Below are 57044 nucleotides of genomic sequence, written 5' to 3' on the forward strand. Positions count from 1 at the left end.
ACGCGGCGTCGCTGCGTCAGCCTTTCGGCCATTGCGCAAGATTCCCCACTGCTGCCTCCCGTAGGAGTCTGGGCCGTATCTCAGTCCCAATGTGGCTGGCCATCCTCTCAGACCAGCTACCCGTCGTCGCCTTGGTGAGCCGTGACCTCACCAACTAGCTGATAGGCCGCGAGCCCCTCGATGTCCCCCGGAGGTTTCCTCTCCAGTCGATGCCGACCAGAGAGCGTATGCGGTATTACCCGGCCGTTGGGCCGGCTATCCCCCAGACATCGGCAGGTTGCTCACGTGTTACGCACCCGTTCGCCGGTTGCCCTTGCGGGCCCCCGTGACTTGCATGTGTTAAGCACGCCGCCAGCGTTCGTCCTGAGCCAGGATCAAACTCTCCAATGAGTTCGAAATAGCTCCTCGAAAACGCTGCCCACGCTGTCGCGCAGACAGCGTGTCCGAATCACAGAATGTTCAGTTTGAACTCTCCCCGGTGCCCCTGAACGGGACCGGCTCAATGAGTTCGCCTCGCACATCCATCTTCCCAATTCAATTATCAATCAGCTTGTTTGCCGCCAGTTGGCGACAGCCTCCAATTATAACCAGACTACCCAGCGTCCGTCAAGCGTTGGAAACAACTTTTCCTGCTGTCTGCCAACCGCCAATCGAGGCCTTCCTCCGCCCTCAATCCGCCGGTCTCATGCGCCGTGTAGGAATCGAACCTACAACCTAGTGATTAAGAGTCACTTGCTCTGCCAATTGAGCTAACGGCGCGTCGTTGCTTCGTCTGGCCCCATGGCGCGCCCAACGGGACGATCCCGCAACATCGCTCAGAAATTTCGTGCCCCTCACCCCCGCTCAACGCCCCCTCGACCCAACAAAACGCGATCCGCACGAGAGCCGTCGTCACGCACCACCCGCCCTCACGGTACCCGTCGCCGAACCGGACCCGTCACAGCTTGGAGAGAACTTGCAGCGCGAGAGTCTTCTCCATGGCCTCCACCTTGTTCGTCGGAAAGTCGCCGTACATCGCGACCTTGAACGCAACACTCCCCTTCGCCACGTTGAGCGCCGTGTAGCTGCTTGCCATGACGGTGTAATAGGCATCGTCCCCGATGCCGCTGGCCGCCGTCACGGAACTCTTCACCTTCAACCTAGGCATCATCTGGTCCATCGTCCGCTTCGCGACCGCATACCGCGGCCCCAGCTGGAAGCTGAGGGTCAGGTATTGGACGCGTCTCGCGGAATCGCCCGGCAAGGCCCACGTGCACGTCTTCACGTACTCTGGAGTCGTGTGCGTACCAGCCCCCACGGCGACGCCGAGGACGCTGGTCAACTGTGCTTGCGTGAGAAACAGACAGGCATCGTCAGGCGGCGCGGCGCTCACGGATGCCGCCGTGGCAGCACCGAAAACGAAAATCGCGCCTGCGAGTGCTGGGAGGCTGGGTCCAAGACGCATGTCGAAAGCCTCCTTCGCAGGGTGGGGTGCCGATCTCACTCCCGAGTGTTCGCGAACCACTGCCAAACATGAACGGGAACTGCCGCATTCTCACATCAAGAAATCACGTCTACCGTAACCGAAAACAGACCGCGCAAAGCATGGTGCGCCAGGAGGGAATCGAACCCCCGACCTACAGCTTAGAAGGCTGTTGCTCTATCCAACTGAGCTACTGGCGCTTCGTCCGCAAGGAGGACCATCTGCGACGCCTTCCCTAGGTCGGGGCGCCCGGATTTGAACCGGGGACCTCCTGCTCCCAAAGCAGGCGCGATACCAGGCTACGCTACGCCCCGCGAGCCCATAATTCTAGACGCGCCGCCAACCCCAGTCAACCGCGTTCCGCGAGCGAGAGCAACAACTGCGCGATCGCCCGGCCGCGATGACTCACTGCCGCCTTCTCCTCGCGCGACACTAATGAAAACGCCCGACCCAGTTCGGCGCTGATGAAGTACGGATCGTAGCCGAACCCAGCGTCGCCGCCGGCGCGCCGTTCGCCGATCACCCCAAGCGTTTCGCCGCGCGCCACCACCTCGCGAACTCCATCCCAGAACACCGCCACGCACACGTACTGCGCCCGACGATCCGTCGCTCCACGCAGCCGTGCCAACAGTAACGCGTTGTTCGCCTCGTCGAGAGCACGGCCGCTCAGGTCGTCCCGGCCGCTCCACCGCTTGCTCCGCACCCCCGGTTCCCCTCCCAGCACCGCCACTTCGAGTCCCGAATCCTCCGCCACGACGGCCATGCCGCCGCTCCTAGCCCAGAAATAGCGCGCTTTGGCCCGCGCGTTCTCCTCGAACGTGTCGAACACTTCGAGGCCCGCTTCGTCGGGTGAGTGGGCCACTCCTGCCTCGGCCAGATCGCGCACCGTCCAGCCGGCCGCCGCGAACATCGGCCGCAATTCGCGCAGCTTTCCCTCACTCCGCGTGGCCAATAGCACCACGCGTGGCGTCACGCGCCCAGGGCCCGTCGCTGCGCTGCGTCGAGCTTGCGAATGCCCTGTTCGGCGAGCGCCAGCATCTGGTCGAGTTGTCGCCGGTCGAACGTGCGTTTCTCGCCCGTGCCCTGCACCTCCACGAACTCGCCGGCGCTGCTCATGACGACGTTCATGTCCACTTCGGCCGCCACGTCCTCCCGGTACTCGAGATCGAGCCGCGCCGCACCGCCCACCACCCCGACGCTCACGGCGGCCACACGGCGCCGCACGGGGGATTCCGCGAGCTTGTCCGTGGCCACCATCCAGGCGAACGCATCGGTAACGGCGACGCACGCACCGGTAATCGCCGCCGTGCGCGTGCCGCCGTCGGCCTGCAGCACGTCGCAGTCCACGTGCACCGTGTACTCGCCGAACACGAACCCGTCGAGCATCGCACGCACGCTGCGTCCGATGAGGCGCTGGATCTCCTGCGTCCGACCGCCGAGTTGCGACCGCTCGCGTGGGCTGCGGGTGTGGGTGGCGCGCGGCAACATGGCGTATTCGGCGGTGATCCAACCGAGGCCGCTACCCCTGCGCCAGGCCGGCACGCCCGGTTCGACCGAGGCCGTGCACAGGACGCGCGTGCCACCGAACGCGGCCAGGCACGAGCCCTCGGCGTACGCCGACGCCTGCCGCTCGAGCGACACCGGGCGCATCTCGTCGTCGGCGCGCCCATGGCGCGAGGGCGCTGTGTGATCAGCCACGCATTTTCTCGATGAGGGAAGTGGTAGAGTGACCCGGCGTGAGCGGGATAACCACGACGTCGCCGCCGCGCGCGCGTACGTCGGGCGCGCCGACGATGGTCGCTTCGGTATAATCACCGCCCTTGACGAGGACGTCGGGTTCGAGCGCGCGAATGAGCTCGAGCGGCGTATCCTCCGTGAACACCACGACCGCGTCGACGGGCGCGAGCGCCGCGAGGACGTACGCGCGCTCGGCCTGGCCACGCACCGGGCGCCCGGGCCCTTTCAGCCTACGCACCGACGCGTCGGCGTTGAGGCCCACGACCAGCGCATCGCCCTGGCGGCGTGCGCCCAGCAGGAGGTCGACGTGGCCGGGATGCAAGAGGTCGAACACCCCGTTGGTGAAGACGACGCGTCCCGGCACGGAGCGCCGCCACGCCCGCGCCCCCTCCCACGACATGATGCGCGCGGCGGGCGGCGATGCGTCGCTCAATACGTATCCTCGGCGTGGGGATGGAAGGAGAAGGCGCGCACGGTGAGCGGCAGTTCGATGAGCTCGGTGTAATCCGCAAAGATCTTGATCGTCCGATCGCGAGGGTCGCGCTCGATCGAGATGTTCTTGGCGTCCTCGGGCAGATCAAGCGAGTCGGCCTGGAGCCAGAGGTGGGCGAGGATGAGCGAGTCGGGACGGACACTGTTGAAGCGGAGTTCCTGCTTCATGGCGTCCTCGTATTGGTAGAACTGCCAATACGCCTCCCCGATATTGAGGCCGAAGTAGATGCCGGCCGCCAAGAGGAGCAGCATGAACAGGCAGCCCAGCGAGCTACGCCCCGCGCGGGCGTTCACCATTGCGATTGCGCCCCTTCGACGATCGCGTCGACGAGGTGTTGGATGGCTTCCTTGCGCCCATCCGCTTCGGCGCGCTCGGCGTACTCGCCCGACGCGCTCAACCCCTTCTGGCTCCACAGCGTCTTACCAGTCTTCTGGTCGACGATCTGGATGTCGAGCGTGATCTGCAGCTTGCGCCGGGCGGAGACCGCCTGGTTGGGATTCGCGCTGAACGACACCGGCACGTCGGCCTGGTAGTCGGTGATCGTGCCGCTGACGACGGCGTCGGCGCGGGCCTCCGGCGCCTCGCGCACGCCCAGCCGTTTGCCAAGCTGTGCGCGCATCGCGTCGAATAGCTCGCGCTGCACATCGGGAGATGCAGTGCTGTTGTCCAGGGGAAGCACGGCCATCGTTTTGATTGCCGGAGGGAAAGTCCCTTGCGAGAAACCGTAATGCACCCCGCACGCGCCGAGCACGACGAGAGGAAGCAAAAGGTTAAGGAAACGTCCACAACGTGGCATCGAATGGTCCGGTGTCATCCGACGTAATGATGACGAGATCGAAGGTGCGGCGGTCACTTTCATTATGATAGCGGATATGCCCGTCGGATGTCCGCGTGACCCATTCTCGTACCCGCCCGCCGTCCACGCGTTCGAGGCGGCGAAGCTGGCCCTGGTCAAACGTGACCCGCCACTGGACCGGGTGGCCGAGATCGGCAGTGAGGGTGGTGCCCCGAATCCGCGCATCGGTATCGGGGACGGTCGGCAGGGCGAGCCGCCCCAACGCGGCCCAGAGGAGTGGTGCTGGCGGCATGAAGGGAGCGGCGCCCGGACCACCCGGCGGCAACCGGAGTTGGTCGCCGATGAGGACGGCGGCGCCGCTCCCCATGCCGTCCGCGAGGAAGAAGTCGAGCCGTGCGCTGTCGGGCGGGGCCAGCCGCGCTGCACCCTCGCCACGCGCCACGATGTTGGCGTCGGTCATCTCCCATCGGAATACGACCTTGCGGTGGCGAGGGCCCAGCGTAGTGGCGGGAAAGCGCGCCGGCGCCGGGACCCCGGCGAGTGGCGCGAGCCGGGGGGCACAACCAGCGACGGCGAGGAGCGCCGCCGCGTGGACCGACCGGCTACAGCGCCGACTGCAGATGCGCACGGAATTCGGGCGGGAGCGCCGAGGGACGCCCCGCGCGGTCGAGCGAAACGAGTGAGATCCGCGCGGACACCAGGCGGGCTCCGGTGTCCGCGTTCGCGATCTGATAGTCGAAGCTGATCGCTCGCGACCGCACTTCGGCGAGGCGCGTCTCGATGCGAATACGCTCGTCGTAGCGGGCGGAACCGTGATACCGCACCGTCGCTTCGGAGACGGCCAGTGAGACGCCGCGGCGCTCCAGCTCCGCGTAGCTCACCCCGAAGTGCCGGATGAAATCGGTGCGTCCGATCTCGCACCAGACCAAGTAGTTGGCGTGGTAGACGACGCCCATCTGGTCGGTCTCGGCGTAGCGCACGCGCAACTCGCTGACCTGGACGTGGCTCATGCGCGGCAACCGCTTCGTGTGGGTCCGGTGCGAGCGAGGATCATCTGGCGCGAACAATAGAGCGCGGGTCGGGTTTGTAAAGACACGACCGCGGCGCTAGAATCAGCGCGTGCTTCCCTCGCCCTGCTACGTGTTCTCGGACACGCACCTCGGATTTGCGCCGGCCTCGGTGGAGGGTTCGCTGCGCGCGTTCCTGCGCGGGCTGCCCGGCCGGGCCGGATCGCTGGTGATCAACGGCGATCTCTTCGAGTTCTGGTTCGAGTGGAAGCGGGTGATGCCGCGCGCGGCGTTCCGGGTGTTGGCGGCGCTGGCCGATCTGCGCGACGCCGGGATCCCGGTGCTGATGATCGCCGGCAATCACGACTGTTGGGGGGGGGAGATTCTTCGCGAAGACGTCGGCATCGATTTCCAGCTCGGGCCCTGGCGGGGCGAGTTGGCTGGGTGGCCGGCATACATCGAGCACGGCGACGGCCTGCGAGATCGCGAAGACCGCCGATACCGGGCCCTGCGTACCGTTCTGCGCAATCCGCTCGCGATCCGTGCCTTTCGCTGGATCCATCCCGACTGGGCCACGGCCCTGGCCGGCGGCAGTTCGCATGCCAGCCGGTCCTATGCCGCGCGCGACGGGGGCCGCGGGTTGCGCGCGGTGGCGCTGCGGCGATTCGCGCAGGAGCCCGGGGTGGAGCTGGTAGTGTACGGCCATTCGCACGTGGCGACGCTCGAGCGGGTGCCGTCGGGCGGGGTGTACGCAAACGCCGGATCGTGGTTGGATGCGCCGACCTTCCTGCGGGTGACGCCCGAACGCGTGGAACTGCGCCGATGGGACGGGTCAGCCGAGGGGGTGGCTCTCCACATCGTCGATCGCGCGGCCCAGGAAACGCTGCCCTAGCGCGAGGAAGCGGGACGGGTCGTCGGAGCACACGAACTGGTACGACGGCACGGCGTCGGCGGGCGCGGCGAGTTCGCGCTCCGCCAGCACATGCGCCGTCTCGGCGGCCGTCTCCCGCGCGCTGTCGATGAGTCGCACGCCGGGGCCGAGCACATCGTGGAGCAGCGGTTTGAGCAACGGGTAGTGCGTACAGCCGAGGACGAGCGTGTCGACCTGCGCGCGCATGATCGGCTCGAGGTATTCGCGCGCAATGAGACGGGTGGCGTCGCGCTCGGTCCATCCCTCCTCGACGAGGGGCACGAACAGTGGGCACGCCTGGGCTACGATCCGGGCGTCAGCGCGGAGCGCGTGGATGGCGCGTTCATACGCACCGGACCGCACCGTCCCGAGCGTGCCGATGACGCCGATGGCACCGGTGTGCGTGGCAGCGACGGCCGCGCGCGCTCCGGGCTCCACCACTCCGATCACGGGCAGCCGGCGCTCGGCGCGGAGCATGGGAAGGGCATGAGCGGTGGCGGTGTTGCAGGCCACGACGATCGCTTTCACACCGCGCGTTTCGAGAAAGTCGGTGATTTCGCGGCTGTAGCGCTGGACCGTCTCGGGGCCCTTGTTGCCGTACGGGACGCGCGCCGTGTCGCCGAAGTACACGATGCTCTCGTGCGGCAGCTGTCGCATCAGTTCGTGCACCACGGTGAGGCCGCCGATGCCGGAATCGAACACGCCGATGGGCGCGGTCTGGCTCATGGAACGCGGACGCGTACGCCGAGGTTGGCACCGCCGCCGGGCACAGCCTGCACGGTGAGTTCGGCGGGCACGTCCCAGAGATTGGCGGCGACGTAGGCGTCGATGCCGGCGAAGAGGTGGTTGGCGATGATCGCCGCCACCCAGTCTTCGACGTGCGCGCGCCGGCTGCGGACGAGGGTGGAATCGTACGGCGACCGCGCGAAGACGGGGCCGGTCTGCCCGGTGGCCGGATCCCACCACGTCTCGACGGTGCTGTCCGCGCCGGCGTTGCGGGCCTGACGCAGGTCGAACTGGGCCTGGTGCAGCATGGTCACCGCCAGCGCCTCGAAGGCTAGGAACAGGGCGGCCGCCTTGGGCCGGCCGAGCACCGTTTGCGCGTATCCGGGGAACAGGAACGAGTAGGCGAACGACCGGCCGGGCGAGAGTGGCGGGGGCAGTTCGGGCTGGGGCCCCCGCGTCGTATCCGTGCTGTGATTCGTGTCGAGTACCGTGCGGGGGATGACGATCGGCGCGCGGGCCGTGTCCGGCTTCTGGGCGCCCGCCGTCGCGGCGCCGGCGGCGACCATCGCCACGGCCACACCCGAGACCCACCGGGATCGCGCGAGGTATGTGTATATACTCATGATCGCCTGCCGGCGCGCGGTGGCGGGAGTGCATGGGAATCGAACCCACCCAACCCGACGTCGTCAGGTCGCAACAGTTTTGAAGACTGCGGAAGCCACCAGGCCCCCTCCACTCCCCCGGTCACGCGAGCACGAGCGGGCGGGCCCCCGCGGTCCGCACTTCACCGATCTCCACGGCGCCGGGCACGCGCGAAACATACTCGGCGACGCGATCCGGTGGAACGGCGACGAGGAGCCCGCCGGATGTCTGCGGATCGAGGGCAATGGCACGCAGCGCATCGCCCGCGCCATTCCATTCGACCTTATCGTGGAGAAACGCAAGATTGCGCTCGGCGCCGCCGGTGCGCACACCGCGCGTCCACGCGGCGACGGCGCCGGGAAGCGTGGGTACGGCGGCCATGTGGATGACCAGTGTGACGCCACTGGCGCGCGCGATGTGCGACGCGTGCCCGAGCAGCGCGAAGCCGGTGACGTCGGTGGCGCAACGCACACCCACGGCGAGCGCCGCGCGGCTGGCCTCGGCGTTGAGCGCCCGCATGGAATCATGGAGCGCCTCGGCCTCGTGGTCGCTCAGCTCGCCCTGCTTCTCGGCGGTGGCGAGGAGTCCGGTGCCGATGGCCTTGGTGAGGACCAGGCGGTCGCCCGGACGCGCCGCCGCGTTGGTGAGGAGCCGGTCGGGGTGCACGCGGCCGGTGACCGCCACGCCGAACTTCAGCTCCTCGTCGATGATCGTGTGGCCGCCCACGACGAAGGCGCCCGCTTCATGCACCTTGTCCTGCCCACCCCGCAGAATGCTGCCCAGCACCTCGAGGGCGAGTTTACCGGCCGGGAACCCGACAATGTTGAGCGCGGTGAGCGGCTCGCCACCCATCGCATACACGTCGGAAAGCGCGTTGGCGGCGGCAATCTGGCCGAACAGATACGGGTCGTCGACGATCGGCGCGAAGAAGTCGACGGTCTGCACCAGGGCGAGGTCGGGGGCGAGGACGAACACGCCGGCGTCGTCGAACGTTTCACGTCCCACCAACAGCCGGGGATCGCTCTGGTGCGGAACGTCTTTGAGCGCCTCCGACAGGTCGCCCAGGCCGAGCTTGGCCGCACAGCCGGCGCAGCGGGCGAACCCAGTGAGCCGCAGCAGTTCGGCGTGGGTTGTGGACGTGGTCATCGCACGGCGACGATCGCCTCGATCTCGACGAGCACGTTCCGCGGGAGCGCGGAGACCTGGACTGTCGAGCGAGCCGGCCGCGCCTCGCCGAGGGCGCGGGCGTAGGCGTCGTTCACGAGGGGAAAGTCGCTCATGTCGTGGAGGAATACCGTAGTCTTCACGACATCGTTCCACGTCGCGCCGGCGGCGGTAAGAATGGCCTGCAGGTTGGCGAGGACGCGCTCCGTCTGCGCGACGACGTCACCGGCCACGACCTGTCCGGTGGCCGGATCGATGGCGATCTGGCCGGCGGTAAACAGGAACCCGTTGTGGGTCACACCCTGGGAGTACGGGCCAATGGCCGCCGGGGCCTTGTCCGTGTGCAGCGTGGTCGGCATGCGAGGGATCTCCGAACGGTCGGCCGGCACGGGGCCGGCGAATGGGTCGAGACGAGGACGAACGCCGGGAACCTACTCAGGCGATACCCGGAATCGCCAGGCCGAACAGTCGCGCCGCGTTGCGCGTGACGACCGTTCCGAGCCCAGCCGCAGCCGTGCCGCGCGCCTGCGCCACGTGGGCAAGCGTGAGGCTGACCCAGGCCGGTTCGTTGCGCTTGCCGCGATGGGGGACGGGGGCGAGGTACGGGGCGTCGGATTCGACGAGCAAGCGATCGTCGGGGACGAGTCGGATAAGGGCGTCGTCGTCCCACTTCTTGAAGGTCACGACGCCACTAAACGAGACGTACCAACCCACGGCGAGCGCCGTCTCGGCCAATCGGGGCGATCCGGTGAAACAGTGGAGGACGCCTCGCACGCCCCCTGCCCCCGCCTCCTCGACCATGGCGCGCGTGTCGTCCTCGGCCTCCCGCGTGTGTACGACGACGGGCCTGCCGAGGTCGCGGGCGAGCGCGAGCTGGGCGCCGAAAGCGCGGCGCTGCTCGTCGCGCGGCGAGTGGTCGTAGTGGTAGTCGAGGCCGCACTCGCCGATGGCGACGGCGCCCAGTTGGCATTCCCGGGCGATCTGCATCGGATCGCGGATTGGATCGAAGCCGGCGGCATCGTGCGGGTGCACGCCGGCCGTGAACCACACGAACCCGGGATGATCAGCGGCCACGGCGCGGGCGCGCTCCGCGGCCGCCAGCGATTCGCCGATGCAGATCACGGCACGTGCCCCGGCCTGGCGGGCACGGTCGATGACGGTCGAGCGATCGCCGTCGAATGCCGGATCGCCCAGATGGGCGTGGCTGTCGATGAAGTCGGCCATACCATGGCGAACCGCCGCGGCCGGCGCGGCGGTTCGGGGCGACGTCAGGAGTTGGCGCGCCGCGTGCGGGCAGCGGCCGCGGCGGCTCCACCCCGGCCCTCGACCGTCCGGGGCCACTTGGCCTCGATCCAGAGCAGCAGCGCGCCGGCCACGTAAATGGAGCTGAACGTTCCAGTGAAGATGCCGAACGCCATCAACCACGAGAACGGCCGGATGACCTCGCCCGCGAAGAAGAGCAGCGCGAGCGTGGCGGTCAGTGTCGTGACGTGGGTGAGCACCGAACGCGGCAGCGTCTCGTTGATGGCACGGTTCATCGTATCGCGCAACGGTTCCTTGCGCTGCTTGCGCAGGTCCTCGCGGACGCGGTCGAAGATGATGATCGTGTCGTTCAGCGAGTACCCGATCACGGTGAGGATTGCGGCGACCACGGTGAGCGAGATCTCCAGCCGCAGCATGGCCAGAAAGGCCAGCGTCGTGAAGATGTCGTGCGCCGTGGCGACCACGGCCGCGACGCCGAATCGCCATTCAAAGCGGATGGCGAGGTAGATCAGGGTGACGAGAAAGGAAATCGCCACCGCGATCATCGCGTTGCGCCGCAGCTCGGCGCCTACCTGGGGTCCGATGTACTGCGACTGCACCACGCGCACCTGCGAGGTATCGCCGAACTGGGTGTGCAGCGCGGCCTCGATCTGCTTGGCCGTGCTGTCGGTGGAACCGAGCGCGGCGTTGCCGACCTTGGGCTGGGCGCTGATCGTGAACATGGTCGGCGAGCCGAACTGCTGGATGGTGGATCCGCTGAAGCCGGCGCCGTCGACCGTGGAGCGAATGACGTCAGGATTGGGCGCCTTGGCGAATTCCACCTGCATGGTCGTGCCGCCGGTGAACTCGATGCCGTAGTGCGCACCGCGGATGGCAAGCGACGTGAGCCCGACGAGGATGAACGCGATGGTGATCGCGGCGGCATGCCGCCAGTACTTGATGAAGTCGTAGCTGGTGCCGTGGAGAATGCGCAGCATTTAGATGCTCAACGTCTGGGCGCCGCGCGAGCGGCTCAGCCACAGGAGGAAAAGGGTTCGCACGACGAAGATGGCGGCGACCATGGACGCCGCCACGCCCGCGATGAGCGTCACGGCGAAGCCGCGCACCGGGCCGCTGCCCCACTGATAGAGGACGGACGCGGTGAGTATGGTCGAGATGTTGGAGTCGACGATGGCGGGCATGGCGTGCCGGAAGCCTTCGTCGATGGCAGTGCGGACGGTCTTCCCCCGGTCCAACTCCTCTCGGATGCGCTCGAATACCAGCACGTTGGCGTCGACGGCGATGCCGATGGACAGCACCATGCCGGCGAGGCCCGGCATCGTGAGCACGGCATCAAAACCGGCCAGCGCGGCGAGGGTATAGAGCACGTAGACGGACAGGCCGCATACGGCCAGAAAGCCCGCGAAGCGGTAGTAGATCGTCATGATGAGCACGATCAGGATGAGCGCGATCATTCCGGCCCGGAACCCCTTGTTGATGGAGTCCTGGCCAAGCCCCGGGCCGATAACGACGGCCTCAGCGACCTTGAGCGGCACGGGAAGCGCGCCGGCCCGCAGCACGAGCGCCAGGTCCTGCGCTGCGGCGAGGTCCTTGCCGCCCAGGGTGATCTGGCCTCGCGTCCCGATGGCGCTCTGGATGACCGGCGGCTGGCCCATGACGCGGCCGTCGAGCACGATGGCCATGTAGTCACCCACATGGCGCCCGGTCTCGATGCGGAAGCGGCGGCCGCCCGCATTGTCGAGCGTGAACTCCACCACGGTACCATCGGTGGGGCTCTGGGACGGCCGTGCATCGGTGATGTCCGTACCCGTGGTGATCGCCTTGTCGTCGGTCACGTACAGTCCGCGGTACCATTCGGCGCCGTACTGCGTGGAGTCGGTGCCCCAGATGATACGCTTGCCTGGAGGGATCGCGGCCTTGATGGCCGGCATCTGCAGGTAAGCGTCGATCTCCGGCACCTTGCTGAACGGCACGAAATACTGACCGGGCATGCCGCCGGGAGAGATGGCGTTGGAGAACGCACCGCCGGTCTTGGCGCCGAGCGAGTCGACGGTTGTCGTATCGGCTGGTTTCGCGGCGACGCCCTTGCCCTTGGCCATGGCCGTGTCCCCACCCGTGAGCAGCGTCTGCAGGCCGGCGGCCCCGGAGGCGGGTTGCTGCACCGCTGGTTGGCCGGGCGCGGTCTTGGCCACCGCGGCGCCCGCGTCCCTGATGATCTGGTCGAAGCGCGGCGCCACCTTCTGCAGTGCCTGCGTCTTATCGGTGATCAGGAACTCGAGGAACGCTTGGTCCTTGACCAGCTTCTCGGCACGAGATGGATCGTCGTAGCCGGGGATCTCGACGATGATGCGGTCGTTGCCGGCCTTCTGGACCACGGATTCGGAGACGCCGAAGCCTTCGATACGCGTCCGTACGGTCTTCAGTGCGCGGTCGATGGCATCGGGGATCTTGTCGGGTGCGATGGACTGCTTGGACGTGTCGACTTCGAGCGTCAGGTGGATGCCCCCCTGCAGATCGAGCCCGCGGCGGAGGGGGATGTGGCGTTCGGTCGTGTCGTGCAGCATGCCGTCGGAACCGCGGTACTTCACCACCTGGTCGCGCGGGATGAGAAACCAGATGGACACAAGGATCGAGGCGGCAATTGTCAGCAGGCGATACTTCAGGTTCGACATGCGACGGAGGTGGGAGAAAGGGATTTATCCGGAACCTATAAGGGTATCGGGCGAGAGGACTTCCGTCAACGCGCGCCGCGCGTTCTCGGCGTCGGATTTCAACTGTGCGGCCAGCGCATCGGGACCACTGAATTTCATCGTGTCCCGCAGGCGCGCGACGAATTCCACGGCAACTGGCCGGTCGTGCCAGTCGCCGCCGGCGTCGAACAGGTGCACCTCGAGCGCGACGGTATCGTCCCCGAACGTGGGCCGCGGCCCGAGATTCATCATGCCGCCAAACGTCCCGGCGGCGCTGACCACGCGCGCGGCGTAGACTCCCACGGGCGGCAGAAGCTTGCGGGAGGACGGCAGTGCGAGGTTGATGGTCGGGAAGCCGAGCAGCCGCCCCCGGCCGTGGCCGCCGGTGACGCGACCCACCGCTTCGTAGCGTCGGCCCAGTCCGCGCGCGGCGCGCACCAGGTCGCCCGAAGCCACGGCGTCGCGGATCACGCTCGAGGACAGGCGGTCGCCCGAGGGAAGCGCGAGCGCCTCGACGACCTCGAAAGCGAATCCGGCGCGGCGAGCGATGGCGCGGACGAGCGCCGGATCGCCCTCACGCCCTCGACCGAAGTGGTGATCGTGGCCCAGCAGGAGGGCGCGCATGCCGTACCGGCTGACGAGCAGATCACGGATGAAGGCCTCCGCACTGAGCGCGCGGAAGGCGGGGGTGAATGGGATCTGGGCCACGTAGTCCACGCCGCACGCCGCCAGCGCGAGGAGCTTCTCCAGGCGGACCGTGAGGCGCAGCGGGGCGTCGGATGGCCGGATGACTTCCAGAGGATGCGGCTCGAAGGTGACGACCAGTGTCGGGAGGCCGAGCGCCGCGCCCCGCTCCCGGAGGCGGGCCAGCACGTATTGATGGCCTCGGTGCACCCCGTCGAAGGTGCCGACCGTGACGACCGTACCCGACAGCTGTGGGGGGACGAGTGAATGGGGCTCAGTCATCGCCGATCACGACCTTGGGCTGCCAGGCGTCGCCGTGCCGCTCCGCCACGGCGAGCAATGCGCCATCGACCGTGAGGGCGGCCCACTCGCCGGGGATGCGCGCCGGCACGGGACGGCCGTGAGCCACGAGCCGTCCTTCTTCCGCGTCCAGGGGCTGCGCTGGGAAGTGGGCCACCGCGTCGAGGAGAGGCCGGAGGGGCGCTTCTCCGCGCTGGACGGCGTCGATCGTTTGAGCGTCGGCCACGTCGAACCGGCCGGCGCGCGTGCGGCGCAGTGCGGTGAGGTGCGCCGCGCTCCCCACGGCTTCGCCCAGGTCGCGGGCGAGGGCGCGCACGTAGGTACCGCCGCCGCAGATCACGGTGACGTCGAGTTCAGCGTCCCGCCGCTCGCGCACCGTCCACGCATGCACGCGCACCGTCACCGGGGCGAGGTCGAGCGGGCGGCCGCGTCGAGCGGCGGCGTAGGCGCGCACGCCCTCGACCTGCTTGGCCGAGTAAGCGGGCGGGCGTTGCTCGAGGTCGCCCACCATGGTGGCGAGTGCCGCGTCCACGGCGGCAGGCGCCGGAAGGGCCGATTCGCGCATGACCCGGCCGGTGGAATCGTCGGTATCGGTGGCGGCGCCGAAGCGGATGGTGGCGTCGTAGACCTTGGGCTCAGCGTCGAGATACGGGATGAGCCGCGTCCCCCGCCCGACGAGCAGGACGAGCAGGCCGGTGGCGAACGGGTCGAGCGTGCCGGCGTGGCCGACGCGCGACGGGCCGACGGCCCGTCGCGCCACCGACACGACATCGTGTGACGTCATGCCCGCGGGTTTGTCGACGAGCAGGAGGCCGTCAGTCGTCCTGGGCCCCATCCACCGGCTTTCCCTCGCGCACCTGGGCGAGCAGCGACTCGATGCGGGCCGCGCGGGCGATGGTCTCGTCGAGCCGGAAGGTGATCTCGGGGGCGAGGCGGAGGTGCAGCGACCGTCCGACGTGCGAGCGAAGGTGCGGGGCCAGACTGGCCAGCCCCTGCGTCGTCGCGGCGCGTTCGCTCTCCGTTCCCATGACGCTCACGAAGACCCGGGCGTGGCGCAGGTCGCGCGTGACGTCCACGCCTGTAACGGTCACGAGCCCCACGATGCGGGGGTCCTTGACCCCCTCAGCGAGGAACGTCGCCACCACTTCGCGAATGCCTTCGGCGACGCGGTCCGCTCGTCGATTGTCTGCTGCCATGGAAACCCGTACTCCGGCCCCCCACGCGGCGGTGCCGCGCCGGAGGCGTGCTTAAGTGGCCGGCGCGGACCCGAGGGAACGCGCGATTTCCTCGGTCCGGTAGCACTCGATCACGTCGCCTACCTTGAGGTCGTTGAAGTTCTCGACGCCGATGCCGCACTCGAAGCCGTCCTTCACTTCGCGCACGTCGTCCTTGAACCGGCGGAGTGACCCGATGGCGCCGTCGTAGATTTCGACGCCGTCGCGGATCACGCGCACGCGGCCCTGGCGATTGATCACGCCGCTGCGCACGTAGCAGCCGGCAATGGTGCCGATGCGCGACACCTTGAACACCTGTCGCACCTCGGCCTCGCCGAAGATGACTTCGCGCTCTTCGGGCCGGAGCATGCCTTCGAGTGCGGCGCGCACGTCGGCCACCGCCTCGTAGATGATCCGGTAAAGCTTGATGTCCACCCCCTCACGTTCCGCGGCCGTGCGGGCGTTGTTGTCGGGGCGAACGTGGAAGCCGATGATCACGGCCCCCGAGGCCTTGGCGAGCAGGATATCGCTCTCCGAGATGGCGCCGACGCCGCGATGCACGACCTCGACCTGGACCTCGGCGGTGGACAGTTGCTGGAGCGCGTCGGCCAGCGCTTCGGCCGGGCCGCCCTGATCTGCCTTGATGAGGATGCGCAGCGTGCGACGCTCGCCGCTGGCGGCGTGCTCGATGAAGTCCTCGAGCGATACGCCGCGCGACGTGCGCCGGCTCTTCGCCTCGCGGTCGAGGCGCTGGCGCCGTTGGGCGATCTCGCGCGCCGCGGCGGCGTCGTCGACGACCAGCAACTGGTCGCCCGCCATGGGCACCCCTTCCACCCCGAGCACCTGGACCGGGATGGCCGGGCCGGCGTCCTTGACCGGATTGCCGCGTTCGTCGAGCAGGGCGCGCACGCGGCCCGAGTGCATGCCGCAGATGAAGTCCTCTCCGACGTGCAGCGTCCCGTTCTGGATGAGCACGGTGGCCACGGGGCCCTTGCCGGCATCGAGCTGGGCCTCGATCACGGAGCCTGTGGCCGGCCGGTTGGGATTGGCCTTGAGGTCGAGGATTTCCGACTGGAGCAGAATCTGATCGAGAAGGGTGTCGATGTTCGTGCCCTTCTTGGCGGAGATCTCGCTGGACAGTGTCTGCCCACCGAACTCTTCGAGCACCACCCCGTGTTGCAGCAGGTCCTGCTTGACCTTGATCGGGTTGGCCTGCGGCAGATCGATCTTGTTGATCGCCACGATCATCGGCACGCCGGCGTTGCGGGCGTGCGAGATCGCCTCGATGGTCTGCGGCATCACCGCGTCGTCGGCAGCCACGACGAGCACGACGATGTCGGTGACCTGAGCGCCGCGGGCGCGCATCGCGGTGAACGCCTCGTGGCCCGGGGTGTCGAGAAACGTGATGGACTTGCCCTTGGGCAGCGTGACGTGGTAGGCGCCGATATGCTGCGTGATGCCGCCCGATTCGCCGGCCACGACGTTGGCGTGGCGGATGAAGTCGAGCAGCGACGTCTTGCCGTGGTCGACGTGGCCCATGATGGTGACCACGGGCGGCCTCGACACGAGGTCCGCGGGCTGGTCTTCCTGCACCGCCATGACGTCCTCGGCCTGGTACGCATCCTCTCGAACCGCCTGGAATCCGAATTCGCCCGCAATCAACTCGATCTGGTCAAAGTCGAGCCGCTGATTGATGGTGATCATCAACCCGAGGTTCTTGAACGCGAACGCGACGATCTCGGTGGCGGGCACCTTGAGGATCTGGGCGAGTTCACTCACCGTGATGAACTCGTTGACCCGCACCAGGCGCTTCTCGCGCTCCGCCTCGGCCACGCGAGCCGCCTCGACTTCCTCGCGGTGGCCGCGGCGGGAGTCGCTGGCACTACGGCGCGAGGGCGCCCCGCGCATGGCCGCCATCGTCTTGGAGATATTCGCGTCCACCGCGCCCTGGTCGACCTGGCCGCGGCGGCCCTTCTTGCGGCGGCCGCGCTCGGCCGGGGCGCCGGGCTTCTGACCTCCGCCCTTCTCGTCGCGGCGCGGGGGCGCGGCACCGCCGCCGCCCGGTGCGGCGGAGGCAACGGGGCGCGGGGGCATGAACGGCGAACTGCTCGCCACGGGACGCGGACGAGGCGCACCCGGCGTGACAGGCCGCGGGCGGGGGCGTTCGCGCGCCGCCGGTGCACCCGCTTCGGCGTGCGAGGAGACCGACCTCGGCTCCGCAGCCATGGTCGTCGCTTCCTCGGCACTGACCTGCTCCGCTTCTTCTGCTTCCGAGGCAGCGAGTTCGGCTGCGGCTGCCTCAGCTGCGGCCTCTTCGGCGGCCCTGGCCGCTTCGGCAGCGGCTTCGGCGGCTATCGCCGCGGCTTCAGCGGCAGCGCGCCTCTCCTCCTCCACCCTCTCGGCGGCTTCGGTTGCCGCCGCCGCGGCGGCGACGTCGGCGGCTTTGCGGCGACGACGCACCGGGGCCGCTGACGCCGTCGGCGTCTCGGCCGCCTCCGCCGCAGGCGGGGCTTCGGCAGCGGCCTTCGCTGCCTTCTTGGCGCGGGGACTCTTGGGCTTCACGGCTTCGGCGGGTTCCGCCGGCTGAGCCGCGGCCGAGCGGCGGCGGCGCGGCGAAGCGGCCGCGGTATCCTTCTCCTGCTCCGCGCGAGCACGCTTTTCGCGCTCCCACCGTGCCCGAAGGCGTGCCACCTGATCGTCGGTGAGCACACTCAGATGGCTGCGTACGGGAACGTCCATCTGCCGAAGCAATCCGATCACTTCGTCAGCAGAGACCCCGAATTCCCCAGCCATGTCGTGTACGCGAAGCTTGCTCAAACGATCCTCCTAAGTGGGCCCGACCGCGCCCGTTTCCACCACGCCGAGAATTCCCTTGGCGAGCGACCGGTCGACGATGCCGATCGCAGCCGTCTGTACACGTCCTGCGGCGGTGCCGAGTTCGGCAGCCGCCAAGCCTTCGATGGTCGGGATATGCCGCGCCCGCATCAACGGGAGCAGCTTATCCAAACTATTTTCCGCCGCGTCGCTCGCCACGAGCACGAGCACGAGCGTGCCTTTCTTGGCCGCGGCGCGCACCTGCTCCACGCCCACGGTGGCGTTCCGCGCCCGCACCCCGAGACCGACGAGGCCCAGCACGCGGCGCGCCTGGTCGCGTGTCACGCCGCCGCGCCACCCCCGTCCGAGGGGGGCGGGTCCGTCTGGAGCTCGGCGGGCTCGCGGTTTGCCGCCGACGCCGCCTCCTCGTTCGCGCCTTCTTCGGTGAGTTCCGCCAGGATCGCCATCAGCCGGTCAGCATCGTCGAGCGTGATGCCGGGCAGCTTCAGGAAATCGTCGCGTTCGAGGTCGATGATGTCGTTGAGCGTACGATAGCCCCCCTCTTCGAGGATCGCGACCGTCGCCGGCGGCATGCCCCCGATCTCGGAGAGTGGCACGTCGGCGGCATCGCCCTCTTCTTCCGGCAATGGAGCGAAGATCGCGCCCTCGCCGCCGCGTTCCAGCCACTCACGGCTCGAGTAGAGGTCGATCTTCCACCCGGTCAGTTCCGAGGCAAGGCGGACGTTCTGGCCGTTGCGGCCGATGGCCAGCGAGAGCTGGTCCTCGTCCACCACTGCCTGGATGGTCTTGGTCACCGGATCGCTGAACACGCGGGCCACACGGGCCGGCGCGAGAGCCAACTTGGCGAACCGTTCCGGGTCGGGCGACCAGGGTACGATGTCGATGCGCTCGCCCCCCAATTCATTGACCACGGCCTGCACTCGCGAGCCCTTGAGCCCCACGCACGCGCCTACCGGGTCGATGGCGTCGTCGCGCGAGAAGACCGCGATCTTCGTGCGACTGCCCACCTCGCGGGCTGACGCCTTGATCTCGACGATCCCCTGCTGCATCTCCGGCACCTCGAGCTTGAACAGCGCCTTGACGAAGAGCGGGTCGCCGCGGGTCAGGATGAGCCGCGGCCCCTTGGGCGTCTCCTCGACCTTCTTGAGGACCGCGCGGACGGGTTCACCCTGGTGGAAATGTTCGCGGTGGTTCTGCTCGCGATAGGGCACGATCGCCTCGGCCTCACGGAACTTGTTCAGCATGATCACAAGCTTGCCGCGCTCGATCTGCTGCACCTCGCCCGAGAGGAGTTCCCCGACACGCGAACTGAATTCGTCGCGGATGCGGGTGCGCTCGCCTTCACGCACGCGCTGGATGATACGCTGCTTGGCGGCCTGGACCGCGGCGCGGCCGAACACGGTGAAATCCACCGGCTCCTCGAGCACATCGCCGGCGTCGAACTCCTCGTCGTACAGGCGCGCGTCCTCGACGGAGATCTCGCGGCTGGGGTCCTCGACGACGTCGACGACCGTCTTCAGGAGGACGATCTTGATGTCCCCCTTGGCGTCGTCGATGGTGACTTCGGCCTGCACGTTGGCGCCGTACTTCTTGGCGAGCGCCGCCATGATGCCATCCTGCAGGAGCCCGTAGAGTTCCGCGCGATCGAGTTGCTTGGTGTTCGACACCTCGCGAAATGCGGCCAAGATATCTGCTGAGCTTACCATCCAAGCATCCTCGTCAGGAGCCGGTGTCTACCACCGACCCGCGTTCATGATCCCGCCTACTCGCGGGCCCCGCGTCTGTGCGTCTCGATTCTCTTACACGCGGAACGCCAGCCGCGCTTCTTTCACCTCGGCGAGCGGCACGTGCCGGCGCTCGCCCGATTCCAGTTCAAGTTCCACCGCTTCCGCCCCGTCCGCCCCTTCGACCGCAATGATTGCCGCTTCGAATCGCCCGCCGTGCACCGGACTGAGTACGTTCGCCCACCGCCCCACGAATCGGCGCCAATCCGCCGCGGTTCGCAGCGGCCGTTCTCCTGGAGACGACAGCTGCAACACGTACCGGTCCGACACCAACCCGCCTGCGTCGAGCCGCGCTTCGATGGCCCGCGACGCCCGCGCACAGTCCTCCACCGTCACCTTCGCGCCATCGCGACGATCAATCCGAACTTCGATCAGAGGACGCGACTTGGTCCCCCCGCGACGGAGTTCGACGAGGTCGAACTCAAGCGCGCTAAGCTCTTGTTTGACAACGTGTTCCAGCTCGTCGTTCACGTTTCTTGGCAACTGCCTTTACGGGACAAAAAAATGTGGGGAACCTCCCCCACATTACCGCGCGGCGTCCACCGCACGTGGATTGCAACCTACTGGGTCCGCCCTAGTGAGTCAAGCGAAGCCGCTGACCTGCGGCGCCATGAGAGAAATCTGACGGCCGGTGTCACCGGCCCGGTGCGAGAAGAACCGTCCGTTGTGGCAGCGGGTGCACCAGGGGCTCGTCGAAATGCTTCGGACACCACACGATGCCGCGTGCGTGGCGATGAGTGCGCGAAGGTCCACGGGCGTGGGGCGGTCCACGCGGTGGCCGGTCAACCGCTCATGGACGTCGGGGCTCACTTCGTAACAGCCGCCACAGATGGCCGGACCGAGGTGCATGACCAGTTCATCGGCCGGGCACCCCATGGTGCCGAGCGCGAGGATGCCCGCCTCGACGATTCGCGCCTCCGTCCCCCGCCAGCCGGAATGCAGCAGCGCCATGGCGCCCGACCGGTGCGCGAGGAACACCGGGACGCAATCGGCCACCGTGACAGCGACGGCGGTTGCCGGGGCCGCCGGGCAGGCGTGGCCGTCCGCCCCCGGGGCGCGCAGCCACCCCCGCCAGCGGCCCTCGTGCGTGATCACCTCGCGTCCATGGACCTGCGTGGCGGTGGCCAGGCGCGGCACGCCGCGCGCTTCCAATTCCGTGGTGACGACCTGCCACCGCGCCATCACCTGACGAACGGGCTCTTCGGTGCCGGTGCCAAGGCTGCCGAAGGCGCGCGTGGTCGTGTACGCCAGGAAGCCGAGCGCGGCAAGCTCCGGAACGACTTCGACGTCCGGCGGCACCGCGCTCACGCGCCGCGGACCTCCACGCGTTCGATCTGGGCGCCCAACGCGCGGAGCCGCTCGTCGATGCGTTGGTACCCGCGCTCGATCTGCTGCACGTTGTGGATGGTGCTCGTGCCCGGCGCAGCGAGGGCGGCGAGCAGCATGGCCATGCCGGCGCGGATGTCGGGGGAATCAACGTTGCCCGCGTGGAGTGGCGACGGCCCGATGACGAGCGCCCGGTGCGGGTCACAGAGGACGATGCGGGCGCCCATGCTCACCAGTTTGTCCACGAAGAACAGACGCGATTCGAACATCTTCTCGTGCATGAGGATCACGCCCTGACACTGCGTGGCGGTGACGATGGCGATCGACATGAGATCGGCCGGGAAGGAGGGCCAGGGCTGGTCCTCCAGCTTGGGGACGTGCCCGCCAAGGTCCGACTGGATGATCCGTGGCTGGTTGGCCGGCACGACGAGATCGGCCCCATCGACCTCACAGATGATGCCCAAGCGTTCGAAGCCCATGCGGGTGGATCGCAGGTGTTCCACTCCGGCGTGTTCGATGCGGAGCGCCGAGTTGGTGACGGCGGCCAGACCGATGAACGACCCGACCTCGATGTGGTCCGGGCCGACGGCATGGGAGGCAGCGCCAAACGCCGTCGCGCCCTCGATGGTCAGGGTGTTGGTACCGATACCGTCGATCGTGGCACCGAGGGCGACCAGAAAGCGCGCCAGGTCCTGCACGTGGGGCTCGCTGGCCGCATTGCGGAGCACGGTGGTTCCGCGAGCGGCGGCGGCCGCCATGAGGGCGTTCTCGGTCGCGGTGACGCTGGGCTCGTCGAGGAACACGTCGGCCCCGGTGAACCCCTTGGTGCGCAGCTCGTAGCGGTCGGAGAGGGTGAACTCGGCACCCAACTCGCGGAGCACGTGAAAATGAGTATCGAGCCGCCGACGACCGATGATATCGCCGCCGGGTGGCGGCAGGGTGACCGCTCCGCTGCGCACGAGCAGCGGCGCTGCGAGGAGGATGGACGCCCGGATGCGCGCACAGAGCACCGGATCGAGCCGCGCCGCGTGTACCGTCCTGGCGTGAACCGCGAGGGTGTTGGGTTCGATCCACTCGGCGGATGCTCCGACGGAGCGCACGAGTTCGACCAGCGTTTCCACATCGCGAATGCGAGGCACATTCGTGAGCGTCACCGGCTGGTCGGTGAGCAGGGCCGCGGCCACGATGGGGAGCGCCGCGTTCTTGTTGCCCGCGGGGCGGATGGTACCGGAGAGTGGATGCCCCCCGTGTACGATGAACTGCAGAGCGCTCATGGAGCGGCCAGGACCGTGACAGAAAGGGTAAGCGGGACACTGCGCGATGGCGAAGAATGACCGGGGCATCGTCGGCGAGTCAAGCGCGCCCGATCGCTTGACACCGGTGCGTGTGTCTGGGTACCCTCTTGATACCCACCCATGATGCCGGTTCTGATGGTGCGCGCGAGCGCGTGGATGCTGCAGGCGGTCACGACGCTGCCCGACACGGTCGTGGCTCGGCAGATCGTGGAGCGCGGTTGGTTCGACCAACTGACTCACGTGGCCAGCGGCGTGCTGACGCTGCTCCTTCTCTTGCTCGTCCTCCTGGTATTCCCGGCGGTGTGGTATCTCAGCCGCCGGTTCCGGCAACTCACGGCGGTGCTCGACGGATTGCGGCACGACTTCGCGCCGGTGATCGAGCGTACGCGGGGCGTGATGCAGAATGCCGAGGAGATCTCGATCACGGTCCGCGACGACGTGGAGCGCCTGAGCGAGACGGTCGAACGGTTCGACGCGCAGTTGCGCGAGATCGCCGACATCACCGGCGAGCGGGTCCGTGACTTCGACGCGCTGCTGGGCGCGGTGCAGGAAGAGGCGGAAGATCTGTTTCTCACCACCGCGTCGGCGGCGCGGGGCATCCGGGCCGGCGTCCGGGCGCTGCGGGGACACCGGGCACGACGGGCGCGACGGGCCGAGCTCGAGGCGGACCTGGACGACGACTCGGCCGAGCGCGGGACCGAGGCGCGGCCGGAGGGCGAGACGACGGAGCCCGAGCCGCCGCGCGACCGCACGCCGCGGCTGCGGCGGCACCGGCGCCAGGGCACATGACGCTGGGCCGGGCCGCGGCGATGGCCACCATCGCCGCGTTCTTGCTGGTCGCCTGGCCGCACACCGCCTTTGCCTGGACCCCGGGCACCCACGTCTTCCTGGGCGACGCCGTCCTGCGCTCGCTCCAGCTGCTCCCGGGCAGCGTGGCCGACCTGCTCCGCGGCTTTCCATATGATTTTTTATATGGGTCGATCGCCGCCGACACGAGCATCGCCAAGAAGTACGCCCCGGCCGGCCGGCACTGCCATTCGTGGGAAGTGGGCTTCGACATTCACGAGGCGGCGCGCGACGAGCCGCTCCGGGCCTTCGCCCTTGGATATCTCGCCCATCTCGCCGCGGACGCCGTCGCCCACAACTATTTCGTGCCGATGCAGCTCACGGTGACGTCCTCCACATCGTCGATCGGCCACAGCTATTGGGAGAGCCGCTTCGAGACCCACCTGGGGGAACGCTACAGCCGGCGGGCGCGCGATCTGATATTGCTCGACCATTCGACATCCGACGCCCTGCTCGACGGGATCCTGAGCCCGACCCTGTTCAGCACGCCGACCAACCGGCGCATCTTTCGCGGGATGGTGCACGTGGCCGATTCGGAGTCGTGGCAGCGCATCTTCCAACTGATGGCCGAGAACAGCCGCTGGGACCTGCGCGATGCCGAGGTGGGCGGCTACATGGAACGGTCGTTCGACTTCATCGTGGATTTGATGCGGCGGCTGGACCACTCCGAGCCATACCGCCACGACCCGTCAGGCGAGGAGCGACTGCGCCGTGCCAAGCGCGTACGGCGCCAGGCGCTCCGCGACGGCGGGGAGGACGCGGTGCGCGAGCAGGCGCACCAGCACTTCGGACTTCCGGCCCCGGGCCTGGACTACGCCAAAGGGCTGCCGGTGCCGGTCTATGATCCGAGCCGCGCAGCGAGCAGCTGAGCCACGCGCTTCGGATCGGCGCTCCCCTTGGACTTTTTCATCACGGCGCCGATCAACACGCCCTGCAGCTTCTTCTCGCCCTTGCGGAACCGCTCGGCCTCGTTCGGCAGGGCGGCGATGACCTCGTCGATCCACGCACCGAGGGCGCCCTCGTCCGACACCTGCACGAGCCCTTCGCGCTTCGCGATGTCGGCCGGCTCGCCGCCCGACGCGCGCATGACGGCGAAGATCTGCTTGCCCGCCGTGTGGCTCACGACGCCGTCGCGCACGAGATCGAGCAGGGCCGCCAGGTGGGGCGGATCGATCGGGAACGCAGTGATGTCTCCTCCGCCCGCCTTGAGCGCGGCGAGCACCTCGCCCATCACCCAATTGGCCGCGGCCTTGGCGTCCCCATGGGCGCGGACCGTTTCCTCGAAATAGGAGGACACGCGCGGGCTTGTCGTGAGCACCTCGATGTCGTATGCGCCCAGGCCGTACGCCACCGCGTACCGGGCCCGGCGCGCCGCCGGCAGCTCCGGCAGCCGCTGACGGGCACGGTCCACGAAGTCGGGCTCGAGGACGAGCGGCGGCAGGTCGGGCTCCGGAAAGTATCGGTAGTCGTGGCTCCCTTCCTTGCTTCGGGCCGGCCGTACTTCCTCGGCGTTGCCGTCCCATAGCATGGTTTGCTGTTCGACGCGCCCACCCGCGTCGATCAGGACGCACTGGCGTACGAACTCGGCCTCCAACGCCCGCTCGACTCCCGAGAAGGAGTTCATGTTCTTGACCTCGGTCTTGGTGCCGAGGGCCGAGGCCCCGTGCGGGCGCACGCTGATGTTGGCGTCCACGCGGAGCGAACCTTCCTCCATGCTCACGTCGCTCACGTCGACGTATTCGAGCACCTGCTTGAGCGCGTGGAGATACGCGGAGGCGTCAGCGGCTGAGCGCATATCGGGCTCGCTGACGATCTCGATCAGCGGCACGCCGGCCCGGTTGAGGTCGATGGCGGTGACGCCGGGATAGCGATCGTGAATGGACTTCCCAGCGTCCTCTTCCATGTGGACGCGCGTGATGCCGACGGTGCGCTCGCCCGCGGCGAGGTGGCCCCCCGTGGCCAGCGGCCGGTCGAACTGGGAGATCTGGTAGCCCTTGGGCAGATCAGGATAGAAGTAGTTCTTGCGCGCGAAGATCGAGACGGGATGCACCGTGCACTCGATCGCCAGGGCGGCGCGCACGGCCAGCTCCACCGCATGCGCGTTGAGCACGGGGAGGGCGCCCGGGAGGGCCAGGCACACGGGGCAGGTATTGGTATTGGGGGGCGCGCCGAACGTGGCCGAGCACGCGCAGAACGCCTTGGTAGCGGTCTTGAGTTGCACGTGCACCTCGAGCCCCACGACCATCTCGTAGCGCTGGGCGAGCGCGTCGAAACCCGCGGTGCTCATCGGTGGGCCTCGGCGCCGAGGGCGCGCTCGAGCGCGTAGGCGGCCGCGAACATGCGCGCCTCTTCGAAATGCGGTGCGATCAGCTGGCCGCCCACCGGCAGGCGGTCGACGCGTCCGATGGGCTGCGACATCGCCGGCACTCCAGCCAGGTTGGCCGTCGCGGTGAAGATGTCGTTGAGATACATCTCGTACGGATCGGTCGTGGCGCCGATCGGGAACGCCGGGTTCGGCGTGGTGGGTGTGAACAGCAGGTGCACGCCGCTCGCGAATGCGCGCGCGAAGTCCTGGGTGATGAGCTGCCGGACTTGTTGCGCCTTGCGGTAGTACGCCTCGTAGTAGCCCGCCGACAGCACGTACGTGCCGAGCATGATGCGGCGGGTCACTTCGGTGCCGAACCCCTGGGAACGGGTGGCCTCGTACATGCCGCGCAGACCATCGCCTTCGAGCCGCAGTCCATACCGCACGCCGTCGAACCGCGCGAGGTTGGACGACGCTTCGGCCGGCGCCACGATGTAGTAGACGGGGATGGCGAGAGCCGTATGGGGCAGCGACACGTCGCGTATCTGGGCGCCCTGGCCGCGGAGCAGCTCCAGCGCGCGGGCGCACCGCTCGCGCACGCGTGGCTCGAGGTCGTCGGGGAAATACTCGCGCGGCTTTCCGATCACCACGCCCTTGAGCGACGCGCCGGCCGCGGCGCGATAGTCAGGCACGGGATGGTCCACCGAGGTGGCGTCGCGTGGATCGCGACCGGCGATCACGCCCAGCGCCAGCGCGGCATCGTCCACCGACGCCCCGAACACCCCGACCTGGTCGAGCGACGAGGCGAACGCGACCAGTCCATAGCGGCTCACGCGCCCGTAGGTGGGCTTCACGCCGACCACGCCGCAGAGTGCGGCGGGTTGCCGCACCGATCCGCCGGTCTCCGATCCGAGGCTGATGCGCACGATGCCGGCGGCCACCGCGGCCGCGGATCCGCCCGACGAGCCGCCGGGTACGCGGTCGGGCGCCACCGGGTTGCGGGTGGGGCCGTACGCGCTGTGCTCGGTGGACGACCCCATGGCGAACTCGTCCATATTCGTCTTTCCAAATACGACGCCGCCGGCGGCACGGAGCCGTGTGACCACGCTGGCCTCGTACGGGCTGACGTAGCCGCGCAGGATGCGCGACCCGCAGGTCGTCGGGAGCGTGGTCGTGGCGATGTTGTCCTTCACGGCCACCGGGAGCGCGGCCAAGGGTCCGTCGGGGGCGGCGTTGGCCTGGGCAGAGGCGTCGGCATCGTCCCGCCACGCGAAGATGTTGAGGCCGTCCTTCCCCGCCCCGACCTCGTCGGCACGGCGTATGGCGGCGGCCACCGCCTCGCGCGCCGCCGCGCTCACGACTCCTCTCCAGTCTCATGCGTCGCGAGGCGCGGCACGAGCAGCAGTCCGTCGCGCACCGACGGGGAGAAGGCGTCGGGGCCCCGAACCAGCGCGTCGGGCGGGCCGGCATCCGCGCGAAGCGGCATGCCGGTGGCCGATTCGCCGGCCGCCGCCACGGCGGAGGTATCGACCCGGGCGAGCACGTCCATATGCCCGAGGATGGTATTCAACTCGGCGGTCAGCGCCTGCGCGCGCTGGTCGGTGAGCCCCAGCCGGGCCAGCGCCGCGATGTGTCGTACGTCGTCGAGCGAGACGGCCACTAGTCGATTCCGCGTTCGAGATTCGCCTGCGCGACGACGAGCGTCTTACGGCCCACCGCGTCGTCGTCGAAATCCACCCGCACCTTGGTCTGCGCGCCAGCACCGGTGATCTCGGCGATGGTGCCGGAGCCGAACTTCCGGTGCTTGACCCGCGCTCCCACGGCGATGGTCGCCGCGTCCTGCGATTCGTCTTCGACGGCCACCCCGCCGATGGGCCGGCCGGGGCGGCGGGCCGCCGCCGAACTCGAAGGGAAAATATCGTCGTCGAAGATCTGCGACGAGCCTCCCCCCCATCCACCACTGCGACGGGTGTCGGCGCGTCCGGCGAATCCCGCCATCGCACCGCGCCCGCTGCTCCGTACGCGGATGGTGTCCTGCCGGTCGAGCATGCCGTCGGGCACCGCGGCGAGGAAGCTCGACGGCCGCGACGGGAGGAACTCGCCGTTGCGGCGGCGCGACTCGGCGTGCAGCAGGTACAGGCGACGCTCGGCGCGTGTGATCCCCACGTAGAACAGGCGCCGCTCCTCCTCGAGCATTTTCGGATCGTCGTAGGCCCGGGCGAGCGGAAAGAGACCGTCTTCGAGGCCGGCGATGAACACCACGGGAAACTCGAGCCCCTTGGCGTTGTGCAGCGTCATCAGCGTCACGGCGTCGGCGTCGGCGGCCAGCTTGTCGACGTCGGCCACGAGGCTGGCGCGCTGGAGAAAGACATCGAGCGGACTGAGGCCAACCTCGCCCTCGACGTCGGCCACCGTTTCCGAGGCGCCGGCGATGAGTTCACGCACATTGTCGAGGCGGTCGCGCGCCATCTCCTCACCCTCCGCGCCCAGGTACTCGGTGTACCGGATCTCGGCGACGAGCGCACTGAGCAACTCGTCCACGGCCGACTCGCGTGCCCGGTCGCGGAACCGGGCGGTGAGCGCGCAGAAGTCGGCGAGTGCGGTGCGCGTTGCGGGGCGGACGCCATCCAGGCAGTCGTCGCGCGTCGCAGCGTCGAACAGCGGGATCCCCGCGGCCCTCGCGCGCTCGGCGAGCAGGTCCACGGTGGCATCCCCAACGCCGCGGCGGGGGACGGCGATCGCGCGGCGGAACGCCTCGTCGTCGGAGGGGTTCGCGATGAGCTTGAGGTACCCCATGAGGTCGCGGATCTCGCGGCGGTCGTAGAACCGAACGGCGCCGACCAGGCGGTACGGCATGGCGTGACGGCGCAGCGCCTCTTCCAGGGCGCGGCTCTGGGCGTTGGTCCGGTACAGCACGGCGAAGTCGCGGAGCTGCCACCCGTCGGCCGTGCGCTGACGGCGCAGTTCCTCGACCAGCCAATCGGCCTCGTCGCGCTCGTCGAGGGCGCGCACCGCGGTCACTCGATCGCCGCCGCTGCGCGTGGCGCGCAGGGTCTTGCCCATGCGATCGGTGTTGACGGAGATGACGGCGTTGGCCAGTGCGAGAATGGGCGGCGTGGAGCGGTAGTTCTCCTCCAGGCGCACGACGTGAGCGTTGGGAAAGTCCTTCTCGAAGTCGAGGATGTTGCGGATGTCGGCACCGCGCCAGCCGTAGATGGACTGGTCGTCGTCGCCGACCACGCACACGTTGCCGTGCCCGGCGCCGAGCAACTGCACGAGCCGGTACTGCGCGCGGTTGGTGTCCTGGTACTCATCCACGAGCAGGTGGTGGAAGCGCGCGCGAAAGCGGTCGAGTTCGTCGGGGTGCTGTTCCAGGATCCGGACGGGAAGCAGCAGCAGGTCGTCGAAGTCGGCCGCGTTGGCCCGGCGCAGCGTGGGCTCGTAGTCGGCGTACACCGCGGCCACGGCCTGGGCGAACGGGTCGCGGGCCAGCGATGCGAATTCTTCGGGGGTGACGAGGGCATTCTTGGCGTCGGAGATGGCGCCACGCACGGCGCGTACCGCGTACTGCTTGGGCGAGACGCGGTGGCGCTCCATGAGGCGCTTCACCACCGCCTCGACATCGTTCTCGTCATAGATGGTGTACGCGGGAGCACGGCCCACGAGGTGCGCGGTAGCGCGCAGGAGCCGTGCGCCGACACTGTGGAAGGTGCCGGCCCACATCCCTGCCGGCTCGTGCTCGAGCAGCCCGGCAATGCGGTCACGCATCTCGCCGGCGGCCTTGTTCGTGAACGTGACGGCGAGGATCCGCGACGGGCGCACCCCGTGCTCCAGGATCAGGCGCGCGATGCGCCGGGTGAGCACGCGCGTCTTGCCGGAGCCGGCGCCAGCGAGCACGAGCAGAGGGCCTTCGTGATGGAGCACCGCTTCGCGCTGCGCGGGATTGAGCCCGTCGAGCAGCGCATCTTGTGAGGAGCGCGACATCAATGAAGTATAACGTCGAACGTCGCACCCCGGTCGGTGGGCACGAGCACCAAACGCCCTCCGTGGTTCTCCTCGACGATGCGTTTGGCGAGCGACAGCCCGATCCCCCATCCGGCCTGCTTCGTGGAGAAGCCGGGTTCGAACACGCGGTCGCGCAGTTCGCGGGGAATGCCGGGGCCTTCGTCGGCCACCCGGATGCGGTAGCCCCGTTCGGGAAGCCGGGCTGCGGAGAGCGCGATCCGGCCACCCCGCCCTGCCATGGCATCGAGCGCGTTCTTGACCAGCACCTCGACCGCCCATTCGAGCAGCACGGCGTCGCCGGACACGGTCAGCGCGCCGTCGGGATGCTCGACGTCGATGACGATGGTGTTGGCGAGGGTCGGCACGCGCGCCCGGAAGTAGTTCGCCACGCGATCGACGAGCGCCGTGAGATCCACCGGATCGCGCTTGGGCTCCCGTCCGATGCGTTCAAAGCGATGCGCCACGCGATCCAGCCGGTCCACGTCGGCGCGCATGTGGCGCGCCATGGCCTGCGCCGCCGGGTCGTGCTCGCCGCGTTCGTCGAGCAGTTCGATCCATCCGGCGATGCTGGACAGCGGGGTGCCGAGCTGGTGCGCCGACTCGCGCGCCATGCCGGCCCACAGGTGCTCGCGCGCCGCGTCGCTGCGCGTGCGGATGATGAAGAACCCGGCGAGCAGCAGCAGCAGGGCGGTGATCGCCTGGAGCGGGGGAATGATCCGCAGCCAGTACACGAGGGGCGTGTTGCCGTAGTGCACCTGCAGCAGCGCGTCCACCACTGGCGGGTTCTGCCGATCGAGGACGAGCACGTAGCGGCGGATCCCCGGGTTGTCGTTGCCCAAGGAATCGTGCGGGTCGAACGGCAGGTTGGCATGGAAGAGCGGCACGCCGGTGCCTTCGGTGACGATGAGCGGGACGCCCTGTTCGCGGATGTCGCGCGAGATGTCGAGCAGCGCCTGAAGCGCGGCGCCTTCGGTGGTATCGCCGAGGGCGCGGTAGACCCGGGCATACATGGTGCTCGACCGTGCCGCCGCGACGCGCAGCGAGTTCACCACGTGTTGCGTGTAGAACACGTATGAGCCGAGCAGGAGGACGATCAGCGTGGCAACGAGCACTTCGGGCGCGCCGCGACGCATGCGGATCACGCGAGCCGATCCAACCCTAGGTACGGCTGCAGCGCCACCGGAATCGCGACCGATCCATCGGGCTGCTGGTGATGCTCGAGGAGGCACGCGATGGTGCGCGGGAAGGCGAGCCCCGAGCCATTGAGCGTGTGGACGAACCTCGGCTTCTCGCCCGGCGCCGGCCGGTAGCGGATGTTGGCCCGCCGCGCCTGGAAGTCGGTGAACGTGCTGCACGACGATACTTCGAGCCACGCGCCCACTCCCGGCGCCCACGCTTCGAGGTCGTACGTCTTGGCCGACGAGAAGCCGGTGTCTCCGGCGGCCAGCAGCTTGCGGCGATACGGGATCTCCAGTCGTTCGAGCATCGTCTCGGCATGCCGGGTGAGCACCTCGAGCTGGCGCTCGGAGTCGTCGTCGGCGGAGTAGCGCACCAGTTCGACCTTGTCGAACTCATGGGTCCGCAGGATGCCCCGCGTATCCTTCCCGGCCGATCCCGCCTCGCGACGGTAGCATCGCGAATAGGCCACGAACGCCATCGGCAGTTGGGCGCCGTCCAGGATCTCGTCGCGGTAGAGATTGGTGACCGGGACCTCGGCGGTGGGGATCAGAAAGAGGTCGTCGCCCCGGGTGCCGTAGGCATCGTCCTCGAACTTGGGAAGCTGGCCGGTGCCGGTCATCGTCGAGCGGGTGACGAGCTGCGGCGGCCAGATTTCCTCGTACCCATGCTCGCGTGAGTGGACGTCCATGAACATCGAGAGCAGCGAGCGCACGAGGCGCGATCCGCGGCCGCGATAGACGACGAACCCGGAGCCGCTGATCTTCGCCGCGCGTTCCTGATCGAGCATCCCGAGGTTCGCCATGATCTCCCAGTGCGGCCGGACGCCCGTCGGCGCTCGCGGCGTGCCCCACGCCTTCACGATGACGTTGTGGGCCTCCCCACCCTCGGGCACGTCGGGGAGTGTGACGTTGGGGATCTCGAGCAGCACCTGATGGAGCGCCACTTCGATCTCGGCGAGGCTGGCCTCCTCGGCGGCGATGGCAGCGCCCAGCGCTCTCCCCTCCGCGATCAGATCGCCGGCGGCTTCCTTGGCGCGTTTGCGGCGGGCCACTTCCTGGGAAGCGGCATTGCGCGCCGCCTTCTTCTCTTCTACCGCGGTGATGAGCGCGCGGCGGTCCTTGTCGAGCGCTTCACCCCGCGCGATGACGGGCAGAAGCGCGTCGGCCGCTCCTCGCCGGCGCGCCGCGTTGCGCAGCACGTCGATCCGTTCGCGCAGCATACGGGGGTCGTGCATGGCTCACTTGGTCGGCAGGCCGGACGTGAGGGTCACGTACCCGCAGTTGGGATCCGAGGCGAAACGCACGTACAGCGCCCGGTGCACCGGATCAATGCTGTCGACGACGAACTTGCCGTAGTACGAAGAACCGAGCGAGTAGGCGGTGCACGTAGTCGTGTCGTATACGTTGAAGCCGATCGTCGTCCCCACCGGAACGACGAGCGTGGAATCGACGACGTAGCCGGACTTGGCGGCCTGGGTGTAGTCGTCGAAGTTCGCGTTGATCTTCTGGAGGCCGACCGCGACCGTCGTGACGAGTGAGTCGGCCACCCGGCGCGCCGGATACACGACGACGCGACCCTGGGAATCGATGTCCAGCGCGACGTTGAACGCGAAACTCGCGCTGACGACCACCGGCGAGCCCGTGAGGAAATCGAGCCCCGCCGGCGTGGACGGCGCCGCGCCGTTGAGCGCGTATACGATCGGAGAAGTGATCGTGACCGGGAACTGGGCCTTGGGAGCGCTGAGCGCTCCGCAACCCGTACCCAACACGACCAACGCCGCGCTGAAGATGGTTGGGATTCGTGGCATCATGGCGGGCCGGGTCCATCGGCCGAGTGGGAGCGTAATGGCGAAGGATACCGGATGCGCCGAGCGACTTCAAGCGATTGCCGTCGCTTGACTTCGCTTTGGGCGATCTCTAGCTTCGCCAACACTTTCCAAGGAGCGGGAATGGCGAGCATTCGTGACCTCGTCGCCGCCATCCGGCAGCGCGATGGGGTGGAGGCCGCGGTCGTCCTCGGCCGCGACGGACTGTTGATAGACAGCCAGGTGGTCGCCGGCCTCGATCCGGAGGATCTGGCGGCGCGCATCCCGCCCATCATCGCCTCGTCCGACGACCTCGGCGCGGCCAGCGGACGCGGCGAATTGGTGACGGCCGTGCTCGAGCACCGCGACGGACTGGCTCTCGTGTCCGCCCTGACCAGCGAGGCCGTGCTGTTCGTGCTGCTCGCGCCGGGAGCGAACGTCGGCCAACTGCTGTACGAATTGCGCCGAAATCGAGAGCACATCGCCGCACTCGTTTGACCTGTGTCGTCCCCGCGCGCGGAATGCCATGTGCTCGTCGCCGACGACGAACCGCACATCGGTCGGATCATCAAGATGAAGCTGGAGCAGGGCCCGTTCCGGGTCTCCCTCGCATATGACGGCCGGGAAGCGCTCGCCCTGTTGGAACAGTCGCCCGACATCGGTCTCGTGCTGCTGGACGTGATGATGCCGTACCAGAGCGGGCTGGATGTGCTGGCGATCATGCGCGCCGACCCGCGGTGGCGCGACGTGCCGTGCATCATGCTCACGGCAGCCGGCGAGGCCGAGTACCAGCGGCGCGCGATGGCCACGGGGGCCAGCGAATTCCTCACCAAGCCGTTCAGCCCCAAGCGCCTGTATGCGCGCGCCGCGGAACTGGTCGGGCTCTCATCCGATGGCATGGGAGCGGACATCGCATGACTCGATGGGTGGTGGTCCTGGCGGGAGGCGTGGGATCGCGGTTCTGGCCGGTCAGCACGCCCGAGCGGCCCAAGCAGCTCCTGCCGCTGGTGAGCGAGCAGCCCCTGCTCCGGGACGCGCTCGACCGGGTGCGCCCGTTGGCAGACGGTGGGCACACGCTGATACTCACCAACGCGTCGCTCGTTCCCGCCATCGCGGCGCTGGCCCCCGAGATCCCGCCGGCCAACCTGGTGGCCGAACCGCGGCCGGCGGGCACCGCCGCGGCGCTGGCCTGGGCGGCGCACCGCATCGCAACCGCCGACGGTCCCGAGGCGACCATGATCTCGGTGCACGCCGACTGGGCGGTGGGCGACGCCGATGGCTTTCGCCGCGCCCTGACCCGCGCCGCAGACGCTGCCGAGCGCCACACCAGCTTGGTGACCGTGGGCATCGTGCCCTCCCGTCCCGATCCGGGATTCGGCTACATCCAGCCGGCTGACGAAGTGGCGCCCGGTGTGTGGCGGGTGGCGCGGTTCGTAGAGAAGCCCGACGCGGCGCGGGCCGCGGAAATGTGCGTGCAGGGCTACCTCTGGAATTCCGGGATCTTCGTGTGGCGCGTGGGCGACTATCTGGAAGAACTGGCGGCGCATACGCCGGAGGTGGCGCCTGCGCTGGCGGCCCACGGCAACGACCTGGGGGCGTTCTTCGCGCACGTCACGCCGATTTCGGTTGACGTTGGCGTGATGGAGCGGAGCGCGCGCGTGCTGGTAATGCCCGGCGACTTCGGCTGGGACGACATTGGCGTGTGGGGGGCGCTGCTCCGGGTTCGCCGACGCGACGCCCAGGGCAACGCGATGTCCGGCGACGCCTACGCCGTCGAGGCCCGCAACAACGTGGTGCACGCCGAACATGGCACCGTCGTGCTGTATGGCGTGCATGACCTCGTGGTGGTCACGCGCGACGGCCTGACCGTGATCACGACGGTGGAGAAGTCGCACGCGCTCAAAGCACTGCTGGCGCAACTCCCGGCGCCGGTGCGAGACCAGCGATGACCGAGCTTTACCTGTACGACGACGCGCAGGCACGGGCGTTCCAGCCGTTCTCGCTAATGAGGCCGACAGGCGAGCTGCGGGCCGGCGCCCTGCTGCTGCGCGAGCGATGGGAGTGGACGCTGGACCGGCCGGCGGCCGGCCAGGTGAGCGCCGCGGTGCTGCGCGACTTCGCGGAGGCGGGGGCGCCGCGCGCGGCCTCCGGCCCGCTCCCGGCGGGCGCCATCCTCGCCAATACGCGCTGCGCCGTGGCGCTCGTGGCGGCGCCAGACGCCGACGTGTGGCGGTGCAACGGCCGCGTGGCCGCCGTGCGGCTCCGCGCGCCGCTGGCGCTGGGCGATCTGCGGAACGGCCAGTGCGCGCTCGAGGAACTGGTGGCACCGGGAGCGCGGAGCGCGGAAATCGTGGGGCGGTGGATCGACGCGGTGTGGGACTTCATCGGCGATCTGCCCGCGCAGTTGACCGAGGACATCGCCCATCTGCGCGCCGGGGCGGCGCCGCTGGCCGCGGACCAGGGCGCGCGCACGGGGCACCACCTGGTGCTGGTGGAGCGGGACGCCGTGGTGGAGCCGATGGTGTTCTTCGACGTGACGGCTGGCCCGGTGTTGGTGCGGGAGGGGGCCACCGTGCAGGCGTTCACGCGCCTCGTGGGGCCGTGCGTGGTGGGCCGACACTCGGTGGTGTCCGCCGGCCGCGTCGCCGCGAGTTCGATCGGCGAGGCATGCAAGGTCCACGGCGAACTGAGCACGTCGATCTTGCTCGGCCACAGCAACAAGGGACACGAGGGCTTCGTGGGACACTCGTACCTGGGACGGTGGGTGAACCTTGGTGCCGGCACCACGACGAGCAATTTAAAGAACACATATGGACCCGTATCGCTGTGGACGCCGGAAGGGATGCGCGACACCGGACTGCAGTTCCTGGGGGCGATGCTCGGCGACCACGCGAAGACCGGGATCGGCGTGCGGCTCACCACGGGGACGGTGGTGGGCGCCGGCGCGAACGTATTCGGTGGGTCGGTGATGCCCAAGGTGGTGCCGCCGTTCGCGTGGGGTGACGCCCCGCCCTTCGGCACGCACGAGTTCGACCGGTTCCTGATGACCGCGGAACGGATGATGCAGCGGCGCGGAGTGTCATTGACCGAGGCCGCCCGTGCGCAGCTGCGCGCGGCATACGCCGCGCGCTGGACGGTGGAGTAGCATGCGCCTCTGGGTGCTGGGCAGCGGGAGCGCCGGCAACGCCGTGCTGATCGAGGCGGCCGAGGGCCGCATCCTGATCGACGCGGGGTTCGGCGTGCGCACGCTGGCGGCTCGGCTCACCGCGGTGGGAGTGGCGCCGGAATCGATCGAAGCATGCGTCATCACACACGAGCACACGGACCATCTGAAGGGTGCGGCGGCCGCGGTCCGCCGCTGGGGATGGACGCTGCACGCCAGCCGTGGCACCGTGGCGAGCGCCGCCGAGTTGGCGGGGACGCGCGTGCAGGTGTTCGACGCCGGCGCGGCACTCGCCTTCTCGACGATGGACGTGGCCACGACGCGCACCCCGCACGATGCGGCCGAGCCGGTCGGGGTGGTGGTGACGGCGCGAGGCAGCGGCGCGCGGGCCACGGTCTGCACCGACATCGGACACGTGAGCGACGGCGTGCGAGCGCTGTGCCGCGACGTGGATATCCTGGTGCTCGAGTCGAACCACGACGAGGGGATGCTGCGCGCCGGCCCCTACCCGGCCGTGGTGCAGGCTCGTATCGCCGGCGACCACGGGCATCTGGCCAACCGCCACGCCGCCGCCCTCATTCGCGACAGCGTCACGCGGCGGGCGCGCCACGTCGTGCTCGCGCATCTGAGCCAGAACTGCAATGCACCGGAGGTGGCGCGAGCGGCCACGGAGCGCGAGCTCAAGCGCACGGTGTATCGCGGAGAGGTGGTCACGGCGCGCCAGAGCGAAATCGTGGGGCCGTTCGACGCGGCGGGCGGCGGTCGCGACACCTCGCGGCAGTACTCGCTCACGCTGTAGCCGGCCCCGTTTCGCCCCTCGCTCCCACAACGTGAAGCGGGGCGGCGCCGCTGTCGCAGCCCCGCCCCGCCCGTGCAATGCTCAGCTGGCCGCTGCCAGCCGACCGTTGCCGTTCTAGTACATCCCGCCCATGCCCCCACCGCCGGGCGCGGCTGGAGCCGGCTTTTCCTCCTTCTTCTCGACGACCAGCGCTTCGGTCGTGAGCAGGAGGCCGGCGATCGACGCCGCGTTCTGCAGCGCCGTGCGGGTCACCTTGGTCGGGTCGATGACGCCCGCCTGAACCAGATTTTCATACGTGTCCGTGAGGGCGTTGTAGCCGAACGCGTCGTCCTTCGACCCCCGGACCTTCTCGACCACGATCGAGCCTTCGCCGCCCGCATTGAACACGATCATGCGGATGGGTTCCTCGATCGCACGGCGGATGATGTCGACGCCGATCTGCTCGTCGGCCTCGCTCGTCTTGAGACCCTTGAGCACGCGCTGGGCCCGGATGAGCGCCACGCCGCCGCCGGGCACGATGCCCTCTTCCACGGCCGCTCGGGTCGCGTGCAGCGCGTCCTCGACGCGTGCCTTCTTCTCCTTCATCTCGGCCTCGGTGGCCGCGCCGACGTTGATCACCGCGACGCCGCCCGCCAGCTTGGCCAGACGCTCCTGGAGCTTCTCCTTGTCGTAATCGGAGGTGCTCTTGTCGATCGCCACGCGGATCTCGGAGATCCGGCCCTCGATCTTCTTCTCCTCGCCGTTGCCGTCGATGAGCGTGGTGTTGTCCTTGTCCACCACGACGCGCTTGGCCCGGCCGAGATCGCCGAGCACGGCGTTCTCGAGCTTGAAGCCGACCTCTTCGCTGATCACCTGGCCGGCCGTGAGCACGGCGATGTCTTCGAGCATGGCCTTGCGACGATCACCGAAGCCCGGCGCCTTGACGGCGCACACCTTGAGCGTGCCACGCAGCTTGTTGACGACCAGCGTCGCCATCGCCTCGCCTTCGATATCCTCGGCGATGATGAGCAACGGCTTGCCGGTCTGGGCCACCTTCTCGAGGACCGGGAGCAGGTCCTTCATCGCCGAGATCTTCTTGTCGTGGATCAGGATGTACGCATCTTCGAGCGCCGCTTCCATCTTCTCCGGATCGGTCACGAAGTAGGGCGAGACGTAGCCGCGGTCGAACTGCATGCCGTCGACCGTCTCGAGCGTGGTTTCGAGGCCGCGGGCCTCCTCCACCGTGATGACGCCGTCCTTGCCCACCTTCTCCATCGCTTCGGAGATCAGCTTGCCGATCTCGGCGTCGTTGTTGGCCGAGATGGTGCCGACCTGCGCGATCTCCTTCTTCCCAGTGGTCGGAACACTGATACGCTTGAGTTCGTCGATCACCGCCGTGACGGCCTTGTCGATGCCGCGCTTGATCGCCATCGGGTTGGCTCCGGCGGTGACGTTCTTGAGGCCTTCACGGAAGATCGCCTGAGCGAGCACCGTCGCCGTCGTCGTGCCGTCGCCAGCGAGATCGGATGTCTTGGTGGCGACTTCCTTGACCATCTGCGCGCCCATGTTCTCGATCGGATCGGCCAACTCAATTTCCTTGGCCACCGTGACGCCGTCCTTGGTGACGGTGGGGGCGCCGAACTTCTTATCGATGACGACGTTCCGGCCCTTGGGGCCGAGGGTGACCTTCACTGCCTCGGCGAGCTGATCCACGCCGCGCTTGAGGGCCGCCCGCGCTTCCACGTTGAAGTGGAGTTCCTTTGCTGCCATTGTGGTAATCCTCTACGAGGAAATGGTTGATGTGTGGGAACGGGACTCAGCCGACGACCGCGAGTACGTCCGACTCGCGGAGAATGAGCACCTGCTCGCCATCGACCGTGACTTCAGTGCCGCTGTATTTGCCGTACAGAACCTTGTCGCCGACCTTCACCTCCATCGGCACACGCTTGTCCTTCTCGAAGCGGCCGGGGCCGACGGCGACGATCTCGCCCTGCTGCGGCTTCTCCTTCGCGGTATCCGGGATGTACAGCCCGCCGCGCATCTGCTCGGCCTCTTCCATCGGCTTGATCACGACCCGATCGGCCAACGGCGCGACCTTGACACTCGAAGCGCTCTTGGTTGCCATGGGTACTTCGCCTCCGACTGATGCTGGTGAGGTTGAATGGATTGAACAGGGACCACGAACCACCGTTAGCACTCGCATCTGCTGAGTGCTAATCAGCCTCAAACGTATCCCGCTTGCAGACTGGACGCAAGGCCGACCAGGCGCCGCAATCCGCATGGTATCCTATTCGCCATTAGCGACTTACGTGCCATCAGGAGCGCGCCAAAATGACGCCGATGTTCCGCCAGACTGGCCATCGACCTGCCACTGCATCAACCTCCGTATCCAAGGTCGACACTGCTGCCGCACACGGCCACACGGCATCGCACCTCGACCCCGCCGTGGGTCGACGGCTACCCAGTGAGCAGTTGGAACGCGAGATCGAGGCCGACGAGCGTGAGGTAAGGGTCGATGAGGTCGATTGAGCGGCAGAGGTCGCGGAATGCCTCGGCGAGTCCGCCAGTGGCGATCACGATCGGCGTCTCCGTTCCGGGCCATTCGGCCTTGATGCGGGCCACGAGGCCATCGATCGCGTCGGCCGCCCCGAACATCACGCCGGCCCGGATGTTGGTTTCGGTTCGTGTGCCGATCGCCCGCTCGGGAGCCACCAGTTCGGTGGCGGGCAGCTTGGAGGTACGCCTGAACAGCGTTTCGGCGGAGGTCCGCACCCCCGGCGCGATGATCCCGCCGAAGAACACGCCGGCGCGGGTCACGCAGTCGTAGGTCGTGGCCGTTCCAAGATCCACCACGATCGCGTCGCGCTTGTGGATCTGGCTCGCGGCGAGCGTGTTGATGATGCGGTCGGCGCCCACGCTCGACGGTTCGTCGACCGCCAGGCGGACGGGGAGTTTCGACGCCGGATCGATGACCACCACCCGTGCGCGCGACACCCAGCGTTCGCACGCCTCCTGAAGCGGGAACGTGATGGGCGGGACGACCGACGCGATGGCCACCCCCGTCACGGCGTTGTGATCGAATCCGTGCCCTGCAAGCAGCGCCAGCAGGAGCACGCCGATCTCGTCCGAGGTGCGCGCCGGATCGGACGTGATGCGCCAATGTCCGAGCAACGTGCCGGCATCGAAGAGGCCGACGGTGGTTTCGGTGTTGCCCACGTCGAACACGAGATTCACACGTCCTCCTGAAGCACGAGGGAGCCGGCGCGCGCGTACCGGGAACCAGCGTCGGTTTCGACGACGAGCGCGCCGGACGCATCGATGCCGGCCACGACGCCCTCCAGGGGTTCGCGGCAGCGGCGGCCGCGGGCGACGTCGCGCGCCGCGTATTCGGCGAGTTCACTGGCGCGGAGCGGCCCCGTCTCGGCGGCCGCCGCGCGCAGCGCGGGCACCAACGCCGCCAGCGCGTCGAGCCGAACGGCGTCGCCGCGAAGTGTCGCCGCCATGGGCATCCCGGCGGGCCGGCGCACGTTGAGACCGAATCCGATGGCAATCCAATCAACAGCGCCTTCGCGCCACCGCGCCTCGACGAGAACGCCGGCGAGCTTGCCGCCGTCGACGTAGAGGTCGTTGGGCCACTTGAGCCCGACGGCCCCGGGCGCGAACGGATCGAGGACGCGCGCGGCGTGCAGTCCCAATCGCAGCGACAGCACGTCGACGGCCGCCGGATCCCGCGGGCGTTCGACCAGCGTGAGCCAGATCCCGGCGGCGGCCCCGGAAGCCCACGCCCTGCCCTGGCGTCCTCGGCCCGCGGTCTGCGCGTCGGCGAGCACCAGTGTTCCGGCGGGCGCGCCGGCCGCGGCGCGGGCGTGCGCCGCGTCGAGCGTGGACCCGATCGTATCGAACACGACGACGTCCGGCACGTCGAGCCACGCGGCCAACTCGGCGGCCGTGCGCCCGTCGTAACGCGTCACGGCGGGGACGCCCGCCGGCGCGGGGCTAGCCGAGCGCGTCGTCGTAGAAACGCTCATAATGCGCCACGACGTCGTTGAGCGAGAAGCGCTCGCGGGCGTCGGCCGCGGCGGCCCGGCTCATCGCGTGCCACCGGTCGCGGTCGCGCAGGATGTCGAGGGCAGCGGTGGCCATCGCCTCCACATCACCCACATCGCAGAGCGCGCCGGTGACGCCGCTCTGCACGACCTCGGGGAGTCCGCCGACGTTGGCCCCGATCACGGGCGTTCCGGTGGCCAGCGCCTCGAGCGCGCTGAGCCCGAACGATTCGCGGTCGGTGGGGATGAGGTACAGGTCGGCGGACGCGAGCAGCGGCGCCACGGATTCGATCTTGCCCAGAAACATCACCTGGTCCTGGACGCCGAGGCGGTTCGCTTCGCGCTCCGCGACGATGCGGTCGGGGCCATCCCCGACCATGACCAGCAGGCACGGCCACTCCGCGTTCACGCGCGCGAACACGCGGACCACGTCGGCCACGCGCTTGACCGGGCGGAAGTTCGAGATGTGCATGAGCACGGGGCGCCCGTCGCCGAACGCGCCGCGGGACCCGGGATAGCGCGCCCGGTCGTACACGGCGGGATCGACGAAATTGGGAATCACCTCGATGCGGCACCCCGTGCATCCGAACGCGCTCACCGTCTCGTCCCGCAGGAAGTGCGAAACCGCGGTGAGGCCGTCGGACTTCTCAATGGAGAACTTGGTGATCGCGTGGAAGGACGGATCCTGGCCAACGATGGTGATGTCGGTGCCGTGGAGCGTGGTCAGCACCTTGATGTCCGGGCGTGCGTCGCCGAGCATCTCGCGGGCGATCCACGCGCTCGTCGCGTGCGGGATCGCGTAATGGCAGTGGAGCAGATCGAGCCGGTGCGCCAGCACCACCTCGTGCATCCGGACGGCGAGCGCCAGATCGTACGGCGGATACTCGAACAGCGGGTACCGGCCCACGTCCACTTCGTGGAAGAACACGCGCGGCAGGAACGCCGGCAGCCGGAACGGCTGCCGGTACGTGATGAAGTGGATCTCGTGGCCGCGGTGAGCGAGGGCGATGCCGAGTTCCGTGGCCATCGCGCCCGACCCCCCGTACGTGGGATAACAGGTGATGCCGATCTTCACCGCGTCATACCTCCTCATCGCCCAGCCACCACCGCTCGGCGATCTCGCGCCAGTCGGCGCCGCCGGGATCGAGGGTGGTGACCGACTCGCCCGTCAATTGATGGCGAAACCAGGTGCGCTGCCGTTTCGCGTACTGCCGCGTCTCCGTGATCACGAGTTCGCGTGCGTGCGCGAGCGATTCCGTTCCCGCCGCCAGCGACCGCATCACGCGGTAGCCGGTGGCGTTCCATGCCGCCGCCCCGGCCGGCACGCGGGCCGCCAGGCCCCGGACCTCGTCCAGCCAACCACCGGCGAGCATCGCATCGACGCGTGCCGCGACCCGGCCGGCGAGCACCGGGCCCGGGTCCACGAGAAGATAACGCGCCCGCCACCGCGGCGGGCGGGCCAGCTCGCGATGGAGGTCACTCACGCGCCGGCCGGTGAGCAGTGCCACCTCGATGGCGCGCAACAGCTGGGTCCGGCCGAGATGGGCGCGCGAGGGGTCGAGCCGCTCGCACCACCGGCGGAGTTCGGCCAGCGGCACCTCGGCGAGTGCGGTGGCGAGAGCCGTGCGTCGGGCCCCATCCAGCTCCGGCGCCTCGAACAGTGGGCCGAACAGAGCCCGCAGATAGAAGCCCGTGCCGCCCACCACGAGCGGTACCCGCCCGCCGCCCGCGATCTCGGCCAGCCACCGTTCGGCGTCGGCGGCCCACGCCGCCGCCGAATAGCGCGTCGTCGGGTCGAGGATGTCGACGCCGAGGTGCGGCACACGGGCTCGCTCATCGGCGGTCGGTTTCGCGGTGCCGACGTCGAACCCCACGTAGAGCTGACGCGAATCAGCACTGATGATCGACCCGCCGTGCCGCTCGGCAAGCCAGAGAGCGACGGCCGACTTGCCAGCAGCGGTCGGACCGGCGATCACCCGCAGCCTACTTTCGCCCAAACCGCCGCTCGAGTTCGTCCCACGACAGTTGGACCACGGTGGACCGCCCGTGGACGTCGTGCGCCGGGAGCGTCGTCCGGCGCAAATCGGCGAACAGGGCCCGCATCTCGGCCGGCGACAGCGGGTCTCCGCCCTTGATCGCGCCCTTGCACGCCACCGTTGCCGCGAGCCGCTCGTGCCGCTGCGCTACGGCGGCGAAACGGTCGCCGGTGAGCGCGTCGAGGGTCTCGCGCAAGCACCGCTCGGCCTCGAACCGGGGATGCGGCATCGGCACGCTGCGCACGATAAGCGTATGACCGCCGAACCCCTCGACCTCGAACCCGAGCTGCTCGAACAGCGCGCGGTTTTCCTCGAATGCTTCGGCCTCGGCGGGACCCAGATGGAGCGTGAGCGGAAAGAGGAGGCGTTGCGCCGGTGCCTCGCCGCGCGTGAGCGCGGTCATGAACCGCTCGTACAGCACGCGCTCGTGCGCCGAGTGCTGGTCGATCAGCACCACGCCTCCCTCGCTCTCAAACAGGAGGTAGGTGTGGCGGAGTTGGAGGAGCGGCGGAATGGCCGGATCCGCGCCGATCTCGGACTCCCCATGAGCAGCTGCATGGGCAAGCGGGTGAGCCGGTCCAGTTGTCACACGGTCGGGCTCGGCGAACAGCCCCTCGCCGGGCGCGCTCCCGCCCCGCAACGCCTCGACGTCCACCGGTGCGCCGTCGAATCGCGGGGCGGCCGGAAAGGGAATCGGCGGCCGACCGATCGCCGCGCCGGCCCCGAGCGTGCCGAGCGCGCGTCGCACCGCCTCCTCCACGGTGCGCTCGAGGTTCCAGCGGTCGCGGAACCGCACTTCGGCCTTGGCGGGATGCACGTTCACATCCACGGCGTCGGCCGCCACGTCGACATCGAGAAAGAGCGTGGGGCGCACGCCGGCCGGTATGGTCGACTTGTACGCGGCCTCGGCGGCGCGCACGATGCCGGTGTCGCGCACGGCGCGGCCATTCACGGACACGTATACCCGGCGGCCGGCGGTGCCCACGTCGGCCGGGCGTTCGACGAGCCCCGACACGCGGGTCGCGCCGCGGACGTCGTCCACGTCGAGAAAGCGCTCGGCATAGTGCCCACCCCACAGCGCGGCGAGCCGGGCACGGACCGACGAGGCCGGCGGCAGTGCGAGGACCTGCTTGCCGTCGTGGGTGAGGGTGAGGCGCACGTCCCGACGCGTGAGCGCGATACTGGTGGCCACGTCGACGATGGCGCGCCACTCCGAACGCGCCCCGCGCATGAACTTGAGCCGCGCGGGCGCGTTGTAGAACAGATGGGCGACCGACACCGTGGTGCCCCGCCGGCGTGCCGCTTCGCCCGTCTCCTGCAACGCACCCGCCGCGGCCCGCACCCGCGTGCCGGCGCCATCCACCGGGGCCGTCTCGATCTCGAGCTGCGAAACCGAGCAGATGGCCGGCAGCGCCTCGCCGCGAAAGCCGAAGCTCGCCACGCCGACGAGGTCGCCAGCGGCGCGGATCTTCGAGGTGGCATGGCGCGACAGCGCCAGCACGGCGTCCTCGCGCCCCATGCCGACCCCGTTGTCGCTCACCCGGATCCGCTGACGCCCTCCATCCTCCACCTCGACATCGATGGTCGAGGCCCCGGCGTCGAGGGCGTTCTCGATCAACTCCTTGACCACCGAGGCGGGGCGCTCGACGACCTCGCCCGCGGCGATCTGATCGGCGACCGCGCTGGGCAGCACCGCGATGCGCGGAGCCCCGGGGGCGCTGGATTCTGTTGAGGCGGACATCGCGTGGAAGCTACCGAGACGCGGAGCCGCCGGTCAATCGAGCGACGGCGGCAGCGGCGCGTCGAGTGCCACGAGTTGCTGCGCGGGCAACCACCCCTGACGACCGCCGTCCAGTTCGACCCTCGACCACGCCCCCTGCTGGCTCAACACGCGCACCGTCTCGCCGGTCACCACCTCCGCGCCGCGATCGGCGCCGAGCGCCGGATCGTTGCTGAGCATCGTGTCGGCGCGTACCACGGCGAGACCGTGCGCATCGAGACGGCCGGCGACGGCGATCGCGCACAACCCCAGCACCGCGGCGGCGCTGGCGAGCGGCACGGACAGGCTCCCGAGCCCCGGGTAGCGCCGGCGGAGCGTGGGATGCCAGGCGGCGCAGGCCACCAACCAACAGCCGGCGAGGAATACCAGGACCGCATTGAGCGGAACTGGCGGCACGTAGCCCGGGGACAGGATCGTCACGCCGTGCACGAGGGCCAGCCGATCGCGTGCATCGGACGCCAGTGGCTCGAGGTCCAACGCCCTCCGCCACCCGACCACGGCGCGCACGGTATCTCGCGCCGCCCAGGCCGCGGTGCCGAGGTTCGCCCATGCGTCGGCGGCCCGGGGCTGCGAGGCCACGACACGGGCGAATGCGTTGCGTGCGGCCCCGAAGTCCCGGTGCCCGTAGGCCGTCACGCCGGACTGGAAGTCCTGTACCGCGCGATTACGCTGCAGCGCGTGCAGGGAGCCGCCGATTCCGACTGCCAGGAGCACCATCAGCACGCCGGAACGGAAGGGCAGTTCGTGGCGCGGCAGCGCGCCCGCGTCGATGCGCCTGACGAGTTCCAGAGCGCGGTCGGCGGCATCGGCGGCCAGCGTGCCGCCCGCCGAGAAGGCGGCGGCGTCGAGTTCGCGGAGCAGTGCTTCGGCCGCATCAGCCGCATCGGTGGGGGCGCCCGAGCGGCGGAGCGCCCGTCGCAGCGCGCCGGCGCTCGTGAACGTCTCGGCATCGAGCCCCAGACGGTCGGCCAGCGCGGCCACGAAGGCGTGGCGCAGGGAGCGGCTGTCATTCGCCGCGGCCGATGCGTGCGCCACCTGTTCGAGGCGCGCGTGTGCAGATACGGCGCGCCGCTTGCTCCACCGGCGACGGTTGCGCCACCGCGCGCCGAGCGCCGGCATAGGGGCCAGCGCAAGTGCCCACCAGAAGAGCGGGTGCGACGACAACGGCGCGCCGATCGGGCCGCGATACACCGTGCGCAGGGACAGCGTGTCCTCGGCGCGCGTCGTGTCGAGCGCCGCCAGTGTGCCCGATCGGACCCGGACCGTGGCGGCTGGCGACGTCGCCGTGGCGTACCGGCGGGTCTCGGGATCGAAATAGCGGTAATGCACCGGCGGCAGATCGAGTTCGCCCGCCACGCGGGGCGTCAGGATCCAGTCGAATTCCTTGCTACCCCCGATGAGCCGGCCCGTCGAATCCACGTGCACGCGCTCATCCGCAGGGACCAGCGCGACGCCCGGTATGTCGAGGTGCGGCCGGGGCATCAGCTTGATGTTCCCGGTGCCGGACACCCGCAGCGTCACGGTGAGCGGATCGCCGACGCGCGCCGAAGGTGCCTGGACGCGCACGCCGAGCTGCAGACGGCCCACGGCGCCGTCAAAGTCGGCCGGCCGCCCCGCTGCCGGCGGATCGATGGCCACGACCACCGCGCTGTCGGTCTGCAGCTCGTGCGACTCCTCGCGACTGAAGAAGCTGGCGCCCACGGGGAGCGAGTAGGTGAGTTGAGCGGGCGGGACGACGATCCGCCCAGGCTGTAATGGAAAGAGCGCGCGCCGGTACACCAACGCGTCGAAGCAGCGCGACGCGGTGAGCGACGTGCGCTGCGATCCGCCACCGGGCAAATCGTACGCGAGCACCCCCTGCATGTCGGGCGGATAGAATGTGGGGTTTCGTCGCAGGCGGTTGCGCATGGCGGCGTTGAGAAACACCGCGACGGTATAGTCGGCCTGCTGCCCGACGTACACGGTATCCGGCTCGGTGGCGCCGGGCCCGAGCTGGTCGCCGGACTCGATGCGGGCGCGCGTGAGCACCGCTGGTTCTCCGCCGCCGGTCCCGGACGGTGTGACGACGATGCGCAGCGGCGTGGTGCGAGCCGACGTCGAGCCCAATCGCACTTCGAACGACGGAATGATGAACGTCCCCGGATCGGCGGCGACCAACGTGTACCGGTACTCCACCATCACCGAGGGGACCGCGCGCGAATCGCGTTCGCCCTGCGGCATCTCGGCCGACCGCATCACGTCGAACGGCGCGAACGACGGTGCAATGAGCCGAGGGAGCGCCGCGCCCGGCGCCGAGACTGCGACGGTCAGTTCCAGCGGTTCGCAGGCGCCGATGGTATCGGCAGCGTGGGCCACGATGGCTAGTTGGGCGGCGGCGAGAAGGATGCCGATCATCGCTACCAATCCTTGCCGTTCGGGGGCATGGAAGCCCGCAACTTCCGCTGCTGTTTGGATTCCACATCGCGCTCCTCACGGGCCGCGCTGGCGAGGAGCTGTTCGGCCTGGTTCAGCCCCAGCCCACCGCTCGGCGTGGGCGATTGGGCCTCGGGGGCGGGCGATGGATTGGTGTTGTTCTGGCCCCCTCCCCCGCCCCCGCCGCCCTCCTTCTTGGCGTGCAGCGCGAGTTCGTAATTCCACTTTGCGTCAAGGTCGTCGTGACGCATCAGGAGCGCCTTCTTGTACGCGGCCAGCGCCGCATCGAGATCATCGGTCCCACTGCCGGAGGGGGCCGCGAGTCCGCGGCGCAGGTGCGCCAGCCCGAAGTTGAACAGCGCACGATATCGGAGCTCGGCGTCCGGCAGGTCCATCACGCGCTCCAATGCGTCGGCCGCTTCCTGGAGAGAGTCGACGGCCAGATACGCCGTGCCGAAGTCGTATATCGTGCGGGGCCGCAGGTCGCCCTGCTCGATGGCGCTGCGGTAGAGCGCCACCGCCTGCGGATACTGAGCGGCGCGGTACGCGTGGGCCGCCGCAGCCGACTGGCGCGTGCCAGCGCACCCGGCCAGGAACGACACGAGCACGAGGGCGGCCACCGTGGCGGCCGTCGACCCGCCGACCACCGGCCGGCGGTACGCCGGCCGGTCGGCCAGCACGGTGTCGAGCAGCAGCAGGAGAACCGCCGGCAGCAGGAACAGCTGGAAGCGGGGCGTACGGGTTTCGCCCGCATCGAGGGCATGGGCCCGGGTGCGCAGCGTGGACAGCGCTTGCCGGATACGCGCCGCCTTGTCGGTGACGGCCGCGTCGATGAAGGTGCCGTGCGCGGCCGCCGCAGCCGCGCGCAGCATGTCGGGCACGTAATGCGTGACCACAATCTGGCCATTCTGGTCGCGCTTGGGCGCCGTGGAGCCGTCGGGGGACTGCACGGGGATGGTCGAGCCCTGCGTGGTGCCGAATCCGACCGTCACCAGGCTGATGCCCTTCTCGCCGGCCCGGCGCGCTTCCGCCACGACGTCGGCTTCGGGCTCGAAGGCCTCGCCGTCGCTCATCAACACGAGGGCGCGGTCGGCGCCCCCGGTATCCAGCGAGAGCAGATCCGTGCCCTGGCGGATGGCGCTCGAGAGCGAGGTACCCTGCTGTCCGACGACCGACGGATCGAGGTTGTCGAGGAACAGGTCGAGCGCGCTCTCGTCCACGGTGAGCGGCGACAGCACGTAGCTGCGCCCGGCGAACACGATGAGCCCCACGCGATCGCCGGGCGACAGGGCGCGGAGCCGGCGTACCTCCTCCTTCATGCGCTCCAGCCGGCTGGGCTTGACGTCGGTGGCGTCCATGGAGTTCGAGACGTCGAGCGCCAGGACCATATCGATCCCACGGGCCCGATCCACGGCGTGCTCGGTGCCCCACCGAGGCCCGGCGAGCGCGACGCCGGCCAGCGCACACGCGCCGGCCAGGCGTGCCGTTCGCCAGCCCGTGCCGCGTGCCGGGTCCCCTGGCATGAGGCGCGACACCACCGCCAGGTCGCCGAACCGGGTCAGGCGCGCCCGGCGGCGGCGGTCGGCGCGCACGAGCTCCACGGCCACGAGGGCCGGGAGCACGAGCGCGAGCAGCAACAGCCAGGGATAATCGACGGTCACGGCAGTGGCGCCTTCCACGCGGCCAGACCCAACTCGAGGAGCAAGCTCAGGAGAGCCAGCCCCAACGGCCACCGATACAGCTCCGTGAACTGCACGTACGTCTTGGTCTGCACGGGCACGCGCTCCATCTCGTCGATCTGCTGATAGATGCGGCGCAGCGCCGCCGCGTCGCGGGCGCGAAAGTACTTTCCGCCGGTGATGTTGGCGACGTCGGTGAGCAGGGCTTCATCGATCTCCACCGGCCGATTCTCGTAGCGCAGCCCGAAGAGCCCGCGCCCCACCGGCACCGGCGCCATTCCCTCGGTGCCTACGCCAATGGTGTAGATCTTGATCCCGAACGCAGCCGCGGCGCGTGCGGCCGTGCGCGGATCGATCGAGCCGCGATTGTTCACGCCGTCGGTGAGCAGGATCATGACGCGCGACCGGCCCGGCGCTTCACGCAGCCGGTTGGCGGCCGTGGCGATCGCCGTACCGATGGCTGTGCCGTCCTCGAGCTGGCCCGCCTGGAGGTTGTCCACCGCCGCGTTCACCACCTCGTAATCGGTGGTGAGCGGGACCTGCGTGAGTGCTTCCGCCGCGAACGCGACGATGCCGATCCGGTCGCTCGTGCGCTCGGCGATGAACTGCTTGACCGTCCGCTTGGCGACCTCCAGCCGATTGTCGGGCTGGAAGTCCTGCGACAGCATGGAACTCGACAGGTCGATGGCGATGACGATGTTGATCCCCTCGCTGGTCACGTTTTCTGCCCGAGCGCCGGCACGGGGCCGGGCCAGCGCCAATACCGCCAGCAGGAGCATGAGGTTGCGCAACCCGACGAGCAACCGCGTCCAGCGGCGGTGGCGGCCGGCCACCGCCGCCAGCACGCCCACCCGTGAGAAGACTATCCCACTTTGCTTATGGTGCCGGCGCCACCACCACCAGGCCGGCAGGGCCACGAGCAGGAGGAGGGCCAGCGGCGTCGCCAGTTCGATGTGCCACGCGGGCATCAGGCAGCCTCCGTCGCGGGAGGCGGGGTGGATGCCACGTGTTCGTGGGCCACGATCGCCCGCGCTTCCTCGCCCAGCGCCAGCGCCTGATCGGTGGTGAGCGTGCGCCGGGCGAACTTCACCAGATCGGCTTCTCGCAGGAGGCGGGCCAGTCGGTCGGCGGGCACCGTGGTCGCGTCGCGGAGCTCGGGCAGCAGTTCGTCGGTGGTGAGCGAGAGCTGGGCCAGCGGGAATCGCGACGCGAGGTAGTCGCGCAGCACCTCGACCATGAGCGTCACGTAGCGGCCCCGCTCTCCGGCCTCGACGAGCGCCAGGGCGGCGACCCGGGAGAACTCCCGCTGGGCGCGCTCGAACGGCGGCACGATGCTGGGGCCAGCGGCGACGGTCCGGCGGTGGCGCCGGCTGAGCCAGATCAGGAACGCGATCAGCGCCACCACCGCCAGGATCCACCACGGAATGGGCCATCCGACGAGCAGATCGCGGGCGGGTCTCGGCACGCGCTGCGCCGAGTCGGCGGGCAGCACGCTCCGCACGAACACCGTGGGTCCGACGAGCGAGAGGCCTTCCACCGCGTTGCCCGACCGAACCATCACGTCGGAAAGCGCGATCGGGAGCGTGCCCACGTCCCACGCAGCCAGCCGGTAAGTGGCCGTCCGCACCACCGCCTCGGAGTCCCGCTCGTCGCGCAACACCTTGAGATCGAGCGCCTGGACCGTGGCTGCGGAGTCGGGGCCGTCGGGAAACGCGATGGCGGCTCCGAGCGGCGCCTGCACCCGCACCTCGACGGTGAATGGCTGGCCGACGGTGACCGTGTCCGGGTGCACGGTCACGGCCGCGGCCGCCGCGATGGGCGTCTGTCCCCCCGCGGCGAGCAGTGGCAGGCCCAGCAGCAGCACGATCGCCGGGGCGCGCACGCTACCGCCTCCGGGCGCGCGTCTCGCGCGCCCGGAAGAACTTGAGCAACGGCTCGATGATGGGGGACTCGGTGTGGATGGGCACCTCGTCGATGGCCAGCCGCCGGAGGAGCCGCCGCCGCCGTTCGCGCTCGGCGCGCACCTGGTCCCCGTAGGCGGCGCGAAGCGCCGGGTCGCTCGTGTTCACATCGATCGTCTCCCCCGTTTCGGGATCGACCAGCCGGGCGAGTCCGACGTCGGGCAGCACCACCTCGGCAGGATCCTCGACCGTCACGGCCACCACGTCGTGGCGCTGGGCGAGCAGCTTGAGCGGCCGCTCGACGTCGGCGCCGAGGAAGTCGGACACGACGAACACCACCGCGGTGTGGGCCAGCATCTTGGTGAGATAGTCCAGGGCCCCCGAGAGATCGGTGCCGCGCCCCACGGGCTGGAACACGAGCAGGTCGCGGAGCACGCGCAGGGCGTGGCGGCGGCCCTTGCGGGGCGGCACGACGTGCTCCACGCGATCGGTAAAGAACAGCGTGCCCACACGGTCGTTGTTGCGGATGGCCGACATGGCGAGCACCGCCGCCAACTCCACCGCCACCTCGCTCTTGAACCGGCGGCGCGTGCCGAACCGCTCCGACCCCGACAGGTCGACGGCGAGCATGACGGTCAACTCGCGCTCTTCGATATAGCGTTTTACATATGGGCGCCGCATGCGCGCGGTCACGTTCCAATCGATGTTCCGCACCTCGTCGCCGGCTTGGTATTCGCGCACTTCGGAGAATTCCATGCCCTGCCCCTTGAACACCGACCGGTATTCCCCTGCGAACAGGGAGTTGACCAGGCCTCGCGTGCGCAACTCGATCAGCCGGACCTGTCGCAGCACGTCCGGCGGAACGAGCGCCGTGCGCGGGCCGACGGTGGTCACGGACTCTCGATGGCGGCGAGCACCCGGCGAACGATCTCGTCGGGCGTGATCTCTTCGGCTTCGGCCTCGTACGTGGTGAGCACCCGGTGGCGGAGCACGTCGGGGCCGATCGCCTTCACGTCGTCGGGCGTGACGAATGCCCGTCCGCGCAGGAAGGCGTGGGCCCGCGACGCCTGGGCGAGCGCGATCGTGGCGCGGGGGCTGGCCCCGAACTCGATCAGCGGCGCGAGGTCGGGCAACCCCGCCGCGGCCGGCTCGCGCGTCGCGTGTACGATGTCCACGATGTAGTCCACGATGCGGTCGTCCATGTAGAGTTCGGCGATCCGCCGCCGGGCCTCGAGAATCGCCTGCGGGCTGGCCACCTGCTCCACGGCAATCGGCACGCCGCCGGCCATGCGGCGCATGATCTCCTTCTCCTCGTCGCGGCTCGGATAGCCCACCCGCAGCTTGAGCATGAACCGGTCCACCTGTGCCTCGGGCAGCGGGTACGTGCCCTCCTGCTCGATGGGATTCTGCGTGGCCAGCACGAGGAACGGCTCGTCGAGCGTGTACGTGGTGCCGCCGATCGTCACCTGCTTTTCCTGCATCGCTTCGAGCAGCGCGGCCTGCACCTTGGCCGGGGCGCGGTTGATCTCGTCGGCCAGAATGATGTTGGCAAAGATCGGCCCCTTCTTGACCACGAACTGCCCGGACCCCTGCTCGTAGACCTGGGTGCCGAGGACGTCGGCGGGAAGCAGGTCGGGGGTGAACTGGATGCGCTGGAACGTGGTGGCGATCGTCTCGGCGAGCGTCCGGACGGTGAGCGTCTTGGCCAGCCCGGGCACCCCTTCGAGCAGCACATGCCCGCCCGTGAGCAGGCTGATCAGGAGCCGTTCCACCATGTAGTCCTGACCAACGACGCGACGCGCGACCTGCGCCGTGACCTCGTGGACGAGGCGCGAGTCCGCCGACGATGTGTGCTGTGATTCCACGACCGCTCCAGCGAGGGTTGAAGGTTGGCGCACGAAGGCAGCGTGATGTACCCCGCCCCCGAGCGGCGGTTCGCCTGCCTCAGCCTGGGCTGCCTGACGCGCAGGCGTCAATGGCGCTCACTTCCGCAGGAGTGAGCGCGCGGGCCTGCCCGCTGGGCAGAGTGCCCAGCGCGATCGGGCCGTACCGGATTCGCACCAGGCGCTCCACGGTGAGCCCGAGGGCCTGGCAGAGGCGGCGCACCTCGTGTTTTCGCCCTTCCGCAATCGTGACCTCGAACTCCCATTGCCCGGAGGATAACCGCCGCACCGCCACGTCGCGTAGGCGCACCGGACCGTCTTCCAGTTCAACCCCCTGCCGCGCCGCCCGCGCCGCGGCGGGGGCGTCACCTCTCACCGTGGCCACGTACGTGCGCTCGATCTCACGGCTTGGATGCGTGAGCGCGTGCGCGGCCGCTCCATCCGTGGTCATGAGGAGCGCGCCTTCCGTGAGGTAGTCGAGCCGACCCACGTACACGAGCCCGGGCACGGCGGTCACGAGGTCGAAGACCGTGCGGCGGCCCGCCGGGTCGGATCGCGTCGTCATGACCCCGGCGGGCTTGTGGAGGAGGATCCACGTCGTGGCCGGCGGCGCGGAGACGGGGCGTCCGTCGACGAGGATCCGGTCGTGCTCGGCATCCACGCTCTGCCCGATGCGCGCCACGTCGCCGTTGACGGTCACCCGCCCGGCAGCGATCAACTCTTCCGCGCGCCGTCGCGACGCGACCCCCGCGCGCGCCAGCGCGCGTTGGATGCGCATCGGGACGCTCATTCCACGGGCGTCGGCTCGCCCCGCAGGGCGATGGCCAACTCGTCGGCCCGCGGCAGTTCCTGGAGGTGCCGGAGCGCGAAGTGCTCCAGAAAGAGCGGGGTCGTGCCGTACAGCAGGGGGCGGCCCAGCGCCTCCGCGCGCCCGACGACGTCCACCAGCCCGCGCTCGTGCAGCGACTTGAGCACCCCGCCCACGTTCACGCCGCGAATCTGCTCGATTTCGGCCCGGCCGATCGGCTGCCGGTATGCGACGATGGCCAGCGTCTCGAGCGCGGCCGAGGACAGCCGCTGCGGACGCGCCGCGAGCTGGGCGCGCTCGATGGCCTCCGTGTATTCGGCGCGGGTGAGGATCTGCCAACCTCCGCCGAGTTCAAGCAGTTCGACGCCGTGGCCGTCCACGTTGTAATGCTCACGCAGTTCCTCGAGCGCGGCCGTGATGGCCGCCAGCGGAGCTTCGCGGTCCAACCCGGCCAGTTCGGCGAGCGCGATCGGGCGGGCGCTGGCGAACAGCGCGGCTTCAAGCAGCTTCGCCAGCGGCGTCACGCTCGATCTCCACGTTTGCGAATGGTTGCGGTTGATGCACGCGCAGTTCGCCCACCTTGGCCAGTTCGAGCAGGCCGAGGAGGGTCGACAGCACGAACGACGGCGCGGCGTCCCGTGTCACGATCTCCGTCCACCGAATGCGCGCCCGCAAACCGAGCAGCGCCCGGATCACGGCAACGGCGCCCGGCACGTCGAGCGGGCGCGAGACGACGTCGTGGATGGCGGGCCGCCGGGCCGCGCGCAGCACGCGGTCCACGGCGGCGAGCAGTTCGCTGAGCGACATGGCGAGTGGCGCAGGTGGGGGCGGCGCGTCCGGCGGCGTGAACGCACGAGCGAACTGATTGCGGCGCTCCTCACCGCGGCGCTCGAGCAGGTCGACCACTTCCCGCATCTGCTGGTATTCGAGCAGGCGGCGCACCAACTCGGCGCGCGGGTCCTCCCAGGTTTCGGCGTCGCTCCGGGGCAGGAGCATCTGGGCTTTGATGCGCAGCAGCCGCGCCGCCATCTCGAGATAATCGGCGGCGTCGTTGAGGTCGAGCGTCCGGATGCGGAGCAGGAACTGCTCGGCGATGCGCGCGATCGGAATGTCGTAGATATCCACCTGCTCCTCGCGAATCAATGAGAGGAGCAGGTCGAGCGGGCCCGAGAACGAGGTGAGCTCCACGACGAACGCCGGGTCGCCCCGGTCGCCATCGAGGTGCAGCTGGTCGGAGTGCGTCACGGCGCCCACTGTTGCGCCTTGGTCATCACGAACGGATTCACGGCCTGCATGAGCAAATCCGTGGCGTGGACGGCCGGCTGCATCCACGCCATGAGCAGCGGGCCGCCGAAGTAGAGCAGCACCACGAGCACGATGATGCCGTACCGCGACAACGCCTCGTACCGTACGGCCCACGACACCGGGAGCAGGTACTTCATCACGTGCGAGCCGTCGAGCGGCGGGATCGGAATGAGGTTGAAAGCGATGAGGATGAGGTTGAGCCAGATCCCGTAGCTCAGCATCACCTGCAGAATGGCCACCGTGGTCTGGGCCGGCGTGATCAGCCGGCCGATGAGGCCAAGCAGCACGATCGCCAGCGCGCATCCGATCGCGAGGGCCAGGTTGGCCGTGACACCGGCCAGCGACACGATGATATCACCGCGTTTGAAGTTCCGGTAATTTCGCGGATTCACCGGCACCGGCTTCGCCCCGCCCAGAACCATCTGGCCATGCGTCGCGATGAGCAACACGGCGGGCAGCAGCAGCGTCATGAAAGGGTCGATGTGCTTGACCGGATTCCAGGTCAGGCGCCCGAGCTGATAGGCGGTGGGATCCCCCTGGCGCAGCGCGGCGTAGCCGTGCGCGTACTCGTGCGCGATCACGGAAAACAGCAGGACCGGCGCGACGAAGAGGATGGTCTGGAATGTATTCAACGGTGGGGTGGAAGCGCGGGGCGAGGCGGCGGCTTGGACAGGGCCGACGCGGGTAAGGTAGTGGGCCTGGCAAAGGGTGTCAAAGTGCTGTGATATCACGACATCGGCGTCATCCACGCGCTTGACATCCCCCAGGGGCCCGCCTAGGTTGCTGCGTTCGCGCCACCGCGCGAAATCACAGGCAAATCTCGGAGAATTTCGTGCCAAAAATCGCATCCGCGAAAAAGAACATGCGGAAGTCCAGGGCCGCCACAGTGCGCAACCGCGCGCAGCGCGCGACGCTCAGGACCGCGCTGAAGAAGGCCAAGGCACCCGGCGCGTCGCAGGCTGACAAGATCACGGCTGCGAAGTTGGCCGACCGGGCCGCCCGAAAGGGGTTGCTCCATCGGAACGCTGCAGGGCGCCACAAGAGCCAGATCGCGCGCGCCAAGTAAACGGCGCCGCTCCCGTTTCGCGCGAAGGGCCGCGACGACGTCGCGGCCCTTTTTCGCACCCAGTCGTCTCACGGGCTCCGTCACAGCGCGGCCAATTCGGCCCCGCATCGCTCGCAGTACCACTCCGTGGGATAGTTCATCGCTCCACATTCAGCGCACTTGAGCGTTTTGGGCTGTTCCACTGCGCCCGAGGGACGGAGGACGATCGGCTGGTTGCCGGTGACGTTTGCGGCATACGGCCGTTCGCCACGCCGGTCGGGTTCGGCAGCCTTGCCTACCAGCCCCAACGTCGGGTCGGCCGCGTCAGCGGAGCGGATGAAGCCCCCATCCTGAGGCGCCCGAGGGATCCCCGAGGCAAGCGATTCGGCCAGCGTATCGCTCTGGTCCTGCGTGATCTGCGGCCCGGTCGGATTGGCCGGCTTGGGCGACGATTTCACCGGCGTCTGCGACGAGCGCGGCGACACGACCGACTTGAGGAAGGCGAGTTCGTCGAACGAGGCCTGCTCGGGCGTCCGGTTCGCAGCCGCGGACGGCGGCCCCGCGTGCGCTTCAGTTTCGAGCGGCCGGCCGGCAGGCGCCGGATGGGGCTGAGCCGGCGGCTCCGGCCGCCGCGGGGCGGGCTCAGGTTCGGCGGCCGCCGGCGATGCACCCATCGCCGCACCCAACAATTCGTGGACGCGATTCAGGTCGGCGCCGGCCACGGCCTGCTCGGCCGCGATCGCCGCGAGGGCGTCGTCGGCTTCCTTTGCCGTGGCGTCCCATTCGTCGGGCGACAGTTCACCCACGTGGGCACGCAGTTCGGCCTCGGCCCGGGCATCGCGCCGCGCGTTCTCCCGCTCGGCCAGTTCGGCGAGCTGTGTGGTGTAACGTTCCGCCTGCGCCTCCAACTCGGCGGCGTGCGTCTTGAGCTCGTCCACCACGCCGGCCAGCCGGGTCTCGTAGTCGTGCCGCACGCGATCGTAGACGTTGGGCGGCGTCGTGTCGCGTCGCGACTCGAGCGTGGCGAGCCAAGTCTCGAACTTGGCCCGCTCCTCCATGAGCGCCGTCACGATGTCGAGCGAAGAATTGGGAAGCTTCTTGGTCATTCGGTGTCCCGCGCGGCTTTGGCGGCGGCGCGCAGTTCGGCTGCATGCGCGTCGCTCAACGTGCGGATCCGCCCCACCTGGCGCGCAGCGAGCAGGATGCGCGCCGCGTGCTCCAGGCTTTCCATGCGCTGGTGCGCAATGGTGAGGGTTGGACCGACGGTGGTTGCGCCGTGATTGGCCATGATAAACGCGTCGTGATGCGGTAGGAAGGGTTCGAACAGGTCGGCGAGCTGCTCGCCGCCCGGTGTGGCGTACGGAATGAGAGGCACTCCGCCCATCTGGAGCACGACCTCGGGAAGCACGGGCGCCATGAAATCCTCGCCCGCCACCCCGAAAGCCGTCGCCGTTGGTGGATGCGCGTGGACCACAGCACGCACGTCGGACCGCAGGCGGTAGATGCGCATATGCATCCTTATCTCTGACGACGCAGGATGGTTCCCGGAAACGAGATGCCCGTCGGGGTCCACCACCACCAGGTCCTCGGCCCGTAGCTCCGCCTTGGACATCCCGGCCGGGGTGACCAGTAGGTTCCCATTGTCCAACCGGACGGAGACGTTGCCGTCCGGGCCCGCGATCAGCCCGCGGGCGTCCAGCCGACGGCAGACGCGGACGACCTCAGCGCGAAGCGCGGGCTC

59 protein-coding genes, 4 tRNA genes and 1 rRNA gene (1 of these 64 running past the window's edge) are annotated in these 57044 nt (G+C 69.1%); 9 read left to right on the forward strand and 55 right to left on the reverse strand.

Annotated elements, in window-relative coordinates:
- The 12 genes from VNF92_12200 to VNF92_12255 all read right to left on the reverse strand — a co-directional run.
- Positions 1–390 (reverse strand): 16S ribosomal RNA (locus VNF92_12200); the annotation flags it as partial.
- A gap of 296 nt (positions 391–686) precedes the next feature.
- Positions 687–759: transfer RNA gene (locus VNF92_12205), tRNA-Lys, on the reverse strand.
- A gap of 178 nt (positions 760–937) precedes the next feature.
- On the reverse strand, positions 938–1372 hold the full coding sequence (locus tag VNF92_12210; protein HVA58641.1) for a hypothetical protein: 435 nt from the start codon (positions 1370–1372) through the stop codon (positions 938–940).
- A 213-nt stretch (positions 1373–1585) separates the two neighbouring features.
- A tRNA-Arg gene (locus tag VNF92_12215) sits at positions 1586–1662 on the reverse strand.
- A gap of 40 nt (positions 1663–1702) precedes the next feature.
- Positions 1703–1776, reverse strand: a tRNA-Pro gene (locus tag VNF92_12220).
- A 35-nt stretch (positions 1777–1811) separates the two neighbouring features.
- Entirely contained in the window at positions 1812–2435 is a 624-nt protein-coding gene (locus VNF92_12225) for a non-canonical purine NTP pyrophosphatase (GenBank protein HVA58642.1), read from the reverse strand.
- On the reverse strand, positions 2432–3160 hold the full coding sequence (gene rph / locus VNF92_12230) for a ribonuclease PH (GenBank protein HVA58643.1): 729 nt from the start codon (positions 3158–3160) through the stop codon (positions 2432–2434). Before rph ends, VNF92_12225 begins: the two co-directional genes overlap by 4 nt.
- On the reverse strand, positions 3153–3632 hold the full coding sequence (rfaE2, locus tag VNF92_12235) for a D-glycero-beta-D-manno-heptose 1-phosphate adenylyltransferase (GenBank protein HVA58644.1): 480 nt from the start codon (positions 3630–3632) through the stop codon (positions 3153–3155). The genes rph and rfaE2 overlap by 8 nt, the downstream gene beginning before the upstream one ends.
- Complete coding sequence (locus VNF92_12240) at positions 3629–3988, reverse strand: hypothetical protein (GenBank protein HVA58645.1); 360 nt, start codon at positions 3986–3988, stop codon at positions 3629–3631. The genes rfaE2 and VNF92_12240 overlap by 4 nt, the downstream gene beginning before the upstream one ends.
- Positions 3982–4377 carry a DUF4136 domain-containing protein gene (locus VNF92_12245; protein HVA58646.1) on the reverse strand — a complete coding sequence of 132 codons (396 nt, stop codon included), beginning with the start codon at positions 4375–4377 and terminating at the stop codon, positions 3982–3984. Before VNF92_12245 ends, VNF92_12240 begins: the two co-directional genes overlap by 7 nt.
- Before the next feature lie 85 nt (positions 4378–4462).
- On the reverse strand, positions 4463–4948 hold the full coding sequence (locus tag VNF92_12250) for a hypothetical protein (GenBank protein ID HVA58647.1): 486 nt from the start codon (positions 4946–4948) through the stop codon (positions 4463–4465).
- A 142-nt stretch (positions 4949–5090) separates the two neighbouring features.
- Positions 5091–5498: a thioesterase family protein gene (locus VNF92_12255; GenBank protein ID HVA58648.1), complete on the reverse strand. Its 408-nt coding sequence runs from the start codon at positions 5496–5498 to the stop codon at positions 5091–5093.
- Between the two features lie 109 nt (positions 5499–5607).
- Here VNF92_12255 and VNF92_12260 point away from each other — a divergent pair, with 109 nt between their 5' ends.
- A complete protein-coding gene (locus VNF92_12260; GenBank protein ID HVA58649.1) occupies positions 5608–6387 on the forward strand; it encodes a UDP-2,3-diacylglucosamine diphosphatase in 780 nt (259 codons plus the stop codon).
- Here the strand turns inward: VNF92_12260 and murI are convergent.
- The 17 genes from murI to murA all read right to left on the reverse strand — a co-directional run bounded on the left by murI (position 6328) and on the right by murA (position 22307).
- Positions 6328–7131, reverse strand: a complete 804-nt coding sequence (murI, locus tag VNF92_12265) for a glutamate racemase (protein HVA58650.1) — start codon at positions 7129–7131, stop codon at positions 6328–6330. The two genes, VNF92_12260 and murI, sit on opposite strands and share 60 nt — an antisense overlap.
- Positions 7128–7754 carry a hypothetical protein gene (locus tag VNF92_12270; protein ID HVA58651.1) on the reverse strand — a complete coding sequence of 209 codons (627 nt, stop codon included), beginning with the start codon at positions 7752–7754 and terminating at the stop codon, positions 7128–7130. The genes murI and VNF92_12270 overlap by 4 nt, the downstream gene beginning before the upstream one ends.
- A gap of 20 nt (positions 7755–7774) precedes the next feature.
- Positions 7775–7871 (reverse strand) — tRNA-Sec (locus tag VNF92_12275).
- A gap of 4 nt (positions 7872–7875) precedes the next feature.
- Complete coding sequence (gene selD, locus VNF92_12280) at positions 7876–8919, reverse strand: selenide, water dikinase SelD (protein HVA58652.1); 1044 nt, start codon at positions 8917–8919, stop codon at positions 7876–7878.
- Positions 8916–9296 (reverse strand): RidA family protein, encoded by a 381-nt coding sequence (locus tag VNF92_12285; protein HVA58653.1) that lies wholly within the window; start codon positions 9294–9296, stop codon positions 8916–8918. Before VNF92_12285 ends, selD begins: the two co-directional genes overlap by 4 nt.
- A 76-nt stretch (positions 9297–9372) precedes the next feature.
- Positions 9373–10161, reverse strand: coding sequence for a TatD family hydrolase (locus VNF92_12290; protein ID HVA58654.1), 789 nt, complete (start codon positions 10159–10161; stop codon positions 9373–9375).
- 44 nt (positions 10162–10205) lie between these two features.
- Positions 10206–11177 (reverse strand): protein translocase subunit SecF, encoded by a 972-nt coding sequence (gene secF / locus VNF92_12295; GenBank protein HVA58655.1) that lies wholly within the window; start codon positions 11175–11177, stop codon positions 10206–10208.
- Complete coding sequence (gene secD, locus VNF92_12300) at positions 11178–12872, reverse strand: protein translocase subunit SecD (protein HVA58656.1); 1695 nt, start codon at positions 12870–12872, stop codon at positions 11178–11180.
- 24 nt (positions 12873–12896) lie between these two features.
- Positions 12897–13856 carry a riboflavin biosynthesis protein RibF gene (ribF, locus tag VNF92_12305; protein HVA58657.1) on the reverse strand — a complete coding sequence of 320 codons (960 nt, stop codon included), beginning with the start codon at positions 13854–13856 and terminating at the stop codon, positions 12897–12899.
- Positions 13849–14709 carry a tRNA pseudouridine(55) synthase TruB gene (gene truB, locus VNF92_12310; protein HVA58658.1) on the reverse strand — a complete coding sequence of 287 codons (861 nt, stop codon included), beginning with the start codon at positions 14707–14709 and terminating at the stop codon, positions 13849–13851. The genes ribF and truB overlap by 8 nt, the downstream gene beginning before the upstream one ends.
- Positions 14690–15070 (reverse strand): 30S ribosome-binding factor RbfA, encoded by a 381-nt coding sequence (rbfA, locus tag VNF92_12315; GenBank protein ID HVA58659.1) that lies wholly within the window; start codon positions 15068–15070, stop codon positions 14690–14692. The genes truB and rbfA overlap by 20 nt, the downstream gene beginning before the upstream one ends.
- 51 nt (positions 15071–15121) lie before the next feature.
- Positions 15122–17905, reverse strand: a complete 2784-nt coding sequence (gene infB, locus VNF92_12320) for a translation initiation factor IF-2 (protein HVA58660.1) — start codon at positions 17903–17905, stop codon at positions 15122–15124.
- A 9-nt stretch (positions 17906–17914) separates the two neighbouring features.
- The gene (locus VNF92_12325) at positions 17915–18247 is read right to left on the reverse strand and encodes a ribosomal L7Ae/L30e/S12e/Gadd45 family protein (GenBank protein HVA58661.1); all 333 of its coding nucleotides are present in this window, start codon (positions 18245–18247) and stop codon (positions 17915–17917) included.
- Positions 18244–19608, reverse strand: coding sequence for a transcription termination factor NusA (nusA, locus tag VNF92_12330; GenBank protein HVA58662.1), 1365 nt, complete (start codon positions 19606–19608; stop codon positions 18244–18246). The genes VNF92_12325 and nusA overlap by 4 nt, the downstream gene beginning before the upstream one ends.
- Before the next feature lie 114 nt (positions 19609–19722).
- On the reverse strand, positions 19723–20178 hold the full coding sequence (locus VNF92_12335; GenBank protein HVA58663.1) for a hypothetical protein: 456 nt from the start codon (positions 20176–20178) through the stop codon (positions 19723–19725).
- A 111-nt stretch (positions 20179–20289) separates the two neighbouring features.
- A complete protein-coding gene (locus VNF92_12340) occupies positions 20290–21015 on the reverse strand; it encodes a polyphenol oxidase family protein (protein HVA58664.1) in 726 nt (241 codons plus the stop codon).
- Positions 21012–22307 carry a UDP-N-acetylglucosamine 1-carboxyvinyltransferase gene (gene murA / locus VNF92_12345; protein HVA58665.1) on the reverse strand — a complete coding sequence of 432 codons (1296 nt, stop codon included), beginning with the start codon at positions 22305–22307 and terminating at the stop codon, positions 21012–21014. The genes VNF92_12340 and murA overlap by 4 nt, the downstream gene beginning before the upstream one ends.
- Positions 22308–22448: 141 nt before the next feature.
- On the opposite strand from murA, the gene VNF92_12350 reads away from it, so the two are divergent.
- Both VNF92_12350 and VNF92_12355 read left to right on the forward strand, forming a co-directional pair.
- Positions 22449–23117 (forward strand): hypothetical protein, encoded by a 669-nt coding sequence (locus VNF92_12350; GenBank protein HVA58666.1) that lies wholly within the window; start codon positions 22449–22451, stop codon positions 23115–23117.
- Positions 23114–24043, forward strand: coding sequence for a zinc dependent phospholipase C family protein (locus VNF92_12355; protein HVA58667.1), 930 nt, complete (start codon positions 23114–23116; stop codon positions 24041–24043). The genes VNF92_12350 and VNF92_12355 overlap by 4 nt, the downstream gene beginning before the upstream one ends.
- Here the strand turns inward: VNF92_12355 and gatB are convergent.
- Genes gatB through VNF92_12390 form a run of 7 tightly spaced genes read right to left on the reverse strand, consistent with a single transcriptional unit; the run spans position 24013 to position 32473 of the window.
- Positions 24013–25461 (reverse strand): Asp-tRNA(Asn)/Glu-tRNA(Gln) amidotransferase subunit GatB, encoded by a 1449-nt coding sequence (gene gatB, locus VNF92_12360; protein HVA58668.1) that lies wholly within the window; start codon positions 25459–25461, stop codon positions 24013–24015. The two genes, VNF92_12355 and gatB, sit on opposite strands and share 31 nt — an antisense overlap.
- On the reverse strand, positions 25458–26837 hold the full coding sequence (gene gatA / locus VNF92_12365) for an Asp-tRNA(Asn)/Glu-tRNA(Gln) amidotransferase subunit GatA (protein HVA58669.1): 1380 nt from the start codon (positions 26835–26837) through the stop codon (positions 25458–25460). The genes gatB and gatA overlap by 4 nt, the downstream gene beginning before the upstream one ends.
- Positions 26834–27139, reverse strand: coding sequence for an Asp-tRNA(Asn)/Glu-tRNA(Gln) amidotransferase subunit GatC (gatC, locus tag VNF92_12370; protein ID HVA58670.1), 306 nt, complete (start codon positions 27137–27139; stop codon positions 26834–26836). The genes gatA and gatC overlap by 4 nt, the downstream gene beginning before the upstream one ends.
- On the reverse strand, positions 27139–29463 hold the full coding sequence (locus VNF92_12375) for a UvrD-helicase domain-containing protein (GenBank protein HVA58671.1): 2325 nt from the start codon (positions 29461–29463) through the stop codon (positions 27139–27141). Before VNF92_12375 ends, gatC begins: the two co-directional genes overlap by 1 nt.
- Positions 29463–30617, reverse strand: a complete 1155-nt coding sequence (locus VNF92_12380; GenBank protein ID HVA58672.1) for a HAMP domain-containing sensor histidine kinase — start codon at positions 30615–30617, stop codon at positions 29463–29465. Before VNF92_12380 ends, VNF92_12375 begins: the two co-directional genes overlap by 1 nt.
- Before the next feature lie 5 nt (positions 30618–30622).
- Entirely contained in the window at positions 30623–31897 is a 1275-nt protein-coding gene (gene serS, locus VNF92_12385; protein ID HVA58673.1) for a serine--tRNA ligase, read from the reverse strand.
- Positions 31898–31900: 3 nt separating this feature from the next.
- A complete protein-coding gene (locus VNF92_12390) occupies positions 31901–32473 on the reverse strand; it encodes a hypothetical protein (GenBank protein ID HVA58674.1) in 573 nt (190 codons plus the stop codon).
- A 138-nt stretch (positions 32474–32611) separates the two neighbouring features.
- On the opposite strand from VNF92_12390, the gene VNF92_12395 reads away from it, so the two are divergent.
- The 5 genes from VNF92_12395 to VNF92_12415 are packed head-to-tail and all read left to right on the forward strand — an operon-like array spanning position 32612 to position 36429.
- Entirely contained in the window at positions 32612–32965 is a 354-nt protein-coding gene (locus VNF92_12395; GenBank protein HVA58675.1) for a roadblock/LC7 domain-containing protein, read from the forward strand.
- 30 nt (positions 32966–32995) lie between these two features.
- Complete coding sequence (locus VNF92_12400) at positions 32996–33385, forward strand: response regulator (protein HVA58676.1); 390 nt, start codon at positions 32996–32998, stop codon at positions 33383–33385.
- On the forward strand, positions 33382–34416 hold the full coding sequence (locus VNF92_12405; protein HVA58677.1) for a sugar phosphate nucleotidyltransferase: 1035 nt from the start codon (positions 33382–33384) through the stop codon (positions 34414–34416). The genes VNF92_12400 and VNF92_12405 overlap by 4 nt, the downstream gene beginning before the upstream one ends.
- Positions 34413–35612 carry a putative sugar nucleotidyl transferase gene (locus VNF92_12410; protein ID HVA58678.1) on the forward strand — a complete coding sequence of 400 codons (1200 nt, stop codon included), beginning with the start codon at positions 34413–34415 and terminating at the stop codon, positions 35610–35612. Before VNF92_12405 ends, VNF92_12410 begins: the two co-directional genes overlap by 4 nt.
- A gap of 1 nt (position 35613) precedes the next feature.
- On the forward strand, positions 35614–36429 hold the full coding sequence (locus VNF92_12415) for an MBL fold metallo-hydrolase (GenBank protein ID HVA58679.1): 816 nt from the start codon (positions 35614–35616) through the stop codon (positions 36427–36429).
- A 114-nt stretch (positions 36430–36543) separates the two neighbouring features.
- Here the strand turns inward: VNF92_12415 and groL are convergent, their stop codons facing one another.
- The 17 genes from groL to VNF92_12500 all read right to left on the reverse strand — a co-directional run bounded on the left by groL (position 36544) and on the right by VNF92_12500 (position 54890).
- The gene (gene groL, locus VNF92_12420; protein ID HVA58680.1) at positions 36544–38178 is read right to left on the reverse strand and encodes a chaperonin GroEL; all 1635 of its coding nucleotides are present in this window, start codon (positions 38176–38178) and stop codon (positions 36544–36546) included.
- Positions 38179–38224: 46 nt separating this feature from the next.
- Complete coding sequence (locus VNF92_12425) at positions 38225–38533, reverse strand: co-chaperone GroES (protein ID HVA58681.1); 309 nt, start codon at positions 38531–38533, stop codon at positions 38225–38227.
- Between the two features lie 332 nt (positions 38534–38865).
- Positions 38866–39642, reverse strand: a complete 777-nt coding sequence (locus VNF92_12430) for a type III pantothenate kinase (GenBank protein ID HVA58682.1) — start codon at positions 39640–39642, stop codon at positions 38866–38868.
- Positions 39639–40379 (reverse strand): biotin--[acetyl-CoA-carboxylase] ligase, encoded by a 741-nt coding sequence (locus VNF92_12435; protein HVA58683.1) that lies wholly within the window; start codon positions 40377–40379, stop codon positions 39639–39641. Before VNF92_12435 ends, VNF92_12430 begins: the two co-directional genes overlap by 4 nt.
- A 25-nt stretch (positions 40380–40404) precedes the next feature.
- Positions 40405–41529, reverse strand: a complete 1125-nt coding sequence (bshA, locus tag VNF92_12440) for an N-acetyl-alpha-D-glucosaminyl L-malate synthase BshA (protein ID HVA58684.1) — start codon at positions 41527–41529, stop codon at positions 40405–40407.
- 4 nt (positions 41530–41533) lie between these two features.
- Entirely contained in the window at positions 41534–42430 is an 897-nt protein-coding gene (gene miaA, locus VNF92_12445; GenBank protein HVA58685.1) for a tRNA (adenosine(37)-N6)-dimethylallyltransferase MiaA, read from the reverse strand.
- A gap of 7 nt (positions 42431–42437) precedes the next feature.
- Positions 42438–44231: a DNA mismatch repair endonuclease MutL gene (mutL, locus tag VNF92_12450; GenBank protein HVA58686.1), complete on the reverse strand. Its 1794-nt coding sequence runs from the start codon at positions 44229–44231 to the stop codon at positions 42438–42440.
- Between the two features lie 33 nt (positions 44232–44264).
- Positions 44265–46664, reverse strand: a complete 2400-nt coding sequence (locus VNF92_12455) for a BatD family protein (protein ID HVA58687.1) — start codon at positions 46662–46664, stop codon at positions 44265–44267.
- Between the two features lie 2 nt (positions 46665–46666).
- Entirely contained in the window at positions 46667–48361 is a 1695-nt protein-coding gene (locus tag VNF92_12460) for a VWA domain-containing protein (protein ID HVA58688.1), read from the reverse strand.
- Positions 48340–49329, reverse strand: coding sequence for a VWA domain-containing protein (locus VNF92_12465; protein ID HVA58689.1), 990 nt, complete (start codon positions 49327–49329; stop codon positions 48340–48342). Before VNF92_12465 ends, VNF92_12460 begins: the two co-directional genes overlap by 22 nt.
- Positions 49329–50243, reverse strand: a complete 915-nt coding sequence (locus VNF92_12470) for a hypothetical protein (protein HVA58690.1) — start codon at positions 50241–50243, stop codon at positions 49329–49331. The genes VNF92_12465 and VNF92_12470 overlap by 1 nt, the downstream gene beginning before the upstream one ends.
- A 1-nt stretch (position 50244) precedes the next feature.
- On the reverse strand, positions 50245–51156 hold the full coding sequence (locus tag VNF92_12475) for a DUF58 domain-containing protein (protein ID HVA58691.1): 912 nt from the start codon (positions 51154–51156) through the stop codon (positions 50245–50247).
- On the reverse strand, positions 51153–52127 hold the full coding sequence (locus tag VNF92_12480; protein ID HVA58692.1) for a MoxR family ATPase: 975 nt from the start codon (positions 52125–52127) through the stop codon (positions 51153–51155). Before VNF92_12480 ends, VNF92_12475 begins: the two co-directional genes overlap by 4 nt.
- Positions 52128–52206: 79 nt before the next feature.
- Positions 52207–52923: a pseudouridine synthase gene (locus VNF92_12485; protein ID HVA58693.1), complete on the reverse strand. Its 717-nt coding sequence runs from the start codon at positions 52921–52923 to the stop codon at positions 52207–52209.
- A gap of 8 nt (positions 52924–52931) precedes the next feature.
- Positions 52932–53477, reverse strand: a complete 546-nt coding sequence (gene scpB, locus VNF92_12490; protein HVA58694.1) for an SMC-Scp complex subunit ScpB — start codon at positions 53475–53477, stop codon at positions 52932–52934.
- A complete protein-coding gene (locus tag VNF92_12495) occupies positions 53452–54198 on the reverse strand; it encodes a segregation/condensation protein A (protein HVA58695.1) in 747 nt (248 codons plus the stop codon). The genes scpB and VNF92_12495 overlap by 26 nt, the downstream gene beginning before the upstream one ends.
- Complete coding sequence (locus tag VNF92_12500) at positions 54195–54890, reverse strand: site-2 protease family protein (GenBank protein HVA58696.1); 696 nt, start codon at positions 54888–54890, stop codon at positions 54195–54197. Before VNF92_12500 ends, VNF92_12495 begins: the two co-directional genes overlap by 4 nt.
- A 200-nt stretch (positions 54891–55090) precedes the next feature.
- On the opposite strand from VNF92_12500, the gene rpsT reads away from it, so the two are divergent.
- The gene (rpsT, locus tag VNF92_12505; GenBank protein HVA58697.1) at positions 55091–55324 is read left to right on the forward strand and encodes a 30S ribosomal protein S20; all 234 of its coding nucleotides are present in this window, start codon (positions 55091–55093) and stop codon (positions 55322–55324) included.
- A gap of 80 nt (positions 55325–55404) precedes the next feature.
- Here rpsT and VNF92_12510 read toward each other — a convergent pair whose 3' ends face one another.
- The gene (locus tag VNF92_12510) at positions 55405–56409 is read right to left on the reverse strand and encodes a Ran-binding zinc finger domain-containing protein (protein HVA58698.1); all 1005 of its coding nucleotides are present in this window, start codon (positions 56407–56409) and stop codon (positions 55405–55407) included.
- On the reverse strand, positions 56406–57044 hold the 3' portion of the coding sequence (locus VNF92_12515) for a class II aldolase/adducin family protein (GenBank protein HVA58699.1). Its footprint extends 9 nt past the window's final position; 639 of the gene's 648 nt are visible here — the last part of the coding sequence; its start codon lies beyond the right edge, outside the window; the stop codon is at positions 56406–56408. Before VNF92_12515 ends, VNF92_12510 begins: the two co-directional genes overlap by 4 nt.

The sequence above is a fragment of the Gemmatimonadaceae bacterium genome (assembly GCA_035533015.1).
In the GTDB taxonomy this organism is placed as follows: Bacteria; Gemmatimonadota; Gemmatimonadetes; order Gemmatimonadales; family Gemmatimonadaceae; genus JAGWRI01.

Coding starts and splice junctions, on each gene's coding strand:
- VNF92_12240 (HVA58645.1), bottom strand. CDS start 3,988: ATGGTGAACGCCCGCGCGGGGCGTAGCTCGCTGGGCTGCCTGTTCATG.
- VNF92_12245 (HVA58646.1), bottom strand. CDS start 4,377: ATGGCCGTGCTTCCCCTGGACAACAGCACTGCATCTCCCGATGTGCAG.
- VNF92_12250 (HVA58647.1), bottom strand. CDS start 4,948: ATGACCGACGCCAACATCGTGGCGCGTGGCGAGGGTGCAGCGCGGCTG.
- VNF92_12255 (HVA58648.1), bottom strand. CDS start 5,498: ATGAGCCACGTCCAGGTCAGCGAGTTGCGCGTGCGCTACGCCGAGACC.
- murI (HVA58650.1), bottom strand. CDS start 7,131: ATGAGCCAGACCGCGCCCATCGGCGTGTTCGATTCCGGCATCGGCGGC.
- VNF92_12270 (HVA58651.1), bottom strand. CDS start 7,754: ATGAGTATATACACATACCTCGCGCGATCCCGGTGGGTCTCGGGTGTG.
- selD (HVA58652.1), bottom strand. CDS start 8,919: ATGACCACGTCCACAACCCACGCCGAACTGCTGCGGCTCACTGGGTTC.
- VNF92_12285 (HVA58653.1), bottom strand. CDS start 9,296: ATGCCGACCACGCTGCACACGGACAAGGCCCCGGCGGCCATTGGCCCG.
- VNF92_12290 (HVA58654.1), bottom strand. CDS start 10,161: ATGGCCGACTTCATCGACAGCCACGCCCATCTGGGCGATCCGGCATTC.
- secF (HVA58655.1), bottom strand. CDS start 11,177: ATGCTGCGCATTCTCCACGGCACCAGCTACGACTTCATCAAGTACTGG.
- secD (HVA58656.1), bottom strand. CDS start 12,872: ATGTCGAACCTGAAGTATCGCCTGCTGACAATTGCCGCCTCGATCCTT.
- ribF (HVA58657.1), bottom strand. CDS start 13,856: ATGACTGAGCCCCATTCACTCGTCCCCCCACAGCTGTCGGGTACGGTC.
- truB (HVA58658.1), bottom strand. CDS start 14,709: ATGGGGCCCAGGACGACTGACGGCCTCCTGCTCGTCGACAAACCCGCG.
- rbfA (HVA58659.1), bottom strand. CDS start 15,070: ATGGCAGCAGACAATCGACGAGCGGACCGCGTCGCCGAAGGCATTCGC.
- murA (HVA58665.1), bottom strand. CDS start 22,307: ATGAGCGCTCTGCAGTTCATCGTACACGGGGGGCATCCACTCTCCGGT.
- VNF92_12350 (HVA58666.1), top strand. CDS start 22,449: ATGATGCCGGTTCTGATGGTGCGCGCGAGCGCGTGGATGCTGCAGGCG.
- VNF92_12355 (HVA58667.1), top strand. CDS start 23,114: ATGACGCTGGGCCGGGCCGCGGCGATGGCCACCATCGCCGCGTTCTTG.
- gatB (HVA58668.1), bottom strand. CDS start 25,461: ATGAGCACCGCGGGTTTCGACGCGCTCGCCCAGCGCTACGAGATGGTC.
- VNF92_12375 (HVA58671.1), bottom strand. CDS start 29,463: ATGTCGCGCTCCTCACAAGATGCGCTGCTCGACGGGCTCAATCCCGCG.
- VNF92_12380 (HVA58672.1), bottom strand. CDS start 30,617: ATGCGTCGCGGCGCGCCCGAAGTGCTCGTTGCCACGCTGATCGTCCTC.
- serS (HVA58673.1), bottom strand. CDS start 31,897: ATGCACGACCCCCGTATGCTGCGCGAACGGATCGACGTGCTGCGCAAC.
- VNF92_12390 (HVA58674.1), bottom strand. CDS start 32,473: ATGATGCCACGAATCCCAACCATCTTCAGCGCGGCGTTGGTCGTGTTG.
- VNF92_12395 (HVA58675.1), top strand. CDS start 32,612: ATGGCGAGCATTCGTGACCTCGTCGCCGCCATCCGGCAGCGCGATGGG.
- VNF92_12405 (HVA58677.1), top strand. CDS start 33,382: ATGACTCGATGGGTGGTGGTCCTGGCGGGAGGCGTGGGATCGCGGTTC.
- VNF92_12410 (HVA58678.1), top strand. CDS start 34,413: ATGACCGAGCTTTACCTGTACGACGACGCGCAGGCACGGGCGTTCCAG.
- VNF92_12415 (HVA58679.1), top strand. CDS start 35,614: ATGCGCCTCTGGGTGCTGGGCAGCGGGAGCGCCGGCAACGCCGTGCTG.
- groL (HVA58680.1), bottom strand. CDS start 38,178: ATGGCAGCAAAGGAACTCCACTTCAACGTGGAAGCGCGGGCGGCCCTC.
- VNF92_12425 (HVA58681.1), bottom strand. CDS start 38,533: ATGGCAACCAAGAGCGCTTCGAGTGTCAAGGTCGCGCCGTTGGCCGAT.
- mutL (HVA58686.1), bottom strand. CDS start 44,231: ATGTCCGCCTCAACAGAATCCAGCGCCCCCGGGGCTCCGCGCATCGCG.
- VNF92_12455 (HVA58687.1), bottom strand. CDS start 46,664: ATGATCGGCATCCTTCTCGCCGCCGCCCAACTAGCCATCGTGGCCCAC.
- VNF92_12465 (HVA58689.1), bottom strand. CDS start 49,329: ATGCCCGCGTGGCACATCGAACTGGCGACGCCGCTGGCCCTCCTCCTG.
- VNF92_12485 (HVA58693.1), bottom strand. CDS start 52,923: ATGCGCATCCAACGCGCGCTGGCGCGCGCGGGGGTCGCGTCGCGACGG.
- VNF92_12510 (HVA58698.1), bottom strand. CDS start 56,409: ATGACCAAGAAGCTTCCCAATTCTTCGCTCGACATCGTGACGGCGCTC.